The 56,710-nt window shown below is 60.8% G+C and carries 50 protein-coding genes, 4 tRNA genes and 1 pseudogene (2 of these 55 only partly in view); 17 read left to right on the forward strand and 38 right to left on the reverse strand.

Translation table 11 applies throughout. From position 1 onward, the window contains the following. The 3 genes in view from amrS to ACIPQ1_RS20885 are tightly spaced (at most 60 nt apart) and all read left to right on the forward strand, a layout consistent with a single transcriptional unit that may run on beyond the window. A protein-coding gene (amrS, locus tag ACIPQ1_RS20875; protein ID WP_411385308.1) for an AmmeMemoRadiSam system radical SAM enzyme crosses the window boundary here: on the forward strand, window positions 1-419 show its 3' portion. 1,066 nt of this gene lie to the left of the window's left edge; only the last 419 of its 1,485 coding nucleotides appear in the window; its start codon lies beyond the left edge, outside the window; the stop codon is at window positions 417-419. Continuing rightward, entirely contained in the window at window positions 416-1,552 is a 1,137-nt protein-coding gene (locus ACIPQ1_RS20880) for a PLP-dependent transferase (RefSeq protein ID WP_446534717.1), read from the forward strand. Before amrS ends, ACIPQ1_RS20880 begins: the two co-directional genes overlap by 4 nt. A 60-nt stretch (window positions 1,553-1,612) precedes the next feature. Further along, window positions 1,613-2,869 carry an aminotransferase-like domain-containing protein gene (locus ACIPQ1_RS20885; RefSeq protein WP_411385310.1) on the forward strand — a complete coding sequence of 419 codons (1,257 nt, stop codon included), beginning with the start codon at window positions 1,613-1,615 and terminating at the stop codon, window positions 2,867-2,869. Window positions 2,870-2,895: 26 nt separating this feature from the next. On the opposite strand, the gene ACIPQ1_RS20890 is transcribed toward ACIPQ1_RS20885, so the two are convergent. From ACIPQ1_RS20890 to ACIPQ1_RS20910, 5 genes are all read right to left on the reverse strand, one after another. Next, window positions 2,896-3,528, reverse strand: coding sequence for a LysE family translocator (locus ACIPQ1_RS20890; RefSeq protein WP_411385311.1), 633 nt, complete (start codon window positions 3,526-3,528; stop codon window positions 2,896-2,898). Between the two features lie 250 nt (window positions 3,529-3,778). Next, window positions 3,779-3,854, reverse strand: a tRNA-Gly gene (locus ACIPQ1_RS20895). A 3-nt stretch (window positions 3,855-3,857) separates the two neighbouring features. After that, a tRNA-Glu gene (locus ACIPQ1_RS20900) sits at window positions 3,858-3,933 on the reverse strand. Window positions 3,934-4,037: 104 nt separating this feature from the next. After that, window positions 4,038-4,113, reverse strand: a tRNA-Gly gene (locus tag ACIPQ1_RS20905). Between the two features lie 2 nt (window positions 4,114-4,115). Continuing rightward, window positions 4,116-4,191 (reverse strand) — tRNA-Glu (locus ACIPQ1_RS20910). A gap of 373 nt (window positions 4,192-4,564) precedes the next feature. On the opposite strand from ACIPQ1_RS20910, the gene ACIPQ1_RS20915 reads away from it, so the two are divergent. Next, window positions 4,565-5,323 (forward strand): hypothetical protein, encoded by a 759-nt coding sequence (locus ACIPQ1_RS20915; protein WP_186708088.1) that lies wholly within the window; start codon window positions 4,565-4,567, stop codon window positions 5,321-5,323. Window positions 5,324-5,481: 158 nt separating this feature from the next. Here the strand turns inward: ACIPQ1_RS20915 and ACIPQ1_RS20920 are convergent, their stop codons facing one another. From ACIPQ1_RS20920 to ACIPQ1_RS20935, 4 genes and pseudogenes are all read right to left on the reverse strand, one after another. Next, window positions 5,482-6,363 (reverse strand): methyl-accepting chemotaxis protein, encoded by an 882-nt coding sequence (locus tag ACIPQ1_RS20920; RefSeq protein ID WP_411387543.1) that lies wholly within the window; start codon window positions 6,361-6,363, stop codon window positions 5,482-5,484. A gap of 27 nt (window positions 6,364-6,390) precedes the next feature. Continuing rightward, window positions 6,391-7,449 (reverse strand): annotated as a pseudogene (locus tag ACIPQ1_RS20925) (methyl-accepting chemotaxis protein); the annotation flags it as partial. A 110-nt stretch (window positions 7,450-7,559) separates the two neighbouring features. Beyond that, window positions 7,560-8,948 carry an aminotransferase-like domain-containing protein gene (locus ACIPQ1_RS20930; RefSeq protein ID WP_411385312.1) on the reverse strand — a complete coding sequence of 463 codons (1,389 nt, stop codon included), beginning with the start codon at window positions 8,946-8,948 and terminating at the stop codon, window positions 7,560-7,562. Window positions 8,949-9,143: 195 nt separating this feature from the next. Next, on the reverse strand, window positions 9,144-9,905 hold the full coding sequence (locus ACIPQ1_RS20935; RefSeq protein ID WP_250965219.1) for an SDR family oxidoreductase: 762 nt from the start codon (window positions 9,903-9,905) through the stop codon (window positions 9,144-9,146). A 226-nt stretch (window positions 9,906-10,131) separates the two neighbouring features. On the opposite strand from ACIPQ1_RS20935, the gene ACIPQ1_RS20940 reads away from it, so the two are divergent. Beyond that, a complete protein-coding gene (locus ACIPQ1_RS20940) occupies window positions 10,132-11,136 on the forward strand; it encodes an NADP-dependent oxidoreductase (protein WP_186730477.1) in 1,005 nt (334 codons plus the stop codon). A 156-nt stretch (window positions 11,137-11,292) separates the two neighbouring features. Here the strand turns inward: ACIPQ1_RS20940 and pyrF are convergent, their stop codons facing one another. Further along, on the reverse strand, window positions 11,293-11,991 hold the full coding sequence (gene pyrF / locus ACIPQ1_RS20945) for an orotidine-5'-phosphate decarboxylase (RefSeq protein ID WP_411385313.1): 699 nt from the start codon (window positions 11,989-11,991) through the stop codon (window positions 11,293-11,295). 292 nt (window positions 11,992-12,283) lie between these two features. Here pyrF and ACIPQ1_RS20950 point away from each other — a divergent pair, with 292 nt between their 5' ends. Then, window positions 12,284-13,030 (forward strand): response regulator, encoded by a 747-nt coding sequence (locus ACIPQ1_RS20950; RefSeq protein ID WP_411385314.1) that lies wholly within the window; start codon window positions 12,284-12,286, stop codon window positions 13,028-13,030. Then, window positions 13,030-14,076 carry a sensor histidine kinase gene (locus ACIPQ1_RS20955; protein WP_446534718.1) on the forward strand — a complete coding sequence of 349 codons (1,047 nt, stop codon included), beginning with the start codon at window positions 13,030-13,032 and terminating at the stop codon, window positions 14,074-14,076. The genes ACIPQ1_RS20950 and ACIPQ1_RS20955 overlap by 1 nt, the downstream gene beginning before the upstream one ends. 346 nt (window positions 14,077-14,422) lie before the next feature. Here the strand turns inward: ACIPQ1_RS20955 and ACIPQ1_RS20960 are convergent, their stop codons facing one another. The 8 genes from ACIPQ1_RS20960 to ACIPQ1_RS20995 form a co-directional block, all read right to left on the reverse strand. Further along, complete coding sequence (locus tag ACIPQ1_RS20960) at window positions 14,423-15,460, reverse strand: AI-2E family transporter (protein WP_186708104.1); 1,038 nt, start codon at window positions 15,458-15,460, stop codon at window positions 14,423-14,425. 64 nt (window positions 15,461-15,524) lie between these two features. Then, complete coding sequence (locus tag ACIPQ1_RS20965; RefSeq protein WP_411385316.1) at window positions 15,525-16,343, reverse strand: DUF4892 domain-containing protein; 819 nt, start codon at window positions 16,341-16,343, stop codon at window positions 15,525-15,527. Window positions 16,344-16,472: 129 nt separating this feature from the next. Next, on the reverse strand, window positions 16,473-17,324 hold the full coding sequence (locus tag ACIPQ1_RS20970) for an alpha/beta hydrolase (protein WP_446534719.1): 852 nt from the start codon (window positions 17,322-17,324) through the stop codon (window positions 16,473-16,475). Then, entirely contained in the window at window positions 17,321-18,115 is a 795-nt protein-coding gene (locus ACIPQ1_RS20975) for an alpha/beta fold hydrolase (protein WP_057451981.1), read from the reverse strand. The genes ACIPQ1_RS20970 and ACIPQ1_RS20975 overlap by 4 nt, the downstream gene beginning before the upstream one ends. Before the next feature lie 280 nt (window positions 18,116-18,395). Then, a complete protein-coding gene (locus tag ACIPQ1_RS20980; RefSeq protein WP_186708110.1) occupies window positions 18,396-18,839 on the reverse strand; it encodes a hotdog fold thioesterase in 444 nt (147 codons plus the stop codon). A 96-nt stretch (window positions 18,840-18,935) separates the two neighbouring features. Beyond that, on the reverse strand, window positions 18,936-19,379 hold the full coding sequence (sixA, locus tag ACIPQ1_RS20985; protein ID WP_250964735.1) for a phosphohistidine phosphatase SixA: 444 nt from the start codon (window positions 19,377-19,379) through the stop codon (window positions 18,936-18,938). After that, window positions 19,376-19,723 (reverse strand): DUF4389 domain-containing protein, encoded by a 348-nt coding sequence (locus ACIPQ1_RS20990; RefSeq protein ID WP_046063632.1) that lies wholly within the window; start codon window positions 19,721-19,723, stop codon window positions 19,376-19,378. Before ACIPQ1_RS20990 ends, sixA begins: the two co-directional genes overlap by 4 nt. Window positions 19,724-19,752: 29 nt before the next feature. Then, entirely contained in the window at window positions 19,753-20,778 is a 1,026-nt protein-coding gene (locus tag ACIPQ1_RS20995) for an NAD(P)H-dependent glycerol-3-phosphate dehydrogenase (RefSeq protein WP_250964736.1), read from the reverse strand. Window positions 20,779-20,977: 199 nt separating this feature from the next. Between ACIPQ1_RS20995 and ACIPQ1_RS21000 the strand changes: the two genes are divergently transcribed. The 5 genes from ACIPQ1_RS21000 to fabB all read left to right on the forward strand — a co-directional run bounded on the left by ACIPQ1_RS21000 (window position 20,978) and on the right by fabB (window position 27,934). Next, the gene (locus tag ACIPQ1_RS21000) at window positions 20,978-23,101 is read left to right on the forward strand and encodes a TonB-dependent receptor plug domain-containing protein (RefSeq protein WP_411385318.1); all 2,124 of its coding nucleotides are present in this window, start codon (window positions 20,978-20,980) and stop codon (window positions 23,099-23,101) included. After that, window positions 23,102-24,034 (forward strand): ABC transporter substrate-binding protein, encoded by a 933-nt coding sequence (locus ACIPQ1_RS21005; protein WP_411385319.1) that lies wholly within the window; start codon window positions 23,102-23,104, stop codon window positions 24,032-24,034. It abuts the gene before it with no gap. Then, complete coding sequence (locus tag ACIPQ1_RS21010) at window positions 24,031-25,938, forward strand: ATP-binding protein (RefSeq protein WP_250964739.1); 1,908 nt, start codon at window positions 24,031-24,033, stop codon at window positions 25,936-25,938. The genes ACIPQ1_RS21005 and ACIPQ1_RS21010 overlap by 4 nt, the downstream gene beginning before the upstream one ends. Window positions 25,939-26,186: 248 nt before the next feature. Further along, complete coding sequence (gene fabA / locus ACIPQ1_RS21015) at window positions 26,187-26,702, forward strand: 3-hydroxyacyl-[acyl-carrier-protein] dehydratase FabA (RefSeq protein WP_003204400.1); 516 nt, start codon at window positions 26,187-26,189, stop codon at window positions 26,700-26,702. An 11-nt stretch (window positions 26,703-26,713) separates the two neighbouring features. Beyond that, on the forward strand, window positions 26,714-27,934 hold the full coding sequence (gene fabB / locus ACIPQ1_RS21020) for a beta-ketoacyl-ACP synthase I (RefSeq protein ID WP_411385320.1): 1,221 nt from the start codon (window positions 26,714-26,716) through the stop codon (window positions 27,932-27,934). A 280-nt stretch (window positions 27,935-28,214) separates the two neighbouring features. On the opposite strand, the gene ACIPQ1_RS21025 is transcribed toward fabB, so the two are convergent. Both ACIPQ1_RS21025 and ACIPQ1_RS21030 read right to left on the reverse strand, forming a co-directional pair. Beyond that, complete coding sequence (locus ACIPQ1_RS21025) at window positions 28,215-28,679, reverse strand: DUF3859 domain-containing protein (protein WP_446534720.1); 465 nt, start codon at window positions 28,677-28,679, stop codon at window positions 28,215-28,217. A 279-nt stretch (window positions 28,680-28,958) separates the two neighbouring features. Further along, entirely contained in the window at window positions 28,959-29,975 is a 1,017-nt protein-coding gene (locus ACIPQ1_RS21030) for an amidohydrolase family protein (protein WP_411387544.1), read from the reverse strand. Between the two features lie 120 nt (window positions 29,976-30,095). On the opposite strand from ACIPQ1_RS21030, the gene ACIPQ1_RS21035 reads away from it, so the two are divergent. Continuing rightward, window positions 30,096-30,956, forward strand: a complete 861-nt coding sequence (locus tag ACIPQ1_RS21035; protein WP_411385321.1) for a pirin family protein — start codon at window positions 30,096-30,098, stop codon at window positions 30,954-30,956. A 125-nt stretch (window positions 30,957-31,081) separates the two neighbouring features. Here ACIPQ1_RS21035 and ACIPQ1_RS21040 read toward each other — a convergent pair whose 3' ends face one another. From ACIPQ1_RS21040 to ACIPQ1_RS21055, 4 genes are all read right to left on the reverse strand, one after another. Then, window positions 31,082-31,810: a dienelactone hydrolase family protein gene (locus ACIPQ1_RS21040; RefSeq protein ID WP_446534721.1), complete on the reverse strand. Its 729-nt coding sequence runs from the start codon at window positions 31,808-31,810 to the stop codon at window positions 31,082-31,084. A 146-nt stretch (window positions 31,811-31,956) separates the two neighbouring features. Continuing rightward, window positions 31,957-33,861: a molecular chaperone HtpG gene (htpG, locus tag ACIPQ1_RS21045; protein WP_060743152.1), complete on the reverse strand. Its 1,905-nt coding sequence runs from the start codon at window positions 33,859-33,861 to the stop codon at window positions 31,957-31,959. 87 nt (window positions 33,862-33,948) lie between these two features. Beyond that, window positions 33,949-34,410, reverse strand: coding sequence for a PaaI family thioesterase (locus tag ACIPQ1_RS21050; protein WP_411385323.1), 462 nt, complete (start codon window positions 34,408-34,410; stop codon window positions 33,949-33,951). Continuing rightward, complete coding sequence (locus ACIPQ1_RS21055) at window positions 34,407-34,883, reverse strand: PaaI family thioesterase (protein ID WP_411387545.1); 477 nt, start codon at window positions 34,881-34,883, stop codon at window positions 34,407-34,409. Before ACIPQ1_RS21055 ends, ACIPQ1_RS21050 begins: the two co-directional genes overlap by 4 nt. Before the next feature lie 157 nt (window positions 34,884-35,040). On the opposite strand from ACIPQ1_RS21055, the gene ACIPQ1_RS21060 reads away from it, so the two are divergent. Next, window positions 35,041-35,295 (forward strand): hypothetical protein, encoded by a 255-nt coding sequence (locus ACIPQ1_RS21060; RefSeq protein WP_024617135.1) that lies wholly within the window; start codon window positions 35,041-35,043, stop codon window positions 35,293-35,295. Window positions 35,296-35,368: 73 nt separating this feature from the next. Here the strand turns inward: ACIPQ1_RS21060 and ACIPQ1_RS21065 are convergent, their stop codons facing one another. The 11 genes from ACIPQ1_RS21065 to sdhC all read right to left on the reverse strand — a co-directional run bounded on the left by ACIPQ1_RS21065 (window position 35,369) and on the right by sdhC (window position 49,603). Next, complete coding sequence (locus ACIPQ1_RS21065) at window positions 35,369-36,106, reverse strand: DUF599 domain-containing protein (RefSeq protein ID WP_434703402.1); 738 nt, start codon at window positions 36,104-36,106, stop codon at window positions 35,369-35,371. Window positions 36,107-36,391: 285 nt separating this feature from the next. Continuing rightward, window positions 36,392-37,705, reverse strand: a complete 1,314-nt coding sequence (brnQ, locus tag ACIPQ1_RS21070) for a branched-chain amino acid transport system II carrier protein (protein ID WP_446534722.1) — start codon at window positions 37,703-37,705, stop codon at window positions 36,392-36,394. A gap of 512 nt (window positions 37,706-38,217) precedes the next feature. Continuing rightward, window positions 38,218-39,102, reverse strand: coding sequence for a succinate--CoA ligase subunit alpha (sucD, locus tag ACIPQ1_RS21075; RefSeq protein WP_014339581.1), 885 nt, complete (start codon window positions 39,100-39,102; stop codon window positions 38,218-38,220). After that, entirely contained in the window at window positions 39,102-40,268 is a 1,167-nt protein-coding gene (gene sucC / locus ACIPQ1_RS21080; RefSeq protein ID WP_003179235.1) for an ADP-forming succinate--CoA ligase subunit beta, read from the reverse strand. Before sucC ends, sucD begins: the two co-directional genes overlap by 1 nt. Before the next feature lie 196 nt (window positions 40,269-40,464). After that, window positions 40,465-41,901, reverse strand: a complete 1,437-nt coding sequence (gene lpdA, locus ACIPQ1_RS21085; RefSeq protein WP_186708138.1) for a dihydrolipoyl dehydrogenase — start codon at window positions 41,899-41,901, stop codon at window positions 40,465-40,467. Between the two features lie 111 nt (window positions 41,902-42,012). Next, window positions 42,013-43,236: a 2-oxoglutarate dehydrogenase complex dihydrolipoyllysine-residue succinyltransferase gene (gene odhB / locus ACIPQ1_RS21090; protein ID WP_030138331.1), complete on the reverse strand. Its 1,224-nt coding sequence runs from the start codon at window positions 43,234-43,236 to the stop codon at window positions 42,013-42,015. A gap of 44 nt (window positions 43,237-43,280) precedes the next feature. Continuing rightward, window positions 43,281-46,112, reverse strand: coding sequence for a 2-oxoglutarate dehydrogenase E1 component (locus ACIPQ1_RS21095; RefSeq protein WP_411385324.1), 2,832 nt, complete (start codon window positions 46,110-46,112; stop codon window positions 43,281-43,283). A gap of 262 nt (window positions 46,113-46,374) precedes the next feature. Then, window positions 46,375-47,079, reverse strand: coding sequence for a succinate dehydrogenase iron-sulfur subunit (locus ACIPQ1_RS21100; RefSeq protein WP_207964740.1), 705 nt, complete (start codon window positions 47,077-47,079; stop codon window positions 46,375-46,377). A gap of 11 nt (window positions 47,080-47,090) precedes the next feature. Then, entirely contained in the window at window positions 47,091-48,863 is a 1,773-nt protein-coding gene (gene sdhA, locus ACIPQ1_RS21105) for a succinate dehydrogenase flavoprotein subunit (RefSeq protein ID WP_053123969.1), read from the reverse strand. Between the two features lie 3 nt (window positions 48,864-48,866). Next, the gene (gene sdhD, locus ACIPQ1_RS21110) at window positions 48,867-49,235 is read right to left on the reverse strand and encodes a succinate dehydrogenase, hydrophobic membrane anchor protein (RefSeq protein ID WP_030138327.1); all 369 of its coding nucleotides are present in this window, start codon (window positions 49,233-49,235) and stop codon (window positions 48,867-48,869) included. Then, complete coding sequence (gene sdhC / locus ACIPQ1_RS21115; protein WP_003179220.1) at window positions 49,229-49,603, reverse strand: succinate dehydrogenase, cytochrome b556 subunit; 375 nt, start codon at window positions 49,601-49,603, stop codon at window positions 49,229-49,231. The genes sdhD and sdhC overlap by 7 nt, the downstream gene beginning before the upstream one ends. A gap of 365 nt (window positions 49,604-49,968) precedes the next feature. Between sdhC and gltA the strand changes: the two genes are divergently transcribed. Beyond that, a complete protein-coding gene (gene gltA / locus ACIPQ1_RS21120; RefSeq protein ID WP_003204440.1) occupies window positions 49,969-51,258 on the forward strand; it encodes a citrate synthase in 1,290 nt (429 codons plus the stop codon). Between the two features lie 288 nt (window positions 51,259-51,546). On the opposite strand, the gene ACIPQ1_RS21125 is transcribed toward gltA, so the two are convergent. From ACIPQ1_RS21125 to ACIPQ1_RS21135, 3 genes are all read right to left on the reverse strand, one after another. Then, complete coding sequence (locus ACIPQ1_RS21125; RefSeq protein WP_411385325.1) at window positions 51,547-53,205, reverse strand: cation acetate symporter; 1,659 nt, start codon at window positions 53,203-53,205, stop codon at window positions 51,547-51,549. Continuing rightward, window positions 53,202-53,513, reverse strand: coding sequence for a DUF485 domain-containing protein (locus ACIPQ1_RS21130; protein WP_072406462.1), 312 nt, complete (start codon window positions 53,511-53,513; stop codon window positions 53,202-53,204). The genes ACIPQ1_RS21125 and ACIPQ1_RS21130 overlap by 4 nt, the downstream gene beginning before the upstream one ends. Before the next feature lie 317 nt (window positions 53,514-53,830). Beyond that, on the reverse strand, window positions 53,831-54,685 hold the full coding sequence (locus ACIPQ1_RS21135) for a glycine betaine ABC transporter substrate-binding protein (RefSeq protein ID WP_207964736.1): 855 nt from the start codon (window positions 54,683-54,685) through the stop codon (window positions 53,831-53,833). 423 nt (window positions 54,686-55,108) lie between these two features. Here ACIPQ1_RS21135 and ACIPQ1_RS21140 point away from each other — a divergent pair, with 423 nt between their 5' ends. Both ACIPQ1_RS21140 and ACIPQ1_RS21145 read left to right on the forward strand, forming a co-directional pair. Next, entirely contained in the window at window positions 55,109-56,407 is a 1,299-nt protein-coding gene (locus tag ACIPQ1_RS21140) for a serine/threonine protein kinase (protein WP_411385326.1), read from the forward strand. Further along, window positions 56,400-56,710, forward strand: partial view of an MlaA family lipoprotein gene (locus tag ACIPQ1_RS21145; protein WP_186708152.1) — the start only. Its footprint extends 478 nt past the window's final position; the window shows 311 of its 789 coding nt (coding positions 1-311); its start codon is at window positions 56,400-56,402; its stop codon lies beyond the right edge, outside the window. Before ACIPQ1_RS21140 ends, ACIPQ1_RS21145 begins: the two co-directional genes overlap by 8 nt.

The raw sequence follows: 56,710 nt of genomic DNA on the forward strand, positions 1-56,710 counted from the left end.
CCCCTGTCGAGCTGTGCGAGGACGCGCTGAGCGCTTATGAGAAGCGCAAGTTCGAATGGCACGGAGACATTGTGTCGCTGCACGCCCAAGTGCTGAATACCGAGGACTTCGAACAGACTGTCTACCTGCGACGCAACTATACGGACGGGCATAACAGCGAGTGGAAATCGCTGACCTTGCGGGCCCATGAAAGCTATCGATTCATCATTGCCAAGGCGCGCATCGATGAAACCGGTCCTGAGGTCTGGCTCCCCAACGGCGTGAACTCGAACCTTCATGAAGTCTTCGACCGGGCTCACTTCCCTACTGAGTCGATTGAAGAGATCGGCATCTCGCAAAATGACATCACCCCGACCGTTGGTTACGAGGGCAAGCAGAACATGTATGAACAGGTCATCAAACTGGTCAGCCAAGCATGAAAGTGTCTACTGAAATACTTCATATCAAGGTGGATGACCGGGACGCTCACCCTTCGGTAACGCCTATTTATCAGTGCAGCGCGTTCAATGCGGACTCGGCCTTCTTCTACTCAAGGAAAGCCAACCCCAATGTGACTGAATTGGAACAGGTCGTCGCGTCCCTGGAGGGCAGCGAATATGCCTTGGCCTACAGCACCGGGATGAGCGCGATCTATATGGTGTTGGAACTGTTGAAACCGGGGGCTTCACTGGTCATCAACAAATACATCTATGGCTGCTCTTATAAATTGTTCCAGCGCTATGCGGCACGTATCGGCGCACACCTGACGATTCTGGATCTCACCACGGCCGAGGGTTTGAGGGCCTTGCCGGCGGACGTCGACATGGTGATATTCGAAACACCGACCAACCCGTTCCTGAAAGATATTGATATCCATGCGGTCAGCAGGGCCGTCAAGCAAAACAACCCGCAGGCCCTGGTGGTCGTTGACAATACCTGGGCCACGCCGATATTCCAGAAGCCGTTGAATTTTGGCGCCGACATTTCCCTGTACAGCGCAACCAAGTACTTCTCTGGACACAGTGATGTCATGGGCGGCCTGGTGCTGGTCAACAATGAGACGATCTATAACCGCCTCCTTGAGGGCCGCTTTTATTCAGGCACGATACTGACCCCCAATAGCGCCTGGTTGCTGCGCAGGAGCATGCAGACGTTCAACCTGCGCATGGAAAAACACAGCCAGACGACCGCAAGCATGCTCAATTATCTGCGTGAGTTGCCTTTCATCGAGCATGTCTATTACCCACGCATCGATGGCAAGCAGTTGACCGGCTATGGCGGCATTGTGTTTGTCGATATTCGGCCGGACCTGGTGCCCTTTTACAAAACGTTCACCAGCGCGCTCAAATGGTTTGGCACGGGCACTGGAATGGCCTGCGTCACGTCAATGGTCGCCCAGCCCTTCAGTGGCAGCCACGCCTCGATGACGGACCAGGAAAAAGCCGACATGGGCATCGAGAAGGGCCTGGTTCGATTGTGCTTTGGCCTGGAGGATCTCGACGATCTCAAGGAGGATCTGCTCCAGGCATTCGAAACCATGGAAAGCAAGGTCGATCAGAAAGATCCTGCGTAGCGGTGTCATCAAGAGCAACGAGCCTTCAATGGCTCGTTGCTTTTTTATGGAGCAAAGAAAGTGTCCGGCGCATTCGAAAACACGATATTCGACGACCCCATCCTGAACGTTATCCACCTTCTAAATTCCATCGCCCAAGAAAACCCGCAGGCCATTTCACTGGCTTCCGGTCGACCCGATGATCAGCAGTGCGACCCGGCGCTCATCGACAAGGGCCTGGCCCACTACAAACATCATGTCGCCGGCACCGAGCAATCGCTGGCGACGCTGCTTTGCCAATATGGAAAAACCTCCGGGATCATCAATGAAACGATCGCCACCTATTTGCAGGTGGATGAAGGGATAACCGTCTCCAATCCTGAAAGCATCGTGGTGTGCCTGGGGTTTCAGGAAGCCTGCACCTTGACGCTCCTGTCCATCTTTGAAGGCGGTGGGGTGTTGTTGGTGCCTGACCCGGTGTTTTCCGGGATTACCGGCATCGCAAAACTGCTGGGCATAAAGATCGTCCCGGTTCCCATGGCGGCTTTTCTAGACCCGATCGCCCTGCGCAAGATCGTTGAAGCACTTGAATCCAGAGGAGAAAAAATCAAAGCACTTTATGCCGTTCCAGACTTCAGCAATCCGACCGCCGACAGCCTTTCCTATCACGCCAGGACAGCCATGCTTGCCTTGGCCAGGGAAAAGAACTTTTTCATCCTTGAAGACACGGCCTACCGCTACTTCAGGTACGAAGGCGCTGCCATTGCATCCATGAAGTCCATCGACAGCAGTCGGGTGTTCTTGCTCGGTTCTTTTGCCAAATCGATTTTTCCGGGCTTGCGCATGGGTTATGTGGTCGCTCCGCAGGGTGCCGGCGTCATGTCGTTCAACACGAGGTTGTGCAAGGCCAAAAGCCTGATCACCGTTAACACTCCAGCCCTGTGCCAAGCGGTCGTCGCCGGCGTGCTGATCGAGAACGACTACTCGCTGAAGGGGCTGAACCAGCCCAGGGTGTTGTCCTATACGAACAAAAGGAACCACATGCTTGAATGCCTTGAACGTGAATTTCCGCTCAAGTCTGGCGTTCATGGATCGGTCAGTTGGAATCACCCAACAGGCGGCTTCTTCATCAATGTGCAGCTGCCTTTCGTCTTTGGCGAAGCTGAAATGCGCGAATGCGCCCAGCAGTTCAAAGTGATCGTCTTTCCGACCACTTTATTTTCGCTGACGAATGAGGCGGCTAACCAAGTCAGGCTTTCATTCAGCAATGCCACCGCCTCAGACGTCACCCAGGCAATAGGCCGATTCAGGGCGTATGTTGAGTCCAGGCTGCAGTAGGACCTCTTTTTGTGCATCATTTTCAATCAGGTTGCCGTCGCCAGCATGACACCCGTGGCGACCTGATACGCCCCCAGAACGGCGATGATCGCCCCTGAAAAATAGTTGATCAGCCTTAGCTTGGATTCGGCAATCCGGGCCTTGAAAATGGAGGAGAACCCGCTTAACCCCAGCCACCAGGCCGCCGAGCCCAGGAATATACCGGTCACCATCGGCAACAAGGCGTGCTGGCCGCCTTGATCACTGGCCATGCCATCGCTCAACGCGGCAAATATCGCGATAAACGACAAGATGGTCATGGGGTTCGACAGGGTCAGGAACAGCGTGGTCGAGTAGGCTTTGAACATATCGGCCCGCTCACCCGCCATCGCGGTCGCGCCGCCTTTCGACCGTATTGTCTGATAGCCGATATAGGCGAGGAATAGCCCGCCGAAGATGCACAACCAAGGTTTAAAGCTGATGAGCGTCGCGATGATGGCCGTGACCCCCAGGGCCCCGATGAATCCATAGATCGAATCGGCGGTGGCCGCCCCCAATCCCGTCGCGAAACCTGCCCTCCATCCCTGCATCAGGCTTCTTTGTATGCACAACAGCCCAATGGGTCCCACCGGGGCTGCAATACACAGCCCAATGACCATCGATTTAATAAAAACCAGCATAAGCGCACCTCCAGAATGGGTACTGGAAGGTTAGGAGAAGTGCTTTTTTTTAGGAATGAACTATTAATCTTCCTAAAGGTTTTCCCTTAAGTTTTGCATGAAGTAATTTCGCTTCACCTTCATTTTTAAGGTAAAGCGCCGCCAGTCTCCTCAGACACCGAAAATCGCTCGTTGTAGGCACAAGAGCGCTGGACGGCCTTTTCATGGGCATAAAAAAACGCCGCTCATATGAGCAGCGTTTTTTTGAATTTGGAGCGGGAAACGAGACTCGAACTCGCGACCCCGACCTTGGCAAGGTCGTGCTCTACCAACTGAGCTATTCCCGCAAATGGCGTCCCCTAGGGGACTCGAACCCCTGTTACCGCCGTGAAAGGGCGGTGTCCTAGGCCACTAGACGAAGGGGACACACTAACTGAAACACATGGTGTGTATTTCAGTGCCCAAATCCGCATCCGAAGATGTCGGCTCTGGCTTCACTCAGCCCTGCCCGAAAGCAACGCTGTTTAAATTGGAGCGGGAAACGAGACTCGAACTCGCGACCCCGACCTTGGCAAGGTCGTGCTCTACCAACTGAGCTATTCCCGCATTGGCGTCCCCTAGGGGACTCGAACCCCTGTTACCGCCGTGAAAGGGCGGTGTCCTAGGCCACTAGACGAAGGGGACACACGTACAACATTCACTGCTTAGAGCGTTTGGCTGAGTGCTTTACGCTGTAAGTGGCGCGCATTCTATGGATGGATTGAAGGGTCGTCAACCCCCAGATATAAATTTATTTAAATCAATGACTTCGCCCGGTTTGAGGGGGCGATCCACGGATTTCCCTCGTCCGGTCTCTGACGCCTATATTCTGTCGCCCGCCGAGACGCTATAGTCGCGCCCGGCAAATGATGGCAATGTGCTCCTACCCGGTTATGCTTCCTATAAACAGCACGACGCCCGTCTAATCGCGTCGCTCGGGCCTATGCGCTTAAAAGCCAAGCCACTACACTCATGACATGCGTACCCTAATAAAGAGGTCTTACCGGTGACACCACTCATGATCACCCTGCTCGTCGTAGCCGGGATCGCCCTGTTGATCGCCATTGGCTACATGAACCACGTGGTGGAAAACAACAAGCTGGAAAAGGCCCGCACCAAGGTAGAACTCAACGACCGCATGCGTCGCTGTGGCGAGCTCACCGAAACCTTTCCCGGGCAGTTGATGACCCCTGCCCTGAAGTTGTTGATGACCCGCCTCGAGATGAACGTCTGCCAGCGCTTGCTGAACCTGGAGAAAACCAATTCCACGGTCAAGGCACGCCTGGACGAATTGAGCGCACTGGCCGCCCAAGGTGAATCGATCCCGGTGAACAATCCGCCGGCACCGATCCAGACCGAAGCCAAGGCCAAGGACGTACGTTTTCTGCTCGAGGCTTTGCACGGCCAGATCACCCGCGCCGCCCAGGACGGTTTCCTGCCGCCCAACGAAGCCAAGCGCTGGATCCGTGAAGTGCGGCATATCCTGGTGCTACTGCACATCGAGTTCTTCAACAATCTCGGCCAACAGGCGTTGCAGCAGGAACAACCCGGGCAGGCCCGCCTGGCCTTCGAGCGCGGCGTGCAGTACTTGCGCAAGCAACAGGAACCCCAGGTCTACGCCGAACAACTGGCCTACCTGGAAAAACTCCTGGCCCGCGCCAATGCCCAGGTCCTGGCCAGCACCCAGCCGGTCGAGGGCGAGGTCAACCAGTTGACTGAGGGCTTGAAGGACGACGAAATAAACGACGAGTGGAAAAAGAAGAAGGTCTACGACTGAGATTAAGGGCCGAAGCGAGTTCCCTTGTGGCGAGGGAGCTTGCTCCCGCTGGGCCGGCCCAACACTTCGGGCGCAACGGTCCTTGAGCGGTGGGTGCTTCGCACCCCAAAGGGGGGACGAGAGCTCGCCACCCGGGTATGTGGGGAGCGCCCCCCGGCTTACAACCTGAAATGCCCCACCATTCCTTTCAACTCAACCCCCAACTGTGCCAGCTCGATGCTGGATGCGGCATTGCCGCGCATCGCCAGGGAGGATTGATCGGCGCTGGCGCGAATACTGGTCACGCTGCGATTGATCTCTTCGGCCACCGAGCTCTGTTGCTCGGCCGCCGCGGCGATCTGTTGGTTCATCTGCTGGATCAACGACACCGCCGCCGCAATGCTGCCCAAGGCGCTCTCGGTCTGCAGTGCGTCGCTGACCGCCATCTTCACCAGCTCGCCGCTGCTCTGGATCTGCTGAACGGAGGCCTGGGCCGCTGAACGCAAGGCGCTCACCAGCCGTTCGATCTCCTCGGTGGACTGTTGCGTGCGCCTGGCCAGGGCCCGCACTTCATCGGCAACGACTGCGAAGCCCCTGCCCTGTTCCCCGGCGCGGGCCGCCTCGATAGCGGCATTGAGCGCCAGCAGGTTGGTTTGCTCGGCCACGCTCTTGATGACTTCCAGCACCGTGCCGATGTTCTGGATCTCGGCGCTGAGGCTTTCGATGCTGGAACTGGCCGACGTCGCCGAATCGGCCAGTTGTTCGATGCGCACCATGCTCTGGCGCACCACCTGCTGGCCGCTTTCGACCTTGTCGTCGGCCGTCTGGGCCGCTTGTGCCGCTTCTTCGGCATTGCGCGCCACATCGTGCACGGTGGCGGTCATCTGGTTCATGGCCGTGGCGACCTGCTCGGTTTCCTCTTTCTGGCTGCTGACTTCCAGGTTGGTCTGCTCGGTCACCGCCGACAGCGACTGCGCCGAATTGGCCAATTGCTCGATCCCGGCCTGCAAGCCGCTGACGATACTGCTCAGCCCTGCGCCCATCTGTTGCATGGCCAGCATCAACTGGCCAATCTCGTCCCGGCGCGTCACTTCGACCGTGGCGCTCAAGTCACCCGCCGCAATCTGCTGGGCAACGCGAATGACGCTGCGCAGCGGCGTCACGATCAGCCGGGTGATGACCCACGCCGCGATCAACCCCACCAGCAACGCCAAGGCCGACGAACCGACGATCAGCAGCGAGTTCTTCTTCAATTCTGCCTGCATGGCCTGGTCTTCGGCACTGAAGGCCTGGTCGACCCGCGCCACCACTTGGTCGGCCCGCTCGTGCAGTTGCTGGTAGACGATTTTTTCCTTCGCCAGCAGTCCGGTGTACTCGGCCAGTTGCTGGTTGAAACCGGCGATGTGGCCGGCCACTTCGTTCAGCACGGTCTGGTAACCCGGGTCCTTGACCGTGGTCTTGAGCGCTTCGGCCTGTTTCATCGCCTGCTCGGCCTGTTCAATGCTGCCTTCTCCGGCGCCCTCGACATTGCCTTTGCGGCTCTGGTCCAGGCGGACCCGCGCTTCATTCATGGCCTGCAACATCAACCGCGACACTTCGCTGATCTGGTTGGCCTGCTCGATGAATTCGGCACCCTCCTTGCCTTCGGAGTCTTTCAAGGTATAGGTACCGTCATCCGCCAGCCCGGCCTGCAACACATCAAGGTTGTTGGCCACGCTGGACACCGACCAACTGGCCATTTCCAGTGCCAGGTCCTTGCTCTGGCTCAACCCGACAAACTCATCGAACGCCTTGCGGTACGCGCCCAGCGCCTGCTCGACATCATTCATCACCGGCACATTGGCAGCCGACTGTGCCTTGAGCTCGTTCGCCAGGGCCACAAGCCCGTCGACCCCTTGGCGCAGGGCATCGGCCGTCTTGGGGTCGGAACGCGAGGCGTACTCCTGCTCCAGCAGCCGGACCTTGAGCAACCCGCTGTTGAGGGACGACATCTGTTTCAGGCCACCGAAACGATGGCTGATGGTCTGCAGGGACCAGACGCCGATGGCCGCGACCACAGCGGTCAACAGCAGCACCAGGACAAATCCGATACCCAGTTTTTTTGCCATACCCAGGTTGGCAAAACGTCCTTGCACGGCCGAAATCATTGCGCCCAGTCCTCTGCCAGTGTGTGTTGATTGCAGATTCGCAACGAGACGCCCTGCAACACAAGATGCTGGCGTCGGAATAATGGCAAAAAGCTACAGCTTCGTCGTTTTCAGGACACTTGAGGTCGATCCAGCGTTGCGGCCCGGAAAAAAACCAGCGCCCGGGGATCACGGGCATAGGCCACGTTGATCCGTAGCCAGTCGCTGTCAGCGCCCGAAGGACTGAAGGCCGTAGACGAAGACAACAGCACACCGAAGCGCCTGGCCAGACGCTGTAATCCAGCGTAGTCGTTGATTGGCGGTTTCGCCCAGATGAAAAGCCCTCCGGTGGGTTTGCCAAACACCTCCCAGTCGGCGTCCTCCAATACCTGCAACAGCGCCGCCGTATCGACGCCCAGGCGTTGCCGCTGGCGCTGGACCAGCTTGCGATAGGCCCCGTTGGCCAGGAGATTGGCAAGCACCGACTCACAGAACCGCGACACGCCCATGCTTGTAATGCCCTTGACCTCGCTCAGACGCGCAATGGTGGACGGCCCGGCCACCACAAAACCGACGCGTAACGAACTGCTCAGGGTCTTCGAGAAACTGCCCACGTAGACCACGTCGGCATCCAGCGCCGCCAGCCGGGTCCGCGCCGAGCTCTGGAAGTCGCCATAGGCATCGTCTTCGATCACCAGCACGGCGTGTTGCTTCGTCAATTGCAGCAACCGTTGGGCCACGGCCGGGGCCAGGCTGGTGCCGGTCGGATTGTGGCAGGCGCTGTTGACGAACAGCGCACTGGGCCGGTGTTTCGCCAACAAGTCTTGCAGCACATCGACGTCCGGGCCGCGCGGGGTCCTGGGCAGTTCGAGCATCTCGATCTTGTGCAACCGGAGCAGGTCGAACAGGTTTGAATAGCCTGGGCTCTCCACTATCACGCAAGCGCCTGGCTGCAACAGTGTCCGCACGATCAGGTCCAGCCCCTGGGTAGCCCCAGCGGTGGTCAGGATCGAGTCTTTATCAGCCTCGATATTGAATTGCTTCAGGCGCCTGGACAGTTGCTCGCGCAAGGCGGGCAGCCCCAACGGCGTGCTGTAGTTGAACAACCCCGCCATATCGGTGCGGGTGACCTGACGGATCGCATAGCCCAGGTCATCGCTTTCACGCCAGCTCTCGGGCAACCCGCCACACCCCAGCGGCAACGCCCATTGCGGGATTTCACCGCCTTCAGCGAACGTGTCCTGCTGGCGACTCGGGTCGGTGGACACGACCCCGGGCGCCGGGGATGGTGCGACAAAAAAGCTGGAACCATGCCGGGACGCCAGCAGGCCTTGGGCAACCAGGCGCTCACACGCTTCATTGACGCTGGACTGGCTGAGCAGGTTCTGCCGCGCCAGTTGGCGGACGGACGGCAGGCGAGTCCCTGGTTGCACCGCATCCTGTCGGATCCATCCGGTCAGCGCGTCAACGATTTGCTGCACGACAGGCACCAAGGCCTGCCGGTCGATTCTCAACTCCATGAGTAACCTAGCTCCTAAGCGTTTGTTTTATTTCCGGAAACAGTTAAGCACAGGCCACCCCCCAGCGATGTACGACAAAGCCGCCAAAACCGCTGATTCTCACCCTTTGAAACACATTGATAGACCGTTTCCATTCCCCAAAGAAAAAGCCCGCAACCAGTGCGGGCTTCGTCCTACAAGCCAAGGGAAGCGTCCTCAGAACGCCGTGACCCCACCGTCCACCGCCAGGGAATGGCCGGTGGTGAACGCCGCGCCGTCGCTGCACAGGTACAGCACGGCGCTGGCGATTTCCTCGACCTTGCCGATACGCCCCACCGGGTGCATGGCATTGGCGAACTCGCCTTTTTTCGGGTCTGCCTCATAGGCCCGACGGAACATGTCGGTGTCGATCACCGCCGGACAGACCGCGTTCACGCGGATCTTCTTCTTGGCGTATTCGATGGCGGCCGATTTGGTCAAGCCGATCACGGCGTGCTTGGAGGCGGCATAGATGCTCATTTTCGGCGCTGCGCCCAGGCCGGCCACCGAGGCCGTGTTGACGATAGCGCCGCCGCCCTGGGCCAGCAGCAAAGGCAACTGGTACTTCATGCACAACCAGACGCCTTTTACATTGACCCCCATGATCGCGTCGAACTCATCGAGGGTGCCGTCGGCCAGCTTGCCCTTCTCGATCTCGATCCCGGCGTTGTTGAAGGCGTAGTCAAGGCGACCGTAGGTCTTGATCACCTCGTCCATCAGTTGCTGCACATCGCTTTCCAGCGTGACATTGCAGCGCACGAACACTGCGTCGCCGCCCGCATCACGAATCGCCTGCACCGTACCCTCGCCGCCCGCCGCGTCCAGGTCGGCCACCACGACTTTCAGGCCCTCTGCCGCAAATGCCTGAGCGGTAGCGCGGCCAATGCCAGCGGCGGCGCCCGTGACCACGGCAACCTGTCCGGAAAACGTCATGCTCATTGTCAGTTCCTCGAAGAATGCGGGAGATGACGCCAGTCTAGCCACAGGTCCCGAGAGCACGGCAGCACTATCCAACTGCCGGTTGAGCATTCATGGGTGCCAGTGATAAGGCCCCTGGGCGAACTATCACTGTGTTGGATCGAACTGCATTCGCTGTATCGGCAAAGCTTGCGGCAAATGCTTCGAAGGTCTATCAACAAGACTTCATTCATCTTGAGTGCCAACCATGACCGCCCAGACCAATCGCCAGTTCCTGCTCGCCAAACGCCCGGTAGGCGCCGCGACCCGCGAGACGTTCACCTATCAGCAAGTCCCGGTGGGCGAACCGGCAGCCGGCCAGATCCTGGTGAAGAATGAATACCTGTCCCTGGACCCGGCCATGCGCGGGTGGATGAACGAGGGCAAATCCTACATCCCGCCGGTCGGCATCGGTGAAGTGATGCGGGCATTGGGCGTCGGCCAGGTGATCGCCTCGAACAACCCGGGGTTCGCGGTCGGGGACTACGTCAACGGGGCCTTGGGTGTGCAGGATTACTTCCTCGGCGAGCCAAGAGGTTTCTACAAAGTCGATCCGAAACTGGCACCGCTGCCCCGCTACCTGTCCGCCCTGGGCATGACCGGCATGACCGCCTACTTCGCCCTGCTGGACGTCGGCGCGCCCAAGGCCGGCGAGACCGTGGTGCTGTCGGGGGCCGCCGGTGCGGTGGGCAGCATCGCCGGGCAGATTGCCAAGCTCAAGGGCTGTCGCGTGGTGGGCATTGCCGGCGGCGCCGACAAATGCAAATTCCTGGTGGATGAACTGGGCTTCGACGGCGCCATCGACTACAAGAACGAAGACGTCCATGCCGGCCTCAAGCGCGAGTGCCCCAAAGGCGTGGACGTGTATTTCGACAATGTCGGGGGCGACATCCTCGATGCCGTACTCAGCCGCCTGAACCTCAAGGCCCGCGTGGTGATCTGCGGCGCCATCAGCCAGTACAACAACAAGGAAGCGGTGAAAGGCCCCGCCAATTACCTGTCACTGCTGGTCAACCGGGCACGCATGGAAGGTTTCGTGGTGATGGACTACGCCTCGCAGTTCGCTGCCGCCGGGCAGGAAATGGCCGGCTGGATGGCCAAGGGTCAGCTCAAGAGCAAGGAAGACATCGTCGAAGGATTGGAGACGTTTCCCGAGACGCTGACCAAGTTGTTCAGCGGGGAGAACTTCGGGAAGCTCGTCCTCAAGGTCTGATACGCATCAGCTGTGGATGCAGGTTAAGGCCTGACACAAAACAACTGTGAGAGCGAGCTTGCCCGCGATGGGGCCCTGTCAGTCAACATTGATATTGACTGACCTACCGCTATCGCGAGCAAGCTCGCTCCCACAGTAGGGATCCTCAGTGTTTGCTCAGGCCAGTTCGGCCACGACCGCCGCCAAGGCCTTGGCCGGATCGGCGGCCTGGCTGATCGGGCGACCGATCACCAGGTAGTCGGAGCCGGCATCCAGCGCCTGGCGCGGGGTCAGGATGCGACGTTGGTCGTCCTGGGCGCTGCCCGCCGGACGAATCCCCGGGGTCACCAGTTGCAGCGCCGGATGGGCTGCTTTCAAAGCGCCGGCCTCCAGGGCTGAACAGACCAGACCGTCCAGGCCGGCCTTCTGCGCCAACGCCGCCAAGCGCAGCACCTGCTCCTGGGGCTCGATGTCCAGGCCGATCCCGGCCAGGTCCTCGCGCTCCATGCTGGTCAACACGGTCACGCCGATCAGCAACGGTTTCGGGCCGCTGCGCTGATCCAGCACTTCACGGCAGGCCGCCATCATGCGCAGGCCACCGGAGCAATGCACGTTGACCATCCACACGCCCATCTCCGCAGCCGCCTTGACGGCCATGGCGGTGGTGTTGGGGATATCGTGGAATTTCAGGTCCAGGAACACTTCGAAACCCTTGTCACGCAGGGTCCCGACAATTTCCGCAGCGCAACTGGTGAACAGTTCCTTGCCGACTTTGACCCGGCAAAGCGTGGGGTCCAACTGGTCGGCCAGCTTCAGGGCGGCGTCACGGGTGGGGAAATCCAGGGCGACGATGATGGGCGTCTGGCAGGCGGACATGAGCGGGCTCTCAGGCAAGTCGAAATCGGCGCGCATTGTAGCGGAAGGAGCGCCCGTGCGGGACCCGATGATCGGTAAATCTCATCGTCCCTCGCCGCAGCATGGACGATACCGGCCTTTGTGTCGAAGCCGATACATTCATGACATGCATACAACATGTCGACACGCTACCGTCCGCCGCCACAACCCGCCCTTTTCACCGCTTCACGCCTCGCGGCACGACGCCTATGCTGAAGCCTCAACCTCGCCGCCTTCTTTGCGGTTGGCAGCCAACCTGGCAGATGATGCATCTATGCAGACCCACCCTGTTGCAAATTCTGACACTCAAGATGACAAGCGCTGGAGCACTCGCGCGCTGATCGTCGATGATGACGTGCCGATCCGCGAACTGCTGATCGATTACCTGGCCCGCTTCAGCATTCGGGCCAGCGGCGTGACCGATGGCGCGGCCATGCGCCAGGCGATGAAGGCTGAGCACTTCGACGTGGTCGTGCTCGACCTGATGCTGCCGGGTGAGGATGGCTTGCAGTTGTGCCGCTGGTTGCGCGCCGAATCGGACATCCCGATCTTGATGCTTACCGCCCGTTGCGAGCCCACCGACCGCATCATCGGCCTGGAACTGGGCGCCGATGACTACATGGCCAAGCCGTTCGAACCCAGGGAACTGGTGGCACGTATCCAGACCATCCTGCGCAGGGTGCGCGACGACCGCACCGAGCAGCGGGCCAATATCCGTTTCGACAACTGGCGGCTCAACAGCGTATTGCGCCAACTGATCTCGGGCGACGGGTTGGTGGTGCCACTGTCCAATGCCGAGTTCCGCCTGTTGTGGGTCTTCATCGAACGACCGCGCCGGGTGCTCAGCCGCGAACAACTGCTGGACGCGGCGCGTGGTCGCTCCATCGAAGCGTTCGACCGCAGCATCGACTTGCTCGTGTCACGCCTGCGCCAAAAGCTGGGCGACGACCCCAAGGCCCCGCAACTGATCAAGACGGTGCGCGGTGAGGGTTATTTATTCGACGCCCGGGACATCGGTTGATGCGATTGCGCCTGGACTCCTTGTTCGGTCGCCTGTTCGGCGTGTTGCTGCTGGCGATTGTCCTGGCGCATCTGCTGGCCTTTGCCTGGTTTTTCCATTACGACCAACCGCCACCTCCCGGGCCGCCGCCTGGAATGAGCCAGCAAGGCGACGGTCCCCCGCGCTTCGGCCCGCCCCCCAATCGCCGTCCACGCCCCTGGTTCGGTGGCCCGGTGGTGCCGCTGACGTTTCAATTCGTGTGCCTGATCATCGCGGCCTGGTACGGCGCCAAGCTTCTGACCCGACCGATCCAGCGCCTGAGCGATGCCGCCGAGCGCCTGAGCGAGGACCTCGACAGCCCGCCACTGGAGGAAAACGGCCCTCGTGAGGCACGGCAGGCGGCCCATACGTTCAACCTGATGCAGCAACGGATCCGCGAGCAGGTGCAGCAGCGTTCCCGCATGCTCGGCGCGGTGTCCCATGACCTGCGCACACCGCTTTCGCGGCTCAAGCTGCGTCTGGAGCAGATCGATGACGTCAAGCTGCAAGGCCAGATGCGCCAGGATCTGGACGACATGATCGGCATGCTCGATGCCACCCTGACCTACTTGCACGAACAGCGCACCAGTGAAGCGCTGCAATGGATGGACGTGCAGGCCTTGGCCGATTCATTGAGCGAAAACGCCCAGGAGCAGGGCTCGGATGTGCAGGTCAGCGGGACCTGCGCACCGCTGCAGGTGCAACCGATGGCACTGCGCTCGTGCCTCAACAACCTCATCGACAATGCCCTGCGCTACGCCGGCCATGCCTTGATTACCTTGCAGGACCAGAAACATCTGCTGCTGATCCGAGTCATCGACCACGGCCCCGGTATTGCCGCGGACAAGCGCGAGGCGGTGTTCGAACCCTTTTTCCGCCTGGAGGGCTCACGCAATCGCAACTCCGGCGGGGTTGGCCTGGGCATGACCATCGCCCGGGAAGCCACTGAACGCCTGGGTGGGCAGTTGAGCCTGGAGGAGACGCCCGGAGGTGGCTTGACAGCGGTGATCAGCTTGCCTCGCCCCTAAGCCCGCTTATCTTCCCTGTGGGAGCGAGCTTGCTCGCGATGAGGCCCTGTCAGCCAACATCGATATTGACTGACATACCGCTATCGCGAGCAAGCTCGCTCCCACAGGGGTTGGGGTTGATCTGGAGGCTTTGTGGAGCTTGATGGGTCGGCATTGATCTGGAGGCTTTGTAAAGCCTGATGGGTCGGCGATCACCCTGTGGCGAGGGAGCTTGCTCCCGCTGGGCTGCGCAGCAGCCCTGAAACCAGGCACTGCGGAGTGTCAGGCTGACCGAGGTAATGGTTTGGGGTCGCTTCGCAACCCAGCGGGAGCAAGCTCCCTCGCCACAAGGTACTCGACACTCAAACTACCGCGCCTGGCTTTTGCTCCAGTCCGTCAACAGGCTGTACGCCACCGCCAGCAGGGTCGGGCCGATGAACAGGCCGATGAAACCGAAGGCGATCAACCCGCCAAACACCCCCAGCAACACAATGACCAGGGGCAAGTTGCCGCCACGGCTGATCAGGTAGGGTTTGAGCACGTTGTCCACGCCACTGATGATGAACGTGCCCCAGATGCCGAGGAACACCGCCATGCCGTATTCGCCCTTCCACGCCAGCCACGCCGTGGCGGGGATCCAGACCAGGGGTGGGCCCATGGGAATCAGGCTCAGCAGGAACGTGACGATCCCCAATACCAGTGCCCCTGGCACCCCGGCGATCAGGAAGCCGATCAGCGCCAGCACGGCCTGGGCCGCCGCAGTGCCGATCACGCCGTTGACCACCCGTTGCACCGTACCGGCCACCAATTCGATGTAGTAACCGGCACGGTCGCCGATCAGACGCTCCAGCAAGCCGTGGACAAACACCGCCAGACGCGGGCCATCGCGATAGAAAAAGAACACGAACACGATGCTCAGGGTCAGCTCGAGTATGCCGCCGCCAATCTGCGCACTGCGCGCCAGCAGCCAGTTACCGACTTGTCCCAGGTACGGCCTGATGGACACCATCATGGCCGCGCCCTGCTGGTCGATGCTGTTCCAGATGCCAACCAGCCGCCCGCCCACCAACGGCACGCCGGCCAGCCAGTCGGGCGCTTCCGGCAAGCCATCGACTTGTGCGTCCTTGATGAACGCAGTGGCATCGCGCACGTGGTCGGCGAGGTTGAAACCCAGCCACACCAGCGGCACCGCCACCAACAGCATCCAACCCACCGTCAGCAACGCCGCCGCCAGGGATTCGCGGCCATTGACCCAGCGGGTCAGCAGGCGCATCAACGGCCAACTGGCGAACGCCAGCACCGCGCCCCAGAACAGCGCCGACCAGAACGGCGCCATGACCCAGAGGCTTGCGCCGAACAACACCAGGAGCAGGATCTGCACCAACAGCCGATCGTTATTGAGCATGTAGGGTCTCGAAAAAATGAACAGGACCGAGACAGCGGCGTGAAACCCGCTGCCCCGACACAGCTTAGCGCAGCAGTTCCAGGCGCAAGCCCGCCGCCTCGCCGCTGGCGGCCTCCATGCGCGCCGCCCGGACCCCCTGGCCCGCCAGTGCCTCACGCCAGTCCTCGGCCCGGGGACCGGCGATACTGACCCGCAGGCCCGTGTCCAGGTTCAGCGCCCGGGACAACAGGCGCAACCAGGTGTCGTCCGGCTCACCGGCAAGACGCGGCAAGTCCAGGACCCCGGTGTCCTTGAGCTGGCGCAACAGCGTGGCCGATGTCGGCAGCAAGTCCCCCAGCGCTGCGTTCGCCTCGAACTGCTCGACATGCAGGTAGGCCTTGCGATTGCCGCGAGTGATGGAATAAAGCGCGATCAGCGTGTTGTCCGCCGGCGGCGCCAGGCGCAGCAGCAGGAAAGCCTGGCCGTTGTCGGCGCCGTAGAGCTTGGCATTGCCGAAGACGTCGTTGGCCCACAGGCTGCTTTCGCCACAATCGCGGGCCTGGCACCAGAACAACAGCTCGGCGCCCTGTTTCTGCAACGCTTCGCGAGCCGCGGTAAAGGCCTGGGTGGCGGAATGTTCCGGCGGCAGTTCATAAGTGACCGACGTGACATTCCCACGGGCATCGACCTGGCCGTCAAAGCGCAACTGGCCGCTGATCTTGCGAATCGACCCCATGGGGTAGACGCGTTCCAGGTCGCTGCCTTGCCGGTAATCGACGATCTGGGCATCGGGCATGCGCGGCACGCGTTCCAGGTCGCGACTGCCCGGCACATCGACGGCGAACGACGCCGGGCTGAGGCAGGCCAGCGCCAGCAGGACGAGTGAGTGAACGGATAATTTCATCGGATCGGCTTGGCCTGGGACGCGTGAACGCAACGGGCGTCGTCGATGCACTGCGAAGCTGGCAAACAGAGGTCTGTCATGGTTGTCTCCTTTTCAACCCGCCCAGCCTCGACAGTTGCCCGGCGCAAGTCAAGGAACGGTGAAGAACCGATTGAAACAGTCTGCTACAAGCCCGGCACCGACCTCGTCGTTCAGGTGCAAATGATGGCCACCGGGCAACTGCTCATGACTGAAGGGTAGACGCTCCAGCAGCTCCGGGTGTTGGCCAAGCATGCCGTCGGCCGCCACCACCAGATGCGCCGGACAAGCGACCCGGGCAACGAACGCCATGGCCTGCTCTTCGGTCAGGCGCAGGGGCGATGGCAGGGTCAGGCGGTTGTCGGTGCGCCAGGTGTACCCCCCCGGCACCGGCATCAGGCCGCGCTGGGCCAGCAACTCGGCAGCCTCACGGCTGACCGCCACCAGCCCCTTCATGCGCGCTTCGATGGCCCGGTCGAGGGTTTTGTAGACCGGCTTGCGTTTTTGCTGCAAATCCAACTGGGCTTGCAGGGCCATGCCCATGCGTTCGGCCGCGTTATCGCCTTTGGCGGTCGGAGGAATCACCCCGTCGATCAGCCCCAGGTGCGTCACCCGTTCCGGCAGGGAACCGGCCAGCACCAGCGACACGATAGCGCCCATGGAATGCCCCAACAGGGCGAAGCGCTTCAAGCCCAGTTGTTCGGACACTTGCAGCACATCGTGGGCGTAGTCCCACAAGGCATAGCCGGCACCCGGCGGCCGGTGCCCGGAATGACCGTGGCCGGCCATGTCCAGGGCGATCACCCGCAGCCCTTCGAGCCTGGGCGCCAGACGGGCGAAGCTGTTGGCGTTGTCCAGCCAACCGTGCAGGGCAATCACCGGCAGCCCGTCTTCCGGGCCGAACAAGTGAGCCGCCAGTTCGATGTGAGGCAGGCTCAGGCGGACCTCTTCGACCACACTCATGCGCTGCGCCCTTCCCAACGCTGGAAGAGGTTCTTGAGCAGGTTCGCCGTGTCTTGTGGACGTTCGAGGGGGAACATGTGACCGCCGGGCATGCTCAGGGATTCGCCATGGAGCATGCGTCCCACCGAACGGGTGTGATGGCGCATCACCACGCGACTCTGCCGGCCGCGCACCACGGCCAATGGCACCTTGAGCTTACGGGGCCGACCCGGGCTGGTGTGCGGCACGCCGCGGTAAATGCTGATTTCCGTGGCCGGGTCGAAGCGCAGCCGCAGCCGGTCGCCGACTTGTTGCAGGCCGTGTTGCAGGTAGGCGTCGAAGCAATCCGGGTCAAAACCGCGAAACAGTGTCTTGCCGGCAAAATACTGCCGGGCCGACGCCAGGTCGGCAAACTCCTCGCGCCGTCCCAGGGTCCGGCCGGCCGGGGTCAGGCGATCGATGAACCCCAGGCGCTTGGCCGCCAGGATGACCCACTGGTCGGTACGGGTCAGCACTGGCGAATCGAGCATGACCACGCCGCGATACAGCTCGGGGCAGCGCAACGCCGCGTGCAGGTGCAGCACGCCGCCCAGGGAGTGGCCGACGCCCCACACTGGCGCCGGTTGCTGTTCCAGGTGATGGATCAGTTCGTCCACCAGGTTGTGCCAGTTGTCGTCTACCGGAAAGCGCGGGTCATGGCCGTGCAATTCCAAATGCGCGACCTGGTACTGCGGCGCCAGCGCGGCGAATAACTTGCCGTAGGTGGCCGAGGGAAAACCATTGGCGTGGGCGAAAAAAATCTGTTGCGACATGACAGCCGATCCATTGGAGAACTGCGGCAGATTGTCCGCAGAACCCGACGGCGCGGCAATGACCGTAACTGACAGGAATGATGACAGTCGGGCTTGGGCTATGGGGTCATGCGGTGAGCACAGATTAATGTGGCGAGGGGATTTATCCCCGCTGGGGTGCGAAGCGCCCCAAACCAGTCGACTCGATCAACCTGGCATACCGAGTCGCCTGATTTCAGGGCTGCTGCGCACCCCAGCGGGGATAAATCCCCTCGCCACTGGGGCCGGGGTCAACCTCGTTTCAACGCGCCGGTGGTTGCTCACCCAGCGGCACCACGGCCATGGTCAGGCGCGACACGCAATTGAGCTTGCCCTCGTCATTGACCAGGCGAATGTCCCAGACCTGGGTGGTACGGCCCAGGTGAACCATCCGGGCCGTGGCCGTTACCCGTCCGCTGCGCACGCCGCGCAGGTGGTTGGCATTGATCTCCAGGCCGACGCAATAGAACTTGCTGGCATCCACACACAGGTAGGCGGCCATGGACCCGACCGTTTCGGCCAGGACCACCGAAGCACCGCCATGCAACAGGCCGAACGGCTGGTGGGTACGCTGATCGACCACCATGCTGGCGGTCAGGGACTCGTCGTCGAACGATTCGAAACGGATATCCAGCACTTCGCTGATGGTGTTTTTACCGGCGGCGTTCAGTTGCTCGATGTTGGGGGTGGTGCGCCATAGACTCATCGCTGCCCTTCCTTTTTGGTTTTTATTACATTCAATCCTGCACAGCACTGAAGGAGCAAGGCTTGCCCGCGACGCAGAGCTGGGGTGGATCAGGTATTACAGGCGCTTGAGGCTCATCGCCCCGGCCAGCGGCATATCGCCTTCCAGCTCGGCCAGCCCAGCCGTTTGCACTTGCGCGGGCTGTTGCAGGTGGCCGTGCTGCAGGAGGCCCAGCAGGCTGCCCACCAACGGGTTGTGGCTGACCAGCAGCACATCGTCCTGGTCCTCCAGATGCCTTAGCACCTCCGTCGGCCGGGTCTCCGGCGTGAGCCAATCGACGGTAATCAGTTCAGGTTCGAAACCCAGTGCTTCGCGCACCAGTTGCGCGGTCTGCTGGGCACGCACATAAGGGCTGGCATAGATGGCCCGCAATGGCTCACCCATCAACCGGCCGGCACTGAGCAACACTTCCTCGCGGCCATGCACCGTCAAGACCCGCTCCGGATCGGGACGCACACCATGAGGCTCTGCCTCTCCGTGACGCAATACCCACAATTTCATAGCTTCGGCTCCTCGTCCCGGACTGGGTGCGGCGCCGGCGCCACGGCGTGAGGCGCTTCACCTTCCGGCGTGCGTGGAGTCGGCCAGTCCGCGAACGGCCAGGGCTTCTGGTCGCTGTGAAAGGTGCCAAAACGGCCGATCTGCGCCAGGAACTGGCTCAGGCTGTCACCGAAATTCATCAGGCTCGCGCTGGGCGCGCCGTAGATCAGCCGATAGATCAATTGCACCAGCACCACGGCGCCGAGGATGAATTGCGCCACCTGCCAGACCAGCAGGTAAATCACCATCCACAGCACACGCAGCAGGATGGATTCGTATTGGGGTTGCCCTTGCGGATCGTTCATGGCTCGCTCCTGCTTGCGTCAATAGCGGTTCAGTTGAAACCGCTGGTGGAAATGAAATCAACGTCGGTCTTCGGTTCACCACGCATCAACAGCTCGATCACCTGTTCAAGCGTGCGCCCTTCGAACAGGATCGCGTGCAGCCCGGCGACCAGCGGCATGTACACCCCCGCCTCCTGGGACTTGGCCTTGAGTACCTTGAGGGTATTGACCCCTTCGGCCACTTCACCCAGGCGCGACACAGCCTCATCAAGGCTCAAGCCTTGGCCAAGGGCAAAGCCGACCTGATAGTTGCGACTCTTGGGCGAGGAACAGGTGACGATCAGGTCGCCCACCCCGGCCAACCCCAGGAAGGTCATCGGGTTGGCGCCCTGGCTGACGGCGAAGCGGGTCATTTCCGCCAGCGCGCGGGTGATCAGCATGCTCTTGGTGTTCTCGCCCATGTCCAGCGCCACCGCCATGCCGGCGATGATGGCATAGACGTTCTTCAGTGCACCGCCCAACTCCACTCCATAACGGTCAGCACTGGCGTAGACCCGAAAGGTGCGACCATGGAGCGCGGCCTGGACCTGTTGGCACAGTTGCTCATCCTCACTGGCGACCACCGTGGCGGTCAGCGCGTGCTCGGCGATTTCCCGCGCCAGGTTCGGGCCGGAAATCACACCGATCCGCGCCTTGGGGGCGATTTCTTCGAGAATTTCGCTCATCAGCTTGAAGGTCTGGGCTTCGATGCCCTTGGTCAGGCTCACCAACAGTTTGCCGCTCAGGCGCTCGGCATGGGGTGCCAACACCGAACGCAAGGCGCTGGACGGCAAGGCGACGAAGAACAGGTCGCTACCCTCCAGCGTGGCCTGCAAGTCAGTCACCGGCACCACTTCCGGGCGGATCTTGATGCCCTTGAGGTAACGTGGGTTCTCGCGGTTGACCCGGATGGCCTCGGCCTGTTCCGGGTCACGCATCCACTGGCGCACCGGGTGGCCATTCTCGGCCAGCAGGTTAGCCACGGCGGTACCGAAACTCCCGCCCCCCAGGACCGCAATCGGGCGCTGTTCAGTCATATGCAATCCGTTCATCCATACCAAGTGGCAATGCGGGGCATTATACGGAGCGGCCGGATGGCGACCAGCCCCGGCAACAATTACCGCCAGCTGTAGGAAGCTGACCACCAATTCCTAGGAAAATGCTGTCAACGTGAATGGAAAAGTCGTTCAGCTCAGTTAACATGCCCGTCATCCGTCCATTCTCATAGGCTGTGCCGTGTCCGTTGGCCCTTCCCGCTCAGGTTCGTCCCTGCTCTTGGCACTGATCATCAGCCCGCCAGTGCTGGCCGACGACTTGTTCGTCGACAGCCAGCCCCTGCCCCAGGTACTGACGGCCACGCGCCTGAAGCAATCGCCGGCGGCGGTGCCAGGCAGCATGACCGTGCTCGACAGCGAGCTGATCAAGGCCAGCGGCGCCCGGGACATCAGCGAATTGCTGCGCCTGGTACCGGGCATGATGGTCGGCAACATCACCGGCAACCAGGCCGCCGTGAACTACCACGGCACCAACGCCAGCGAAGCGCGGCGCATGCAAGTGCTGATCGACGGCCGCTCGGTGTACCGCGCCGGCCTGGCCACCGTGGACTGGAGCGATATTCCGGTGGCCATGGAAGACATCGAGCGGATCGAAGTCTTCCGCGGCCCCAACACCGTCAGCTATGGCGCCAACGCGCTGATGGCGGTGGTCAACATCATCACCCGCGCCCCGGCCGACAGCCATGGCACCCGGTTGAAAATCACCCGGGGCCAGCGTGGCATCAGTGACTGGTACGCCAGCCAGGGCAGCGGCTGGGAAGGCGGCGACCTGCGGTTGTCGCTGTCCGGCCAGGAGGACGATGGCTTTGACAGCGACCGCAACGGTGCCGACTACCGCGACAGTCGCCGCCTGAATCGCTTCAATCTGTCCGTCAGCCAGACCCTGGACGAACGGCAGAGCATCGACTGGCAATTGAACGCCAAGGACGGGACCAACCAGCGACCTTATACCTACCGTCCTGTGTTCGCCGGGATTACCGCCGCTGGGGATAATTCCGACGTCATCGCCAAGGACTATGCCGGCTCACTGCGCTGGAACCTGGACCTGAATCCCGATCACAGCCTTTATGTACAGGGCTCGATCCAGCACTGGGATCGCCAACAGACCTGGCGCGCCTGTGACGCCGAGGTGTCTTTCAGCCCGCAACTGACCGACCTGTGGCAGCTCAACCCCAACTATGCCGAGAAGCTGGCGCGCAATATCCCCAGCTATACCAGCATCGGCGCGCCACCCGGCACGCCACGGGAACAGGCGTTGGCCAACCAGGTGCTCGATCAGTGGCGCAACGGCGCCTCGCGGACCCTGTGCGGCGATATCGACCAGAGCGCCCGGGAATCGCGCTACGACCTGGAGATCCAGGACACCCTGAGCCTGTCCGACAGCCTGCGACTGGTCACCGGCGCCAATTATCGCTACGACCGGGCCGACTCGGAGACGTACTTCAACGGCACCCTGGACGACACCACCTGGCGCCTGTTCGGCCAGCTCGAATGGCGGGCTACCGAGCATTGGCTGTTGCAGGGTGGCGCGATGTTCGAGGACACCCGCCTGACCGGCAACTCGCTGACCCCGCGGGTCGCGGTCAACTACCTGATCACGCCGCGCCACGGCCTGCGGGCGGTGTACTCCGAAGCCGTGCGCTCGCCGGACATGTTCGAGAACAACGTCAACTGGAGCTACCAGGTCACCAACCTGCAGCCTGCCGCCTTCGGCCAGAACAGTGCCCGTTATTTCGTCCGGACCCGCGGCCCGGGCAACCTGGAGCAAGAGCACATGCGCTCTCGGGAACTGGGCTACAACGGTTATTTCGTGGACGTGGGCCTGGCGGTCGACGTGAAGCTGTTCCATGACGAAATCACCGGCATGATCAGCGAGCCGCTGCGCAACAATCAGTACATCGCCAGCAATGCCAACGAATCACAGTTCTCCGGGATCGAGACCCAGTTCGACTGGCGCATGACCAGCGCCGACCGTCTGCGCCTGACCTATGCCTATGTCGACGCCCAGGCCAGCAACCCCCTCGACGAACAACTGACCGCCCGCAACAGCGGTTCGGCCGGCTGGCTACGGGACTGGGGCCAGGGCTGGAACAGTGCGCTGTTCTACTACGCCGCCGACGACCTCAACGGTTATCGCTTCGAACGGGTCGACACCCGCCTCGCCCGGCGCATTCCCCTGGGCAAGGCCAGCCTGGAACTGGCGGGCGTGCTGCAACAGCGCCTGGACAACCAGCCCATGACCTTCGTCGACAACCGCTACGACTCCCGCCATGTGGTGTACTTCAGCGCGGAGCTATCGTTCTAGATGTCCCGGCGCCGCCCCCGCAAGACGCCATTTCATGGCCGCCTGACGCTGGCCCTGTGCCTGGTGTTTGCCGGCTGGCTGGCAACCCTCCAGGCCCGGGCCGCCGAGATCCTGTTGACCGGCGCCGAGGACAGCCCCGGCGTACAGTCTTTCACCCAGGCCCTGAAAACCTTGCGCCCCGAAGACAGCGTACGTTTTACGCCACTGGCCAACCTGCCGACGCCGGACAGGTTGCCGGACACTGTGCGCCTGGTCCTGCTTGACCTGCCCAGCCTGGAGTGGCGCCTGCAAGACGCACGGGGCCCGGCCACCCTGGTCCTGCGCATCAGCCGCCAGCAAGCCCGCGACCGCCTGGGCGATGCAACGCCCGCGCACCTCAGCCTGCTGTGGAGCGATCCACCGATGGCGCGGCAACTGCGGCTGATCCGCACCATCCTGCCGCAAGTGCGACGGGTCGGCGTGTTGTACGACGCCCACAGTGAGTTCCTGCTCAAGGACCTCCAACAAGCCGCGACACCGCTGGGCCTGGTCATCGTCAGCGAACGTTGGGACGACACCAGCGACAGCCGTCCCCTGCAAAACCTGCTGGGCCAAAGCGATGTGCTGCTGGGCCTGGATGACCCCGACTTGTACAACCCCAAGACCGTGAAGAACCTGTTGCTCAGCAGCTATGCCCGGCAACGCGCGCTGATCGGGCCCAGTGCCGCATTCGTCAAGGCCGGCAGCCTGGCCAGCACCTACAGCGACCAACAAGACTGGCTGGCGATTCTCGACGACCTGCTTGACCGCCCCGCCACGACCTGGCCGCGCACATTGTATCCGGACCGCTTCAAAGTCCTGGGCAACCGGCAGGTCTCCCGCTCGCTGGGGATCGAACCGATTGACGCCGAATCCGTCGCGGCAACGTTGGCCGAAGGAGAACACCGCCCATGACCTTGCGTCGCCGTTGGGACATCAACACCCGCACCCAGCTCATCGCCCTCGGCCCGGCGTTGCTGCTGACCTTGTTGCTGATCACTTTCTTTACCTTCGTGCGGATCCAGGACTTGCGCCAGGAGCTCAATCACACTGGGCAACTGATCGCCAACCAACTGGCCCCCGCCACGGAATACGGAGTGATTTCCGGCAACAAAGAGGTGCTCGAAAGCCTGCTCACCGCAACCCTGGCGACCCCACACGTGCGCTTCCTGGAAGTCCAGGACAGCGCCGACAAGGTCCTGGTGTATGTCGAACAACCCGAGCAGGTCCACAGCCGTGCCCAGCAGATCGACGTCTTCCAGGCCCCGGTGCGCCTGCAGCGCATTGCCCTGAACAATGATTTCCTGCAAGGCAACAGCACCGCCATGGAGGCGTCCGGCGAGGATTACCTGGGCCGCGTGATCGTCGGTATGTCCAGCGACGCCTTCAGCCAGCGGCAACAGGAAATCCTGTTCAAGGCCGCGATCCTGGCGTTGTTCGCCCTGCTGTTCACCTTCCTGGTGGCGCGCCGGCTGGCGACCAGCCTGTCCCGGCCGATCCGCGACATCGGCAACGCGGTCAAGGCTATCCAGCAAGGCGACTACAGCACCCCGCTGCCCATCGTCGATGACACCGAACTGGGTGCCCTGTCGCGGCACATCAACAACCTGGCCGACGGCCTGGAACAAGCCAGCCGCGAACAGCAGCAGGCCATGGCGCAGTTGATCAAGACCCGCGAAGAGGCGGAAAAAGCCAACAGCGCCAAGTCCGAGTTCCTGGCGATGATGAGCCATGAACTGCGCACGCCCATGAACGGCGTACTGGGCATGTTGCAGTTGCTGGAAACCACCCGCATGACCGACGAGCAGCACGAGTACACGGCGTTGGCTTCGGAATCCACCGAACACCTGTTGAAGGTGATCAACGACATCCTCGACTTCTCGCGCATCGAGCGCTCGGCCCTGGAACTGGAGCACATCCCGTTCAACCTGGCCGAACTGGTGGGCAGTTGCGCGCAGTCTTTCCAGCACAGCGCCGCGCAGCGCAAGCTGGGCCTGGACCTGCTGGTCCCGGACGACATGCAGGCCTTGCAGGTCCAGGGCGATCCGACGCGGATCCGGCAGATCCTGGTGAACCTGATCGGCAACGCGCTGAAATTCACCGAGCAAGGCCGTGTCACCGTGCAATGCCAATGGCAGGCCCTGGACCACGAACTGCTGTGGTTCACCTGCACGGTGCGCGACAGTGGCATCGGCATCCCCGCCGAGAGCCTGGAGCGCATGTTCGATGCCTTCCAGCAGGCCGACAATTCGATTTCCCGGCGCTACGGCGGCACAGGCCTGGGCCTGCCGATCGCCCGCACCCTGGCCGAACGCATGGGCGGGACGCTGCGGGCCCAGAGCGAAGAAGGCCAAGGCTCGGTGTTCACTCTCGAGATTCCGCTGGCCCTGTCGCGCCAGACACCAGCGACCCTGGTGCCGCGCCTGCCTATCGGCAGCGGCAGCGGCGATGGCGAAGGCCGCAACGTGTTGCTGGTGGAAGACAATCCGGTCAACCAGACGGTGGTCGAAGCCATGCTGCGCAGCCTGGGCTTCACCGTCAGCATCGCCACCGATGGCGCCCAGGCCGTACGCAGCGCCGAGAGCCTGATTTTCGAAGCGATCCTCATGGATTGCCGGTTGCCCATCATCGATGGCTACGAAGCCACGCGGCAGATCCGCCAGTTGCCGGGTTGCGACCAGGTGCCGATCATCGCCCTGACGGCCAACGCCTTGCAGGGCGACCGCGAAGCCTGCCTCGCGGCGGGCATGAACGATTACCTGGCCAAGCCGTTCAAAAGGAACGAACTGCAACAGATTCTGCAGCGCTGGGTGAATTAGAACAGCTCGCCAGACCATCTGTGACTGGCGTGAAAGGCGAAAGTGCGGCAGTCTTAGGCACCCGAACGAGCCTCGATTGGGGCTTGAATAAAAATTTCAGTGCACAGGTGTACATTCATTTCCCGTGTGCTGTGACTTTCACTACAACGCAATAGTCTATGAGTAGGCTGTCGATTCGAGGCATGAACGCTTCGATCGGCCGGGAAGATTTGCCCCACCCTGCCGCATGGGACTATTGAGGAGCTCGCATGACCAAACAAAACGCCTTTACCCGGGAAGATCTGCTGCGCTGCAGTCGCGGTGAGCTGTTCGGCCCAGGTAACGCGCAACTGCCCGCCCCGAACATGCTGATGGTGGATCGCATCACCCATATCAGCGAAGAGGGTGGCAAGTACGGCAAAGGTGAATTGGTCGCCGAGCTGGATATCACTCCGGACCTGTGGTTCTTCGCCTGCCACTTCGAAGGCGATCCGGTAATGCCGGGCTGCCTGGGCCTGGACGCCATGTGGCAACTGGTCGGTTTTTTCCTCGGCTGGCAAGGCCTGCCAGGTCGCGGTCGCGCCCTGGGTTCGGGCGAAGTGAAGTTCTTTGGTCAGGTCCTGCCGACCGCCAAGAAAATCACCTATAACATTCATATCAAACGCGTCCTCAAGGGCAAGCTGAACATGGCCATTGCCGATGGTTCGGTTGCCGTGGACGGTCGCGAGATCTACACCGCCGAAGGCCTCCGGGTCGGCGTTTTCACCTCCACTGACAACTTCTAAGGGTTATCCGCATGCGCCGCGTCGTTATCACTGGTCTGGGCATCGTTTCGTGCCTGGGCAATGACAAAGAGACCGTCTCCGCTAACCTGCGTGCAAGTCGCCCTGGCATCCGGTTCAACCCGGAATATGCCGAAATGGGTCTGCGTAGCCAGGTTTCCGGCTCCATTGACCTCAACCTCGAAGAACTGATCGATCGCAAGATCTACCGTTTCGTCGGCCATGCGGCGGCCTACGCCTACCTGGCCATGAAGGACGCCATCGCTGACTCCGGCCTGACCGACGAGCAGGTGTCCAACGTGCGGACCGGCCTGGTCGCCGGCTCCGGCGGTGCCTCCACCTTGAACCAGATGGAAGCGCTGGACATCCTGCGCGAAAAAGGCGTCAAGCGTGTCGGCCCGTACCGCGTCACCCGGACCATGGGCAGCACCGTTTCGGCCTGCCTGGCCACGCCATTCAAGATCAAGGGCCTGAACTACTCGATCTCCTCCGCTTGCGCCACCAGTGCCCACTGCATTGGTACCGCTGTCGAGCAGATCCAGATGGGCAAGCAGGACATCGTGTTCGCCGGCGGCGGTGAAGAAGAACATTGGAGCCAGTCGTTCCTGTTCGACGCCATGGGCGCCCTGTCCAGCAAGCGCAACGACACGCCAGAAAAAGCTTCCCGTGCCTACGATGCCGACCGTGACGGCTTCGTCATCGCTGGCGGCGGCGGCATGGTCGTGGTCGAGGAGCTGGAACACGCCCTGGCCCGTGGTGCGAAGATCTACGCGGAAATCGTCGGCTACGGCGCCACGTCCGATGGCTACGACATGGTCGCGCCAAGCGGCGAAGGTGCGGTGCGCTGCATGCAAATGGCCATGTCCACCGTCGACGCACCGATCGACTACCTGAACACCCACGGCACCTCGACCCCGGTCGGCGACGTCGCGGAAATGAAGGGTGTGCGCGAAGTGTTCGGCGACAAGGCCCCGGCCATCAGCTCCACCAAGAGCCTGTCGGGTCACTCCCTGGGCGCCGCCGGCGTTCACGAAGCGATCTACTGCATGCTGATGATGGAAGGCAACTTCATGGCCGGTTCGGCCAACATCGACGAACTGGACCCGGAAGTGGCCGACCTGCCCATCCTGACCAAGACTCGCGAAAACGCCACCATCAATACCGTGATGAGCAACAGCTTCGGCTTCGGTGGCACCAACGCCACCCTGGTGATGAAGCGCTGGCAGGGCGCGTAGGAGCTGCCGCAGGCTGCGATCTTTTAAAGCGAAAGATCGCAGGCTTCGCCAGCTCCTACAGGAGCCAACAAAAAACGCCCCGACTGGTTCGGGGCGTTTTTTTGCCTGCTCACATAAAAAAGTTCTGTGGGTATGCCCTTGTGGAAGCGAGCTTGCTCGCGATAGCGGTTCGACAGTCAATGACAGTGTTGAATGTCACTCCGCCTTCGCGAGCAAGCTCGCTCCCACAGGTTTTTCTGACCTCACTCCTACACAAGCCGGCTCCCACAGTTGACGCCATTCAGCGCACGACAAACCGCTGCTGCGTCAGCAGCCGATCACCCTGGAACACCATGAACCGCCACTCTCCCGGCACCACTTCGTGGCTTTCGGTGAATTCGTAGGCCATGACATCCTGGGGTGCGCCGGGCACCAGTTTCTGGATGACCTCGAACTTGTCGTGGCGCACGCCATCGGGGGTGCGGATGCCGGGAGTGAAGTACAACAGGGTCAACGGCTGGTCGTCAGCAACCTTGCCAGCCAACTGATAGCGCATGCCGAATTTGGTGCCCAGCTTCGCCGGTACGCTCTCGGTCTGGCGGATCTGCTCGTTGCTGCGCCGCAGGACCCGCTCGCCCGATTGCAACTCAGCCTGGGGCCCTTCAAAGACACCGTACTCCACCGGGCCTTCGACACGAACTTCCGCCTGGGCCAGGCCGTAGGTCAACAACAGCGCGACCAGTGCGCTTGATCGGGTGAGGTGCATAGTGCGCTCCTTGATTGAGATGAGCGCGAGGGTATGACGCGGGAGTGACAGGCTGATGACAAAGCGATGTTGGCCAGGCCAGCTATGGCCCGGAGATAGGGTTGCCCCTGTGGCGAGGGAGCTTGCTCCCGCTCGACTCTGTAGGAGCTGGCGAAGCCTGCGATCTTTTGATCTTTCACTTGAGAAGACTCAAGTGACCGGGAAAAGATCGCAGCCTCGCTCCGCTCGACAGCTCCTACAGGCCCAGCGGGAGCAAGCTCCCTCGCCACAACAGCGGGCTTAGCGGGCCACTGAGCGGGGCAGCACCGCCAGGAAGTTATCCCGCGCCACTCTCCTCGCCACGTCTTGCGGCAAGGCATCGAGGAACGGATCGAAGCTGCGCAGTTCCTCACCCAACTTGTTGAAACGCCCAACCACATCCGACCCCACCATGAAACGCTCAGGAAAGCGCTCCACCAGCTTTACCCACTCAACCCGAGGCTTGCCCGCCTCATCCAGCAAGTACGGCGTGAGTACGCTCCAGGACAGGTCGACGTAGAGATTGGGGTAGGCCTCGAGCAGGCGGGTCAGGGTCGGCAGCAGAAAATCCAAGCGGGTCTGGTGACGATGGATTTCCATGCTGGTGCCGGCATGGGCCCAGATGAAGCGCGTATGCGGGTGATTGCGCAACGGTTCCTCGATTTCCGCCAGGTACAGCGGATTTTTCTCACGCTTGGACGTGATGTTGGAATGCAGCATCACCGGCAGGTCGTTCTCCGCCGCCAGGTGATAGATCCGCGTCATGGCTTCGTTGTTGGCCCGTGGCGTGTCGCCCGAGGTCAGCGCCGTCAGGTCGTCATGGCGGGTGAAGACTTCACCGATGCCTTGCCACAAACCCGGATAGAGATCGAGCATGCGCTGGATGTGGGCGGCGGAGTTCTTGTCGTTGGGATTGAAGCCCGACAAGAACGGATGGAAGTGCTGGCGCTGTTCGTCGGTCAGCTTGCTCACTGCCGCGGCGACAATCACATCGGTGGCACTGTACCAATAGGCGTCCGCGTCATCACCGGCGTAATAACGCGGACGCTTGGGCTCGTCCTCATGCCATTTCTTGGCCACCGGCACGCCGGAAATCATCACATGCTCAATGCGATTGTCCGCCATCGCCTGGAGCAAGCTGGGCATGCCGGCGCTTTCCTGGAAGAAATCGACGTAATGCAGGTGCGCATCGCTGTAGGCATATTCGCGGGCCATGGCGGCGGCGCTCGAAACGACCAACAGCCAGGCAAGGATCAAACGGGTCAAAGGCACGGGCAGTCTCCAGAAGCCATGAACAGCGTAGACCCTCGCCGTCCCGCCTGGGTTCAAGGCGCATGTGCAGTGTCTGCCGGCGGCGGGTTATGCTTCGGCCAACCGTTGTTCAACCTGGAAGACAACATGAGCACCCTCCTGACCGTTCGTCCCCGCGCCGAAGACGTCGAAGGCCAGCCGATTCTTCGTCCGCTGCCGTCCGCCAAATGCCGCAGCGTCGGGCCTTTCGTGTTTTTCGATCATATGCTGCCAACCACCTACCCGGCCGGCAAAGGCATGAACATCCGCCAGCATCCACACATTGGCCTGTCCACCCTCACCTACCTGTTCGAAGGCAAACTCCAGCACAAGGACAGCCTGGGCTCCGACCAGGTGGTGGACGCTGGCGATGTCAGCTGGATGACCGCCGGCAGCGCCATCGCCCACGTCGAGCGCACCCCGGAGTCATTGCTGGGCAGCCCTTTCGCCATGCACGGGTTGCAAGTCTGGCTGGCCTCGCCCAAGTCCCACGAACAGGGCCCGGGGCACTACAGCCATCACCCCGCCCAGAGCCTGCCGGTCAGTGAGAACCTGGGGATCAGCATCCGCATGATCGCCGGGGCAGGCTTTTGCCTGGAATCCCCGGTACCGGTGCTGTCGCCAACGCTGTACGCCGAGTTGAACCTGCAGACCGCAACGACCTTGCTGATTCCCACCGAGCATGAAGAACGGGCGCTGTATGTGCTCAGTGGCGAGGCGTTATTGGAGGGTGAGCCGGTAGAAGCCCATTCCCTGGTGATATTGCCAGCCGGGGAAGAAATGACACTGTTTGCCGACAGCGATTGCCATGCCGTGCTGTTCGGCGGCGCGCCCCTGGACGGGCCGCGGCGGATGAACTGGAATTTCGTTTCCAGCGACCCGGCCCGGATCGATGAAGCCCGCCGGCGCTGGGCGGCTGGGGACTGGCCGAAAGTGCCGGGGGAAAGCGAGCGGATCGAGCAGCCCTAGCTTCATGACACCCTGTGGCGAGGGAGCTTGCTCCCGCTCGGTTGCGCAGCAACCGCAGAAACAGAGGGGCCGCTGCGCAGCCCAGCGGGAGCAAGCTCCCTCGCCACAGGTCCTACTTGAAGCATTCAGCCCTTGAACACTTCATCCAACAAGTTATGCATCGAGCGGAACGCCCGCCCGGCGACCTTGGCGTCGTACATCATCTTGCCCGGCACGTTGGCCTGCGGATCAGTGAACGAGTGCACCGCACCGCCGTAGCTCAGCAACTGCCAATCCACCCCGGCGGCGTTCATTTCCTCTTCAAAGGCCGGTAGCTGCTCTTTCGGCACCAGCGGGTCGGAAGCGCCATGCATCACCAGCACCGCGCCCTTGATGTTCTGCGCATCGGCCGGGTTCGGTGTATCCAGGGTGCCGTGGAAGGAAATCGCGGCCTTGAGCGGTGCGCCGGTGCGAGCCAGTTCCAATGAACAGCAACCACCGAAGCAGAAGCCGAACGTGGCCAGTTTCGCTGTATCGACCTCGGCTTCGCGCTGGCTTTGCAACCGCTCGAACGCGGCCTGCATACGCTTGCGCAACAACGCCCGGTCGTTCTTGAGAGGCATCATCGCCGCCCCCGCCTCATCGGCATTGGTCGGGCGCACCGTTTGCCCATACAAGTCGGCGATCAGCACCACATAACCGTTGGCCGCCACTGACTTGGCAATGTCCTCGGCACCCGCCCCGACCCCCATCCAGTTCGGCGCCATCAACAAACCCGGGCGCGGGCCCTGCTGGTTAATGTCGAAGGCCAGGCGCCCTTCATAACTTTGACCATCGATCTGATAGACCAGCGAACGAACCGTAACCTGACTCATGACGGACTCCTCTCGATGAAACATTCAAGAAGCCCTTGTGGGAGCGAGCTTGCTCGCGATTTCGGTCCAACATTCAACAGATGCGTTGACTGCTCTACCGTCATCGCGAGCAAGCTCGCTCCCACAAGGGACTTTCCAGCGTCAGATCAAGCTGACAGCTCAACCAACAGCTTGTTCAGGCGACGCACATACGCCGCCGGGTCCTTCAGGCTGTCGCCAGCCGCCAGGGCCGCCTGGTCGAACAGGATGTGCGACAGATCGCCGAAACGCTCTTCGCTCTGCTCGTTGTCGAGTTTTTCCACCAGCGGGTGGGCCGGGTTGAATTCGAAGATCGGCTTGGAGTCCGGGACTTTCTGGCCGCTGGCTTCGAGGATCTGGCGCATTTGCAGGCCCAGGTCCTGCTCACCGATGGCCAGGATCGCCGGGGAGTCGGTCAGGCGGTGCGAGACACGCACTTCGCTGACAGCGTCGCCCAGGGCGGTCTTGATCCGCTCGACCAGGCCTTCCTTGCTCTTGGCGACTTCTTCGGCGGCTTTCTTGTCTTCTTCCGAATCCAGGTTGCCAAGGTCCAGGTCACCCCGGGCCACATCGACGAAGCTCTTGCCGTCGAACTCGTTGAGGTAGCTCATCAGCCACTCGTCGATGCGGTCGGTCAGCAGCAGCACTTCGATGCCTTTCTTGCGGAAGACTTCCAGGTGCGGGCTGTTCTTGACCTGCGCATAGGTTTCACCGGTCAGGTAGTAGATCTTGTCCTGGCCTTCCTTGGCGCGGGCCAGGTAATCGGCCAGGCCAACAATCTGCTCGCCATCGTCACCCTGGGTCGACGCAAAGCGCAGCAGGCCGGCGATTTTCTCTTTGTTGGCGAAGTCCTCGGCCGGACCTTCCTTCATCACTTGGCCGAAGTTTTTCCAGAAGCTCTTGTACTGCTCGGGCTCGTTCTTCGCCAGTTTTTCCAGCATGTCCAGCACGCGCTTGGTCAGTGCCGACTTCATGGAGTCGATGATCGGATCTTTCTGCAGGATTTCCCGCGAAACGTTCAGCGACAAATCGTTGGAATCCACCACGCCCTTGATGAAGCGCAGGTACAGCGGCAGGAACGATTCGGCCTGGTCCATCACGAACACACGCTGCACGTACAGCTTCAAGCCCCGTGGCGCTTCGCGCTGGTACAGGTCGAACGGTGCGCGAGCCGGCACGTACAGCAGCGAGTTGTATTCCAGCTTGCCTTCGACCTTGTTATGGCTCCAGCTCAGCGGGTTCTCGTAGTCGTGGGCGATGTGCTTGTAGAACTCCTGGTATTCCTCGTCTTTCACCTCAGTGCGTGGACGGGTCCACAGGGCACTGGCGCGGTTGACGGTTTCCCACTCCACTTCAGGCTTTTCTTCGCCCTCGGCGGCGGTGACTTCCTTCGGCAGCTCGATGGGCAGCGCGATATGGTCGGAGTATTTCTTGATGATGTTGCGCAGGCGCCAACCGTCGGCGAACTCGTCTTCGCCGGACTTGAGGTGCAGCACGATGCGGGTACCGCGATCAGCTTTGTCGACGGTGGCGACTTCAAACTCGCCTTCGCCCTTGGACGACCAATGCACGCCTTCGCTCGCAGCGAGGCCGGCACGGCGGCTGAACACCTCGACCTGGTCGGCCACGATGAACGCCGAATAGAAGCCGACGCCGAATTGACCGATCAAGTGGGAATCTTTCTTCTGGTCGCCGGACAGGTTCTTCATGAAGTCGGCGGTGCCGGACTTGGCGATGGTGCCCAGGTGCGTGATCACCTCTTCGCGGCTCATGCCAATGCCGTTGTCTTCGAGGGTGACGGTTTTCGCGTCCTTGTCGAAGCTCACACGGATTTTCAGCTCGGCGCCGCCTTCCAGCAGTTCAGGCTTGGAAAGGGCTTCGAAACGTAATTTGTCGACAGCGTCAGAGGCGTTCGAAATCAGCTCGCGAAGGAAAATTTCCTTATTCGAATACAGCGAGTGAATCATCAGGTGCAGCAGTTGCTTCACCTCGGTCTGGAAGCCCAGGGTTTCCTTTTGAGTTTCCACGCTCATGGTCATCAAACTCCAAGTGGATGGTGGTGTCCGCCTCGCTGAGATTGGCGGCGGGATGTCCTCAAGGTGGGGGCGACGCGGATGATTTCAAGGGCGATCGGGTTTTGAGGGCTCCTGGATCTTGAAATGCGCCCGGGCGGTGGCGATGGGTTCGGCCTCGACGTCTTGCCAAGCGGTGATCGCGACGTTGGCGACCCGTCGGCCCTGACGCCAGACCTGGCATTTGGCGTAGGTGTCGCGAAAGTGCCCGGCGCGCAGGTAATCCAGGGAAAAGTCGATGATTTTCGGTATGCCCGGCGTGCCGGTGGCAATCAATAGATGCACCGCAGCGGCCAGCTCCATGAATCCGGCGATGACCCCGCCGTGGATGGCCGGCAGCAAAGGGTTTCCAATGTTGTCTTTGTTGGCCGGCAGGCGAAACAACAAGTCGCCGCCCTGGCGCGTGCATTCGACACCGATGAGTTGGGCATAGGGGATCGAGGCGAGCAGCAGCGCGTAGTCACCCTGCTCGCAGGCGCGGCGCAGTTGTTCCTGGGTGGTATCGGTCATGGTTGGCCCACGCTGGTTATCGGACTGGCCTTGCCCATTCCCCTGGCATGCTGGCCCAGGCGCATGAACGTGCCCACCACATGGGCGATGGGTTGTTCGGGATCGTCCTGATAGGCGAACCCCCGGGTGAAAATCACGTCCGGGGTCACCCGATAGCATTGAGCGAAGCCGTAGACGTCCTTGTGGGGCTCGGCGGCGTGCATGTAGTCGATGCGCAGGTCGAGGGTGGGGCAGACTTCGAATTGCGGCAGCACGCATAAGGTCGACATGCCGCACGCGGTGTCCATCAATGAGGTCAACGCGCCGCCGTGGATGATGCCCGTCAGGGGATTACCAACGATTTGCGGGCTGAACGGCAGGATAACCGTCAGTCCATCACGGCTGGCACTGTGCAACTTCACCCCTAGCACTTGGCAATGCCGCAGCGCGGACAGGAAGCGCGTCGCACGCTCAAAAACGGGATCTTCAACCACTTTATCAACGCCTTTCATAGGTGGGAGGCTCTACAGCGGGTGCGAGCCATAAAGTTCCGCTGCTGCGCAAAGTTATATATCTGTAGCAAAAGAGGAACTTAACCTGAAGGGGCGCGCTCAAAAGGCCAGTAGTTATTTCCATAAGGAGAAACACCCCATGCGTAAGACTTTTGCTATTGCCTTGATGTTGGCCGCTTCCCTCGGCCTCGCTGCCTGCGATAAAAAATCCGAGGACAAAGCTCAAGATGCCCAACAACACGCTGAGCAAGCTCAGCAAGACATGAACAAAGCACAGGATAAAGTGAACGACGCGGCGAAAGAAAACGCCGAAGCCGCCAAAGCTCAGTCTGAATCGAACAGTGCCGCGCAGCAGGAACAAGCTCCTGCTACTGAAGCGCCTAAAACCAACTGATACGGTTTTAGCAGTAAAAGAAAACCCGCCTGGCGCGGGTTTTCTTTTGCCTGTGATTTGGACGCGGCGCCTGTCAGGCCGCTTCCTTGCCAGCCTCGGGCGCTGGTGCTTCGGTGGGGGTATAGACCATCACATCCAGCACATCGGAGTGAAACTCGCGCTGATACAACACGAACACCACGCCTGCACTCATCAACATGAATAACCAGGGGCTGACAAACCACGCCAACATGGTCATGCCGAAGTAATAGGCACGCAGGCCGAAGTTGAACTGGTTGGCCGCCATGGAAATCACCCGCGCCGCCCTTAGTGCGAAGGCTTTGCGCTCTTGCTCCGAGACATGGCGCTCGCCGATCATCGGTGCCGAGCCAATCAGCACCGCGGCGAAGTTGTATTGGCGCATGCACCAGCTGAACGTGAAGAACGCATACACGAACACCAGTGCCAGGCACAGCAACTTGACCTCCGCCATGCCCTGGGAAGCCTGTTGCACCAAGGGGATGTCCGCCAGCAACGACACCGCCCGATCCGAGGCCCCGAGCACTGTCAGGATGCCCGCCAGGATGATCAGCGTGCTGGAAGCGAAGAATGACGCGTTGCGCTCCAGGTTGCCGATCACGCTGGCATCGGCGATGCGGTTCTCGCGCAACAGCATGCGGCGCATCCAGTCTTCGCGGTACAGGTGCATGACACTGGCCAGGCAGGCCGTGTCGCGGGCCTTCCAGGTGGCATAACGGGTATAGCCCGCCCAGCAGATGATGAACCAGGCGGCGGCAAGCAGATGGATCAGGTTGGCTTGGATGAATGACATTCGATTTCCTGTGTGTCTAAAAACATGACGTCTAAAGCCAGACTTGTCTTGAAATGCAGACCTGTGGGAGCGAGCTTGCTCGCGATAGCAGTTTATCAGCCACCTCATAGCTGACTGTTACGACGCGATCGCACGCCAGCAACCAGCCACCAGGTGCTGTGCAGGTTTTTCAAGACACTGCTTCGACGTTAGTCCACGAAAAAAGACACCACACTCAAAAAAAATGCCCCGTATCGATTGATACGGGGCATTTCGGTTCTTGCCGGTGGATCTGCCTGTTGTCGCTTACGCCAACGCTTCGCTGCGCTTGCCCAGCAGGCGATCACACACCACCGCGACCGCCAGGGTCATCACCGAAGGCACCAGCCAGGCCAGGCCTTGCTCGCTCAGCGGCAAGTGAGCCAGTTGCGTCGGCATCCAGTCCGCCAGCCCCGCGCCCTTGAGCGCATCGATCAAGCCAAACAGGAACGACACCAGCATCACCGGGCCAACGATGCGCCCCTGCTCGTGCCAGAAATCCTTGCAGAAACTCAGGGCCACCAGGGCGATGCACGGTGGGTAGATCGCGGTGAGGACAGGAATCGAGAACGCGATCAGCTTGGTCAGGCCCAGGTTGGACACCAACAGCGAAAAGGCCGCCAGGATCACCACCAAGGTCTTGTAGGACAGCGGCAACACCCGGCTGAAGTACTCGGCGCAGGCGCAGGTCAAGCCGACCGCGGTCACCAGGCATGCAAGGGAGATCAGCACCGCCAGGAAACCGCTGCCCAGGCTGCCGAAGGTGTGTTGCACATAGGCGTGCAGCACGGCGGCGCCGTTGGTTGCGCCCGCGGCCACTTCATGGCTGCCCGAACCCAGGCGGAACAGGCTGACGTAGACCAGCGCCAGGCCCACCCCGGCAATCAACCCGGCGATGATCGCGTAGCGGGTGATCAGGGCCGGCGACTCGACGCCCCGGGAGCGGATCGCATTGACGATGACAATGCCGAACACTAAGGCGCCCAGGGTATCCATGGTCAGGTAGCCATTGATGAAGCCTTGGGAAAACGACGCCGCCACATATTCGGGCGTGGCCACGCCGATATCGCCGGCCGGCAAGGCAAACGCAGCGATGCCGAGCACGGCCAGGGCGATGATCTTCAGGGGAGCAAGGAAGCGTCCGACGGTGTCCAGCAGGCGGCCCGGGTAGAGCGAGATGAAAAACACCAGCAGGAAATACACCGCGCTGTAGAGGAACAGCGCCAGCGGGCTTTCGCCAGTCAGAGGCGCCAAGCCGACTTCGAACGAAACGGTGGCGGTACGTGGCGTGGCGAACAGCGGGCCGACTGCCAGGTAGCACACCGCCGCCAGCAACCCACCGGCGATTTTACCGATGGGGCTGCTCAGGGCATCCATCGCGCCACCGACCTTGGCCAACGCAACGACCGTGATGACCGGCAGCCCGACCGCGGTGATCAAGAAGCCCAGCGCCGCCATCCAGACATGGGGCCCGGACTGCAAACCGACGATAGGCGGGAAGATGATGTTGCCAGCCCCGACGAACAGGGCAAATGTCATGAAACCAAGCGCCAGGATGTCCTGGCCTTTCAACACTTTCATTAAGGAAACCACACTACTGAATCGGAATTTAGAGAGGGATTTCCCCGAGGGTAGAGGGAAATGCTGCCGATCCGTATGGGACCGACCCGTTTAGCGCGGCGCTTCCTTTTGGGCAGCGATCGCAAAAATGGCTGCTAGCCTAACGAATTTGGCGATAAAACGCACTGTAAAGGGGCAAACTATCCGATGCACGACGCTCCCGTGTCGCGTTTTTGCATCTAAATGGTTGACGACTGTAATTCCGTCATCGCGAGCAAGCTCGCTCCCACAATGCAATGCGCTCAGGCCTTTGTGGCGAGGGAGCTTGCTCCCGCTGGGCTGCGCAGCAGCCCCAATACAGGCAAACCGGATCTATTCAGGTAAAACGGCGCAGCCTGGTTTACGACTGCTTCGCAGCCGAGCGGGAGCAAGCTCCCTCGCCACAAAGGCAGGTCAGCAGTTCCCAAGGCCAGAAACGACAAAGGCCACCCGGAGGTGGCCTTTGTTGCTGGAACGAAAAGGTCAGCCGAAGCTTACTTCTTCATTTCCCAGCCAGTCAGCTCGGCCAGGGCCTTGCCGATGTCTGCCAGCGAACGCACGGTTTTTACGCCTGCGTCTTGCAGCGCAGCGAACTTCTCGTCTGCAGTGCCTTTGCCGCCAGAGATGATTGCGCCAGCATGGCCCATGCGCTTGCCCGGAGGAGCAGTCACACCAGCAATGTAGGAAACAACCGGCTTGGTCACGTTGGCCTTGATGTAGGCAGCCGCTTCTTCTTCAGCCGAACCGCCGATCTCACCGATCATGACGATCGCTTCGGTCTTTGGGTCTTCCTGGAACAGCTTCAGGATGTCGATGAAGTTCGAGCCTGGGATCGGGTCACCGCCGATGCCGACGCAAGTCGACTGACCGAAACCGGCGTCAGTGGTCTGCTTGACGGCTTCGTAGGTCAGGGTGCCGGAACGGGACACGATACCGACCTTGCCTGGCAAGTGAATGTGACCTGGCATGATGCCGATCTTGCATTCGCCTGGAGTGATCACGCCTGGGCAGTTAGGGCCGATCAGGGTGATACCCAGCTCGTCGCACTTGACCTTGGCTTCCAGCATGTCGATGGTCGGGATGCCTTCGGTGATGCAGACGATCAGCTTGATGCCACCGAACGCTGCTTCAAGGATGGAGTCCTTGCAGAAAGGTGCTGGAACGTAGATCACGCTGGCGGTGGCGCCAGTGGCGGCTACAGCGTCTTTCACGGTGTTGAACACGGGCAGGCCCAGGTGCTCGGTGCCGCCTTTGCCCGGAGTTACGCCGCCAACCATCTTGGTGCCGTATTCCAGGGCTTGCTGGGTGTGGAAACTACCTTGCGAACCGGTAATGCCCTGGCAGATAACCTTGGTGTCTTTGTTGATCAGGACGCTCATTATTTGCCCTCCGCAGCTTTAACGACTTGTTGAGCAGCGTCGGTCAGGCTGGTAGCAGCGATGATGTTCAAACCGCTTTCTGCCAGTACTTTAGCGCCCAGCTCAGCGTTGTTGCCTTCAAGGCGAACAACAACCGGGATTTTCACGCCGACTTCTTTCACGGCGCCGATGATGCCTTCGGCAATCATGTCGCAGCGAACGATGCCGCCGAAGATGTTGACCAGTACTGCAGCGACGTTGGTGTCGGACAGGATGATCTTGAACGCTTCGGTAACACGTTCCTTGGTAGCACCGCCGCCCACGTCGAGGAAGTTGGCTGGCTTGCCGCCATGCAGGTTGACGATGTCCATGGTACCCATGGCCAGGCCGGCACCGTTGACCATGCAGCCGATGTTGCCTTCCAGGGCTACGTAGTTCAGTTCGAACTTGGCAGCGTGCGCTTCGCGCGGATCGTCTTGCGACGGATCGTGGAAAGTCTTCAGCTTAGGCTGACGGTACATGGCGTTGGCGTCGATGTTGATCTTGGCATCGAGGCAGTGCAGGTCGCCGTCGGCCTTGATCACCAGCGGGTTCACTTCCAGCAGGGCCAGGTCGTGGTCCTGGAACAGCTTGGCCAGGCCTACGAAGATCTTGGCGAACTGAGTGACCTGCTTGCCTTCCAGACCCAGCTGGAATGCCAGCTCGCGACCCTGGAATGGCTGTGCGCCAACCAGTGGATCGATGGTGGCCTTGAGGATTTTCTCAGGGGTATCGTGAGCGATTTTCTCGATGTCCACGCCACCTTCGGTGGAAGCCATGAACACGATGCGGCGGCTCGAACGGTCAACGACAGCGCCCAGGTACAGCTCTTTAGCGATATCAGTGCACGATTCAACCAGGATCTTGGTGACTGGCTGGCCGTTGGCGTCAGTCTGGTAAGTCACCAGACGCTTGCCCAGCCACTGCTGTGCGAAGGCTTTGGCGTCTTCTTTGCTGCGAACCAGCTTGACGCCGCCCGCTTTACCGCGACCACCGGCGTGAACCTGGGCTTTGACAACCCATTCGCTGCCGCCGATTTTGTCGCAAGCTTCTGCTGCCGCTTCCGGGGTGTCTACCGCGTAGCCGGTGGATACTGGCAGGCCGTACTCAGCGAACAGCTGCTTACCCTGATACTCGTGAAGATTCATGCTTATTACCGTCTTCGTTAGGTACTGCGCATTCGGTGCTGCACCGTTGTGGTGCCGCACCACCTGTGACTGCTGCTTGCGTAGCGTTCCGGTGAACCGGTGTCGCTACGCAAGGCTGCGTCCAGCGGATATTCCGCGGTGAGTCTTGCTCGCAAGGCTCACGACGGGCCATACCGCCGTGGTTTCTTATTGTCTATTAACGCTTCTTGCGGTTGGCCACGTGGATGGCGCCGCCATTTACGGCCAGGGCCGCTTCGTGCAAGGCTTCGGACAGGGTCGGATGGGAGAAGACCATCATGCCCAGATCCTCAGCGCTGGTGCCGAATTCCATACCGATCGCGCCTTGCTGTACCAGCTCGGCAGCGCTTGGGCCAATGACGTGAACGCCCAATACGCGATCCGTCTTGGCGTCGGCGATGACTTTCACGAAACCACCGGTATCGTTGGCTGCCATGGCACGGCCACTGGCGGCGAACGGGAAGGTGCCGACGTTAACTTCAACGCCTTCGGCTTTCAAGGCCTGCTCGGTCTTGCCAACCCATGCGATTTCCGGGTGGGTGTAGATAACCGATGGGATCAGGTCGTAGTTCATCTGGGCTTTGTGGCCCTTGATGCGCTCGACAACCATGATGCCTTCTTCGGATGCCTTGTGGGCCAGCATCATGCCGCGAACCACGTCACCGATGGCGAACACGCCCGGTACGGCGGTAGCGCAATGGTCATCGACCGCGATGAAGCCGCGCTCGTCGATTTCCACGCCGCTGTCGGCAGCCAGCAGGTCGGTGGTCACCGGACGACGGCCGACCGCAACGATCAGTTTGTCGAAGGTGATGGTCTGTTCGCCCTTGGCGTCGGTGTAGGTCACCACGACTTCTTCGCCGTTGACCTTCGAACCGGTCACGCGAGCGCCCAGCTTGATGTCCAGGCCCTGTTTGGTCAGGGTTTTCAGCGCTTCCTTGGATACCGCGGTGTCAGCGGCCATCAGGAAGGTGTCGAGGGCTTCGAGCACGGTCACTTCAGCGCCCAGGCGCGACCATACCGAACCCAGTTCGAGGCCGATCACGCCAGCGCCGATCACACCCAGGCGCTTTGGCACGGTCTGGAATTCCAGGGCGCCGGTGGAGTCGACGATCACATTCTGGTCGACCGGAGCCGGTGGAATGTCGATTGGACGCGAGCCGGGTGCCAGGATGACGTTTTCGGCTTCGATCACTTCAACCGAGCCGTCTGGCTTGGTCACTTCGACTTTCTTGCCCAGCAGCAGCTTGCCGTGGCCTTCGATGGAGGTCACGCCGTTGGCCTTGAACAGGGTGGCGACACCGCTGGTCAGGTTCTTGACGATGCCAGCCTTGCGGCCAACCATCGCGGCGACGTCCATCTTCACTTCACCGGTAGAGATACCGTGAACGTTGAAGCTTTCTTTCGCTTCCTTGTATTTCCAGGAGCTGTCCAGCAGCGCCTTGGACGGAATGCAACCGACGTTCAGGCAAGTACCGCCCAAGGCCTGTTTGCCTTCCTTGTCGGTGTATTTCTCGATGCAGGCAGTGGAGAGGCCCAGTTGCGCAGCCTTGATGGCCGCTACGTAGCCGCCAGGGCCCGCACCAATCACTACCACGTCGAATTTCTGAGTCATGAGTCATTCCTTTTCGAATCAAACCGGACGATCACTTGGGGTGACCGTCGAGGGACGAAACCGGTTGTTTCAGCAAGAGGCCGGTCGACAGACCGGCCCTCGCGGCGAAAATCAGATATCCAGCAGCAGACGAGCCGGATCTTCAAGCAGGTTCTTGATGGTGACCAGGAACGTCACGGCTTCTTTGCCGTCGATCAGGCGGTGATCGTAGGACAGAGCCAGGTACATCATCGGACGAATCACGACCTGACCGTTGATCGCCATCGGACGCTGCAGGATGTTGTGCATGCCCAGGATAGCCGCTTGCGGCGGGTTGACGATCGGGGTCGACATCATCGAACCGAATGTACCACCGTTGGTGATGGTGAACGTACCGCCGGTCATCTCTTCGATGGACAGCTTGCCGTCACGGGCTTTCTTGCCGAAGGTGGCGATGCCGCCTTCGATTTCGGCCAGGCTCATCAGTTCGGCGTTGCGCAGTACCGGAACCACCAGGCCACGGTCGCTGGAGACCGCGACACCGATGTCGGCGTAGCCGTGGTAGACGATGTCGGAACCGTCGATCGAGGCGTTGACGGCAGGGAAGCGTTTCAGCGCCTCGGTGGCAGCCTTGACGAAGAACGACATGAAGCCCAGGCGTACGCCGTTGTGGGACTTCTCGAACAGATCCTTGTACTTCGAACGCAGCGCCATGACTTCGGTCATGTCGACTTCGTTGAAGGTGGTCAGCATCGCCATGTTCGACTGGGCTTCAACCAGACGCTCGGCAACCTTGGCACGCAGGCGGGTCATCGGAACGCGTTTTTCAACGCGGTCACCGGCAGCGAACACTGGCGCGGAAGCGGCAGGCGCGGCTGGCTTGGCCGGTGCGGCGGCTGGCGCGGCTTTCTTGGCGGCAACAGCAGCCACCACGTCTTCCTTGGTCACACGACCGCCCTTGCCGGTGCCGGCAACGGAGGCGATGTTGATGCCGTTCTCTTCAGCCAGCTTGCGAGCAGCCGGAGCGGCGACTGGATCGTCTTCGCCCGAAGCAGCAGGCGCAGCGGCCTGAGCGGCAGCCGGTGCAGCAGCGGCGGCTGGAGCGGCGGCAGCAGCGCCGCCCTCTTCGATCGAGCCCAGGACCTGGTTCGACAGAACGGTAGCGCCCTCTTCGGCAACGATTGCGCCCAGCACGCCGTCAGCTTCGGCCAATACTTCCAGCACGACCTTGTCGGTCTCGATGTCGACGATCAGGTCGTCACGCTTGACGGCCTCGCCTGGTTTCTTGTGCCAGGTGGCAACGGTGCCATCGGCAACCGATTCCGGGAATGACGGGGCTTTGATTTCGATAGCCATTATCTGTGGGTCCTTAAAATTCGGTTTCAGTCAGCGCGAAGGCGTTAAACAGTGAAGGCATCTTGCAGCAGTTTTTCCTGCTGCTCGGCGTGCATCGACGCATAACCACACGCAGGTGCAGCGGAAGCATCACGGCCGGCATATTCCAGGCCCAGGGCCTTGTTATGGTTGCCGATGCTGCGACGCAGGTGATGCTGGCTGCTGTACCACGCGCCTTGGTTCATCGGTTCTTCCTGGCACCACACCACATGGGTGAGGTTGGTGTAAGGCGCGATGGCCTCCATCAGGTCTTCTTCCGGGAACGGGTAAAGCTGCTCGATACGCACGATGGCGATGTCTTCGCGGCCTTCGGCACGACGTTTTTCCAGCAGGTCGTAGTAGACCTTGCCGCTGCACAGGACCAGGCGAGTCACTTTCGCCGCGTCCAGGGTGTCGATTTCCGAAATGACCGTCTGGAACGAGCCTTCGGCCAGGTCCTCGAGCGTGGAAATCGCCAGCTTGTGACGCAGCAGGGACTTCGGTGTCAGCACGATCAGCGGCTTGCGCAGCGGACGGATGACCTGGCGACGCAGCAGGTGGTAGATCTGCGCTGGAGTCGTCGGTACGCAAACCTGGACGTTGTGCTCGGCGCACAGCTGCAGGTAGCGTTCCAGACGTGCCGACGAGTGCTCCGGCCCCTGCCCTTCATAACCGTGTGGCAACAGCATGGTCAGACCGCAGAGACGGCCCCACTTGTGCTCGCCGCTGGTGATGAACTGGTCGACAACCACCTGGGCACCGTTGGCGAAGTCGCCGAACTGCGCTTCCCAGATCACCAGGGCATTTGGCTCGGTGGTGGAATAGCCATATTCGAACGCCAGGACGGCTTCCTCGGACAGCAGCGAATCGTACAGGTCGAAACGTGGCTGGCCCTTGTACAGGTGTTGCAACGGGATATAGGTGCTGGCGTCTTTCTGGTTGTGCAGCGCCGCGTGGCGGTGCGAGAAAGTGCCGCGGCCTACATCCTGGCCGGTGATGCGAATCGGGTGACCTTCGAACGCCAGGGTCGCGTACGCCATGGTTTCGGCGTAACCCCAGTTGATCGGCAGGCCACCGGCTTGCATCTTCTGCCGGTCTTCGTAGATTTTCGCAACCTGGCGCTGGACCACGAAGCCTTCCGGGATGTCCAGCAGCTTGGCGGACAATTCCTGCAGGGTCTTGAGGTCGAAACGCGTGTCGTGACGAGCGGTCCAGGCGTGGCCCAGATACGGACGCCAGTCCACGAACAGCTCTTTGTTCGGCTCCTTGACCAGGCTTTTTACAACGTGCAGGCCGTTGTCCAGGGCGTTGCGATATTCATCGACTTTTTCCTGGACGCGGCCGGCATCCAGCACGCCGCTCTGGGTCAGGCGCTCGGCATACAGCTCACGGGTGGTGCGCTGCTTGGCGATCTGCTGGTACATCAGCGGCTGGGTGCCGCTTGGCTCGTCGGCCTCGTTGTGGCCGCGACGACGGTAGCAGACCAGGTCGATCACCACGTCGCGCTTGTATTGCATGCGGTAGTCGATGGCCAACTGGGTCACGAACAGCACGGCTTCCGGGTCATCGCCATTCACATGGAGAATCGGCGCCTGGATCATTTTCGCGACGTCGGTTGCGTACTCGGTGGAACGCGAGTCCAGCGGGTTGCTGATGGTGAAACCGACCTGGTTGTTGATCACGATGTGCACGGTGCCGCCGGTCTTGAAACCGCGGGTCTGCGACATCTGGAAGGTTTCCATGACCACGCCCTGACCGGCGAATGCCGCGTCACCGTGGATGGAGATCGGCAGCACCTTCTCGCCGGTCGGATCGTTGCGACGATCCTGGCGGGCACGGACCGAACCCTCGACCACCGGGGAAACGATTTCCAGGTGGGACGGGTTGAAAGCCATGGCCAGGTGGACTTCGCCACCGGTGGTCATCACGTTGGACGAGAAGCCCTGGTGGTATTTCACGTCACCGGAGCCCAGCTCGACCTTCTTCTTGCCTTCGAACTCGTCGAACAGCTCGCGCGGGTTCTTGCCGAAGGTGTTGACCAGAACGTTCAGGCGGCCACGGTGGGCCATGCCGATGACGACTTCCTTGGTGCCGTAGGAACCGGAACGCTGGATCAGTTCGTCGAGCATCGGAATCAGGCTTTCGCCGCCTTCCAGGCCGAAACGCTTGGTGCCCGGGTATTTGGTACCCAGGTATTTTTCCAGGCCTTCACCGGCGGTGACGCGCTCGAGCAAGTGGCTCTTGATGTCGGCGGAGTACGTCGGACGGCCACGAACGCTTTCCAGACGCTGCTGGAACCACTGGCGCTGCTCGGAATCGGTGATGTGCGTAAATTCAGCGCCGATGGTGCGGCAATATGTCTGCTGCAACGCTTCGTGAATTTCGCGTAGGCTCGCTTCCTCTTTGCCGATGAACAGGTCGCCGGCACGGAAGGTCGTATCAAGGTCGGCATTGGTCAAGCCGTAGTGAGTGATCGACAGGTCTGCAGGTGCAGGACGCTGCCACAGCCCCAGCGGGTCAAGCTGGGCTGCCTGGTGGCCACGCATCCGGTAGGCCTGGATCAGTCGCAGCACTTCAACTTGCTTCTTCTCGTGCTCGGAGCTCACGCTGCCGGCAGACACCGGTTGAGCGCGGCGCTGGTTCTTTGCCAGCAGCACGAAATGATCGCGAATCGTCGAGTGCGAAACATCGGTGGCAGAGTTACCGTCAGCGGGCAACTTCTGAAAGTAGGTGCGCCATTCTTCTGGCACAGCGTTAGGGTCGTGCAGGTAGAGCTCGTAGAGCTCTTCCACATAGGCAGCGTTACCACCGGAGAGGTGGGCACTGTTCCACATGCGCTGCATCACGCTTTCTTGCATGCTTGGTCACCCTCGATTAGGGGAACACCACCGGCGAAAACACCGAGCAAACTTGCAGAAGTCCGAGTGCAGCGACTAAAACAAGCCACTTAGGATCACGCTGATAGTCCGGGTACCAGCCCGGATGCCCCTGCTTGTCTCATTTCTTCAAAATAAGAACCGCCGCTTTGTAAGCGGCTGTTCTGGTTATAGCCATGACGCGGGTTGAAGCCCGCGCCCTGGCCTTTACGGGTACAGCGGTTCTACGGGTACAGCAGCTGAATCACACGCCGTTTTGCAGCAGCATGTTACGTACGTGACCGATGGCCTTAGTCGGGTTCAGGCCTTTCGGACAGACGTTGACGCAGTTCATGATCCCGCGGCAGCGGAATACGCTGAACGGGTCATCCAGTGCAGCCAGACGCTCGGACGTCTTGGTGTCACGGCTGTCTGCCAGGAAGCGGTACGCTTGCAGCAGGGCGGCCGGGCCCAGGAACTTGTCCGGGTTCCACCAGAACGATGGGCATGAGGTCGAGCAGCAAGCGCACAGGATGCACTCGTACAGACCGTCGAGCTTCTCACGCTCTTCCGGAGACTGCAGACGTTCGATGGCCGGAGCCGGCGTGTCGTTCTGCAGGAATGGCTTCACCTTCTCGTATTGCTTGTAGAAGATGCTCATATCGACGACCAGGTCACGGATAACCGGCAAACCTGGCAACGGACGCACCACCAGCTTGTTGCCCTTGACCACGGCCGACAACGGCGTGATGCAGGCCAGGCCGTTCTTGCCGTTGATGTTCATGCCGTCGGAGCCGCAAACGCCCTCGCGGCAAGAGCGACGATAGGAGAAACCCTCGTCCTGCTCTTTGATCAGGGCCAGCACGTCCAGCACCATCAGGTCTTTACCACCGGTGTCGACCTGGAAGTCCTGCATGAACGGCGCAGCGTCCTGATCAGGGTTGTAGCGATAAACACTGACTTGCAACATAGCGGTCACCCTTAATAAGTCCGGACTTTTGGTTCGAAAGTCGGAACAGTCTTCGGCGAGAAGTTCACGGCACGCTTGGCGACGCGTTTTTCACCCGGGAAGTACAAGGTGTGGCACAGCCAGTTTTCGTCGTCACGGTCTTCGAAGTCTTCGCGGGCGTGGGCGCCACGGGACTCTTTACGCACTTCTGCGGCGATGGCGGTGGCTTCGGCCACTTCCAGCAGGTTCTGCAATTCCAGCGCTTCGATACGGGCAGTGTTGAACGCCTGCGACTTATCGTTGATCTTCACGTTGGCGATTCGTTCACGCAATTGCGCCAGCTGGGCGATACCCTTCTGCATGTATTCGCCGGTACGGAACACGCCGAAGTAGTTCTGCATGCAGTTTTGCAACTCGCGACGCAGGGTTGCCACGTCTTCGCCTTCGGTACGCTCGTTCAGAGCGGACAGACGCGCCAGGGCGGCTTCGATGTTGGCGTCGGTGGCATCGTCATACTCGATACCGTCGGACAGCGCCTTCTCCAGGTGCAGGCCGGCAGCACGACCGAAGACCACCAGGTCGAGCAGCGAGTTGCCGCCCAGGCGGTTGGCACCGTGGACCGATACGCAAGCCACTTCACCCACTGCGAACAGGCCAGGGATGATTTCGTCCACGCCTTCGCCGTTCTGGGTGATCGCCTGGCCGTGGATGTTGGTGGCAACGCCGCCCATCATATAGTGGCAGGTTGGAACCACTGGAACCGGCGCGACGACCGGATCGACGTGAGCGAAGGTCTTGGACAGTTCGCAGATCCCTGGCAGGCGGCTGTGCAGCACTTCCTCGCCCAGGTGATCGAGCTTGAGCATCACGTGGTCGCCGTTCGGGCCACAGCCGTTGCCGGCGATGATCTCTTTAACCATCGAACGAGCCACGACGTCACGACCGGCAAGGTCCTTGGCGTTCGGCGCATAACGTTCCATGAAACGCTCGCCGTGCTTGTTGATCAGGTAACCACCTTCACCACGGCAACCTTCGGTCACCAGTACACCGGCGCCGGCGATGCCGGTCGGGTGGAACTGCCACATTTCGATGTCTTGTACCGGCACGCCAGCACGCAGGGCCATGCCGACGCCGTCACCGGTGTTGATCAGGGCATTGGTGGTGGATGCGTAGATACGGCCTGCACCGCCGGTCGCCAGTACGGTGGCCTTGGCGCGGATGTAGGTGGTTTCGCCGGTTTCGATGCAGATCGCGATCACACCGACGAAGGCGCCGTCCTGGTTCTTCACCAGGTCGACCGCGTAGTACTCGTTCAGGAACGTGGTACCGGCCTTCAGGTTGCCCTGGTACAGGGTGTGCAGCAGTGCGTGACCGGTACGGTCGGACGCCGCGCAAGTACGCGCAGCCTGGCCGCCCTTGCCGTAGTCCTTGGACTGCCCGCCGAACGGACGCTGGTAGATACGACCTTGCTCGGTACGGGAGAACGGCATGCCCATGTGGTCCAGCTCGAACACCGCGGCCGGGCCTTCCTGACACATGTATTCGATAGCGTCCTGGTCACCGATGTAGTCGGAACCCTTGACGGTATCGTACATGTGCCAGCGCCAGTCATCGTTCGGGTCGGCCGAAGCGATGGCGCAGGTGATGCCACCCTGGGCGGAAACGGTGTGCGAGCGCGTCGGGAAAACCTTGGTGATCACGGCAGTCTTGTGACCGCCCTGTGCCAGTTGCAGCGCCGCGCGCATGCCGGCACCGCCACCACCAATGATGATGGCGTCGAAAGAAATCGTTGGAATGTTAGCCATGAATCAGATACCCCAGAGAATCTGCACACCCCAGACGAAGTAAGCGAACATCGCAACGCCGCATACTGCCTGGAAGAGGAAACGTACGGCAGTCGCCGACTTGCCGAACGCCATTTGCGTCAGGTAGTCGGTCGCGATGGTCCACATGCCGACCCAGGCGTGGGCGCCCAGTGCGACAAGTGCCAGCAGACTGAAGATACGCATCCAGTTGTTTGCGAACAGTTCATGCCATTGGGCATAGCCAATGCCAGGGTTTGCCACGACATATCCGATCAGGAAAATGAAGTAAGCCGCGAGAACGACCGCAGACACACGCTGGGCCATCCAGTCGTAGAGGCCCGAACGCGAAAGGTTCGTGACGTTGGTTACCATATCCAGACTCCTGCCAGAACGATCAGCACCGCAGACACGGCGATAATGATTTTCGAGCCCAGCTTGCCGCCTTCCAGCGTCTCACCGATGCCCATGTCCATGATCAAGTGGCGCACACCGGCAACCAAGTGATACAGCAAGGCGGACAGGATGCCCCAAATCACTAGCTTGGCTAGCGGACTGGTCAGACACGCTTTCACCTGACCGAAGCCTTCTTCCGAATCGAGCGACTTGTCCAATGCATAAAGCATGATGGCCAGGCTGACGAAGAGGATGACACCGGAAATACGGTGAAGAATGGACGTGTAAGCAGTGACTGGGAGTTTGATGGTCCTTAGGTCTAGGTTTACAGGTCGTTGGCTTTTCACGGCTTTTTTTTCACACTGAAGAGCCCCTAACAATCAGGGCAAAGTTGTTGGGGCGCGCACTGGTCAGGTACTCACCACCCAGGGAGTGACGACCCCCAAGAAAGCAGGCCCAAAAGCCCCTGGCGGTCGGTGGCCGAGTATAGACAGTTAGGCTACTAATGACAACGCGTTCACCTTCCCCTAATAGCGCATTGCACATATGGCGCAAAAGGCGTAAACGGCAGGCAATTTCGCGGAAAAAGTCCGGTTAAAGCCTTCTGGAGCAAGACTTTAGGCAAATTGACATTCGGATTTATCTCACTATAGTGGTGCGGGCCCTGCGTGGGGGGTCTGTCTGATGATTCCAAGCATTAATAGGAGGCCACATGGCTGACAAAAAAGCGCAGTTGATCATCGAGGGCGCAGCCCCCGTCGAGCTGCCCATTTTAACCGGCACCGTTGGTCCCGATGTAATCGACGTACGGGGCCTGACGGCCACGGGCCGTTTCACCTTTGACCCAGGTTTCATGTCGACCGCCTCGTGCGAGTCGAAAATCACCTACATCGACGGCGACAACGGCATCCTGCTGCACCGCGGCTACCCGATCGAGCAACTGGCTGAGAAATCGGACTACCTGGAAACCTGCTACCTGCTGCTCAACGGCGAGCTGCCAACCGCAGAGCAAAAGGCCCAGTTCGTCAGCACGGTGAAGAACCACACCATGGTTCACGAGCAGTTGAAGACCTTCTTCAACGGTTTCCGTCGCGATGCCCACCCGATGGCCGTCATGTGCGGCGTTGTCGGCGCCCTTTCGGCCTTCTACCACGACTCCCTGGACATCAATAACCCCCAGCATCGCGAGATTTCCGCGATTCGCCTGGTGGCGAAGATGCCGACCCTGGCAGCCATGGTCTACAAGTACTCCATGGGCCAGCCCATGATGTACCCGCGCAACGACCTGACCTATGCAGAGAACTTCCTGCATATGATGTTCAACACCCCGTGCGAGATCAAACCGATCAGCCCGGTGCTCGCCAAGGCCATGGACCGGATCTTCATCCTCCATGCCGACCACGAGCAGAACGCCTCCACGTCCACCGTGCGCCTGGCCGGCTCGTCGGGCGCCAACCCGTTCGCCTGTATCGCCGCCGGTATCGCCGCGCTCTGGGGCCCTGCCCACGGCGGTGCCAACGAAGCGGTACTGACCATGCTCGATGAAATCGGCGATGTCTCGAACATCGACAAGTTCATCGCCAAGGCCAAGGACAAGAACGATCCGTTCAAGCTGATGGGCTTCGGTCACCGGGTCTACAAGAACCGCGACCCACGCGCCACGGTGATGAAGCAGACCTGCGACGAAGTGCTCAAGGAACTGGGGATCAAGAACGATCCGCAACTCGAACTGGCCATGCGCCTGGAAGAGATCGCCCTGACCGACCCGTACTTCATCGAGCGCTCGCTGTACCCGAACGTCGACTTCTACTCGGGGATCATCCTCAAGGCGATCGGCATTCCAACCAGCATGTTCACCGTGATCTTCGCCCTGGCGCGGACCGTCGGCTGGATCTCCCACTGGAAGGAAATGCTCTCCAGCCCGTACAAGATCGGCCGCCCGCGCCAGTTGTACACCGGCTACGAGTCGCGTGACATTACCCAGCTGGAAGACCGCAAGTAAGGCCTGCCTTGCGCTAGGTCCCAAGCGGCACTGAAACAGCCCCTGCTTCTTATAAAGAGCAGGGGCTGTTTTGTTTATATCTCCAAAGACTCAGTGTCTGGACCGGCGCCTTCGCGAGCAGGCTCGCTCCCACATCTGGAATCCATGCCCCCTCCCCTGTGGGAGCGAGCCTGCTCGCGAAGACATCCTCACAAACGACCACAAATATCGCCTGCAAAAAAATACCCCGGCCTCTCGACCGGGGTATTTCTTCAAACACAACGCTTCAACTTGAAGCTTGCAGTTGCCTCAGTGATTCACCGCCCCACTCGCCCCCAGACCCGTCTGCGAACGCACGAACTGCGGGAAGAACAGCGCCCGCTCGTTTGCACCTTCAACCGACTTGTCGGTGATGGAGAAGAACCAGATGCCGATAAAGGCGATGACCATCGAGAACAGCGCTGGGTATTCGTACGGGAAGATCGCCTTCTCGTGACCCATGATCTGCACCCAGATGGTCGGGCCGAGGACCATCAGGCCCACGGCACTGACCAGGCCCAGCCAGCCACCGATCATCGCGCCACGGGTGGTCAGCTTCTTCCAGTACATCGAAAGCAGCAGTACCGGGAAGTTGCAGCTCGCCGCGATGGAGAACGCCAGGCCCACCATGAATGCGATGTTCTGCTTCTCGAACAGGATGCCCAGGCCGATCGCCAGCACCGCCAGACAGATGGTGGTGATTTTCGAAACCCGAATCTCATCCTTCTCGTTGGCCTTGCCTTTCTTGATCACGCTGGCATACAGGTCGTGGGACACCGCCGAGGCACCGGCCAGGGTCAAGCCTGCTACTACCGCCAGGATGGTCGCGAACGCCACCGCCGAGATGAAGCCCAGGAAGATGCTGCCGCCAACTGCGTTGGACAGGTGCACCGCCGCCATGTTGTTACCGCCCAGCAAGGCACCTGCCGCGTCCTTGAAGGCCGGGTTGGTGCTGACCAGCAGGATCGCGCCGAAGCCGATGATGAAGGTCAGGATGTAGAAGTAGCCGATGAAGCCAGTGGCATACAGCACGCTCTTGCGCGCTTCCTTGGCGTCGCTCACGGTGAAGAAGCGCATCAGGATGTGCGGCAGGCCAGCGGTGCCGAACATCAGCGCCAGGCCGAGGGAGAAGGCCGAGATCGGATCCTTCACCAGGCCGCCAGGGCTCATGATTGCCTCACCTTTAGGGTGAACCTTGACCGCTTCGGCAAACAGCATGTTGAAGTCGAAGTTGACGTGCTTCATGACCATCAAGGCCATGAACGAAGCACCCGACAGCAACAGCACTGCCTTGATGATCTGCACCCAGGTGGTGGCCAGCATGCCGCCGAACAACACGTAGAGGCACATCAGGATACCCACCAGGATCACCGCAACGTGGTAGTCCAGGCCGAACAGCAGCTGGATCAGCTTGCCGGCACCGACCATTTGCGCGATCAGATAGAACGCCACCACCACCAGCGAGCCGCAGGCGGACAGACTGCGGATCTGGGTTTGCCCGAGGCGATAGGACGCCACGTCGGCAAAGGTGTATTTACCCAGGTTGCGCAGGCGTTCGGCGATCAGGAACAGAATGATCGGCCAGCCCACCAGGAAGCCGATGGAGTAGATCAGGCCATCGTAGCCGGAGGTGAACACCAGCGCGGAAATGCCCAGGAAGGACGCCGCCGACATGTAGTCGCCCGCGATTGCCAGGCCGTTCTGGAAGCCGGTGATCTTGCCGCCGGCCGCATAGTAGTCGGCCGCCGAATTGTTTTTCTTGGACGCCCAGTAGGTGATGTACAGCGTCGCGCCGACGAAGGCCACGAACATCAGGATAGCGGCGACGTTGAGGGGTTGTTTCTGCACGGCCCCCGCCACGGCATCAGCCGCCCAGGCGCCCGGTGCGAACGCTGCGACGCTCAATAGAGCCAGTAGACGCCGGATCATTGCTGAGCCTCCTTGAGAATCGCATTGTTCAGGTCGTCGAACTCGCCGTTGGCGCGTCGCACGTAGATACCGGTCAGGACGAAGGCCGAGAGAATCAGGCCGACCCCGATGGGAATGCCCCAGGTGATGGTGGACTCAGGCGTGATCTTTGCCCCGAGAATGTGTGGCCCGTAGGCGATCAGAAGAATGAAGCCGGAATACAGCCCAAGCATGATCGCCGAGAGAATCCAGGCGAACTTTTCCCTTTTTCTCACCAGCTCCTTGAAGCGCGGGCTGTTTTGAATCGAGAGGTAAATGCTGTCGTTCATTGTTTTTATCCTCGCAGCACAGATTTAATTGGAACAGCCCTACTCTATGCGGCTCAAGGCCAGGTTCCAGACGACCTTAGTATTAGAACGACATGACGGCTCTGCCGGTTTTCCGCACATTTTCTCAGTTCCCTTTGTGGGAGCGAGCCTGCTCGCGAAGGCGATCTGTCAGTTAACCCTGTAATTGGCTGGCACACCGCTTTCGCGAGCAGGCTCGCTCCCACAAGGGGGATCTGCGTTGGAGCCAGGAATTGCACGCACAAAAAAACCGCATGACACAACGTCATGCGGTTTTCGGAACAGTCAAACCAGGCCGATTACTTGCCGGTCCACTCCTTCACGCGGTCCGGGTGCTTGGCGACCCAATCCTTGGCAGCAGCGTCAGGCTTGGCGCCTTCCTGGATCGCCAGCATGACTTCGCCGATCTCGTCCTTCGAAGCCCACTGGAACTTCTTCAGGAACTCCACCACTTCTGGCGCCTTGGTCCCCAGTTCCTTGCTGCCGATGCTGTTTACAGTCTCAGCCGCGCCGTAGACGCCTTTCGGGTCTTCCAGGAAACGCAGTTTCCACTTGGCGAACATCCAGTGCGGCACCCAACCGGTGACGGCGATGGATTCGTTTTTCTTCTCGGCACGGGTCAGCTCGGCGATCATGCCGGCGCCGGAACTGGCCTTGAGTTGATAACCGGTCAGGTCGTAATCCTTGATCGCCTGTTCGGTCTTGAGCATCACGCCTGAACCGGCGTCGATGCCGACGATGCGCTTCTTGAACGAGTCGTCGGTCTTGAGATCCTCGAGCGACTTGGCCTTGACGTACTCCGGCACGATCAGGCCGATCTTGGCGTCCTTGAAGTTGGGGCCGTAATCGACCACGTTGTCCTTGTTCTTGGTCCAATAGTCGCCGTGCGTCACCGGCAGCCAGGCCGAGAGCATCGCGTCGAGTTTGCCGGTGGCCACGCCTTGCCACATGATCCCGGTCGCGACCGCTTGCAGCTTCACGTCATAACCGAGTTTCTGCTTGATCACTTCGGCGGCCACGTGGGTGGTCGCGACGCTGTCGGACCAGCCGTCAACGTAACCGATGCTCAGGGTTTTGGTTTCGGCGCTGGCCAAGGTGGAACTGATGGCCAGTACCAGTGCGGCACCTGCGCCCAAGAGTCGTCGCATCTTCATCGTTACTTCCCCGAAAGTGCTGCGCCCGACGGATGCCGGGCGGCGTCAACGTATAGTTATGATGCTCAGCGCCCCCATCACGCTCGCCCTCAAACCGGTCTGAATGCCAGTGGAGTACTGACAGGATCGATCATCAACCTGTGCCGTTCTGGAACCTGCTCTGCCTGCGACGTCGAAGCAACGAGAAACGACATCAGAACGCCAGCTAATGATTTCGCGCAATTGGCGCCCCCTCACAGTGAGGTTCGCAGGCGAAATACGGTAAATACCAGATAACTAGCCGCTACTGCGCATGACCGTGTATCGTCCCGCTACTATCGCGCCCCGTCCGTGCCTGTTTTGTGCCCGTCATGGCACTTGGCTCCGCTTCGGTGGTCATAGGCTGCGAACCTCATTCGGCACCTTCCTCTAAGGGATCTAGTCATGCTCCGTTCCTTGCGCTTCGCTGCCCTCCTCGGCGGCCTTATCCTGAGTGCGTCCGCGCTGGCGGCAGATATTGACGCCGCCAGCTATGGCTACCCCTTGACCAACCCGTTCGAGGCGACCATCGCCACCACGCCGCCGGACCTGCGTCCGGAGCTGCCACTGATCGAAGACATCAATCAGGCGGACCACAGCCTGACCCTGCGCCCGGAACGCGAGTTCATCCTGCCGGACAACTTCTGGCCGGTAAAAAGCCTCACCTACCGCATGGCCACCCAGGACAAGCCCGCGCCGCTGATTTTTCTGATCGCCGGCACCGGTGCACGCTACGACAGCACCCTCAACGAGTACCTCAAGCGCCTCTACTACAAGGCCGGCTACCACGTGGTGCAGTTGTCCTCGCCCACCAGCTTCGACTTCATGAGTGCCGCTTCGCGCTTCGCCACGCCGGGCATCACCAAGGAAGACGCCGAAGACATGTACCGGGTGATGCAGGCGGTACGCGCCCAGAACCCGAAAGTACCCGTCACCGAGTACTACCTCACCGGCTACAGCCTCGGTGCCCTGGACGCGGCCTTCGTCGCCCACCTGGACGAAACCCGGCGCAGCTTCAATTTCAAGAAGGTGCTGCTGCTGAACCCGCCGGTGAACCTCTACACCTCGATCACCAACCTGGACAAACTGGTCCAGACCGAGGTCAAGGGCATCAACAGCACCACGACTTTTTATGAACTGGTGTTGAACAAGCTGACCCGCTACTTCCAGCAAAAAGGCTACATCGACCTCAACGATGCGTTGCTGTATGACTTCCAGCAGTCCAAGCAACACCTGAGCAACGAGCAAATGGCGATGTTGATCGGCACCTCGTTCCGCTTCTCGGCGGCCGACATCGCCTTCACCTCGGACCTGATCAACCGCCGCGGCCTGATCATCCCGCCGAAATTCCCGATCACCGAAAGCACCAGCCTCACGCCATTTCTCAAGCGCGCGCTGCAATGCGATTTCGACTGCTACCTCACCGAGCAGGTGATCCCGATGTGGCGCGCGCGCACCGACGGCGGCAGCCTGCTGCAACTGGTCGACCAGGTGAGCCTGTACGCACTGAAGGATTATTTGCAGGCCAGCACGAAGATTTCGGTCATGCACAACGCCGACGACGTGATTCTCGGCCCGGGCGACCTGGGCTTCCTGCGCAAGACCTTTGGCGATCGCCTGACGGTTTATCCACTGGGCGGCCACTGCGGCAACCTTAATTACCGCGTCAACAGCGACGCCATGCTGGAGTTTTTCCGTGGCTAAATATCTGCTGCTTATCGCTGCGTTAATCAGTGCGGGCATGGTCCAGGCCGACAACAGCAAGGCCGATGCACCTGTGGTGGTGGATTCGGACGGTTTCAAGGAACCGCTGACCAAGCTCAAGTTCAACCCGGGGCTGGACCAACGCGAGTTCGAGCGTTCGACCCTTAACGCATTGAACGTCTATGACCCGCTGGAATCCTGGAACCGCCGGGTCTATCACTTCAACTACCGCTTCGACCAATGGGTCTTCCTGCCCGTGGTCGACGGCTATCGCTACATCACCCCCGGCTTCGTGCGCACCGG

Source organism: Pseudomonas sp. LARHCG127 (genome assembly GCF_052871455.1).

What these genes read in the sequence shown, in the direction of transcription:
- ACIPQ1_RS20880 (WP_446534717.1), top strand. Translation starts at nt 416, where the DNA reads ATGAAAGTGTCTACTGAAATACTTCATATCAAGGTGGATGACCGGGAC.
- ACIPQ1_RS20890 (WP_411385311.1), bottom strand. Translation starts at nt 3,528, where the DNA reads ATGCTGGTTTTTATTAAATCGATGGTCATTGGGCTGTGTATTGCAGCC.
- ACIPQ1_RS20915 (WP_186708088.1), top strand. Translation starts at nt 4,565, where the DNA reads ATGATCACCCTGCTCGTCGTAGCCGGGATCGCCCTGTTGATCGCCATT.
- ACIPQ1_RS20920 (WP_411387543.1), bottom strand. Translation starts at nt 6,363, where the DNA reads ATGCTGGCCATGCAACAGATGGGCGCAGGGCTGAGCAGTATCGTCAGC.
- ACIPQ1_RS20930 (WP_411385312.1), bottom strand. Translation starts at nt 8,948, where the DNA reads ATGGAGTTGAGAATCGACCGGCAGGCCTTGGTGCCTGTCGTGCAGCAA.
- ACIPQ1_RS20935 (WP_250965219.1), bottom strand. Translation starts at nt 9,905, where the DNA reads ATGAGCATGACGTTTTCCGGACAGGTTGCCGTGGTCACGGGCGCCGCC.
- ACIPQ1_RS20940 (WP_186730477.1), top strand. Translation starts at nt 10,132, where the DNA reads ATGACCGCCCAGACCAATCGCCAGTTCCTGCTCGCCAAACGCCCGGTA.
- pyrF (WP_411385313.1), bottom strand. Translation starts at nt 11,991, where the DNA reads ATGTCCGCCTGCCAGACGCCCATCATCGTCGCCCTGGATTTCCCCACC.
- ACIPQ1_RS20950 (WP_411385314.1), top strand. Translation starts at nt 12,284, where the DNA reads ATGCAGACCCACCCTGTTGCAAATTCTGACACTCAAGATGACAAGCGC.
- ACIPQ1_RS20955 (WP_446534718.1), top strand. Translation starts at nt 13,030, where the DNA reads ATGCGATTGCGCCTGGACTCCTTGTTCGGTCGCCTGTTCGGCGTGTTG.
- ACIPQ1_RS20960 (WP_186708104.1), bottom strand. Translation starts at nt 15,460, where the DNA reads ATGCTCAATAACGATCGGCTGTTGGTGCAGATCCTGCTCCTGGTGTTG.
- ACIPQ1_RS20965 (WP_411385316.1), bottom strand. Translation starts at nt 16,343, where the DNA reads ATGAAATTATCCGTTCACTCACTCGTCCTGCTGGCGCTGGCCTGCCTC.
- ACIPQ1_RS20970 (WP_446534719.1), bottom strand. Translation starts at nt 17,324, where the DNA reads ATGAGTGTGGTCGAAGAGGTCCGCCTGAGCCTGCCTCACATCGAACTG.
- ACIPQ1_RS20975 (WP_057451981.1), bottom strand. Translation starts at nt 18,115, where the DNA reads ATGTCGCAACAGATTTTTTTCGCCCACGCCAATGGTTTTCCCTCGGCC.
- ACIPQ1_RS20980 (WP_186708110.1), bottom strand. Translation starts at nt 18,839, where the DNA reads ATGAGTCTATGGCGCACCACCCCCAACATCGAGCAACTGAACGCCGCC.
- sixA (WP_250964735.1), bottom strand. Translation starts at nt 19,379, where the DNA reads ATGAAATTGTGGGTATTGCGTCACGGAGAGGCAGAGCCTCATGGTGTG.
- ACIPQ1_RS20990 (WP_046063632.1), bottom strand. Translation starts at nt 19,723, where the DNA reads ATGAACGATCCGCAAGGGCAACCCCAATACGAATCCATCCTGCTGCGT.
- ACIPQ1_RS20995 (WP_250964736.1), bottom strand. Translation starts at nt 20,778, where the DNA reads ATGACTGAACAGCGCCCGATTGCGGTCCTGGGGGGCGGGAGTTTCGGT.
- ACIPQ1_RS21005 (WP_411385319.1), top strand. Translation starts at nt 23,102, where the DNA reads ATGTCCCGGCGCCGCCCCCGCAAGACGCCATTTCATGGCCGCCTGACG.
- ACIPQ1_RS21010 (WP_250964739.1), top strand. Translation starts at nt 24,031, where the DNA reads ATGACCTTGCGTCGCCGTTGGGACATCAACACCCGCACCCAGCTCATC.
- fabA (WP_003204400.1), top strand. Translation starts at nt 26,187, where the DNA reads ATGACCAAACAAAACGCCTTTACCCGGGAAGATCTGCTGCGCTGCAGT.
- fabB (WP_411385320.1), top strand. Translation starts at nt 26,714, where the DNA reads ATGCGCCGCGTCGTTATCACTGGTCTGGGCATCGTTTCGTGCCTGGGC.
- ACIPQ1_RS21025 (WP_446534720.1), bottom strand. Translation starts at nt 28,679, where the DNA reads ATGCACCTCACCCGATCAAGCGCACTGGTCGCGCTGTTGTTGACCTAC.
- ACIPQ1_RS21035 (WP_411385321.1), top strand. Translation starts at nt 30,096, where the DNA reads ATGAGCACCCTCCTGACCGTTCGTCCCCGCGCCGAAGACGTCGAAGGC.
- ACIPQ1_RS21040 (WP_446534721.1), bottom strand. Translation starts at nt 31,810, where the DNA reads ATGAGTCAGGTTACGGTTCGTTCGCTGGTCTATCAGATCGATGGTCAA.
- htpG (WP_060743152.1), bottom strand. Translation starts at nt 33,861, where the DNA reads ATGAGCGTGGAAACTCAAAAGGAAACCCTGGGCTTCCAGACCGAGGTG.
- ACIPQ1_RS21050 (WP_411385323.1), bottom strand. Translation starts at nt 34,410, where the DNA reads ATGACCGATACCACCCAGGAACAACTGCGCCGCGCCTGCGAGCAGGGT.
- ACIPQ1_RS21060 (WP_024617135.1), top strand. Translation starts at nt 35,041, where the DNA reads ATGCGTAAGACTTTTGCTATTGCCTTGATGTTGGCCGCTTCCCTCGGC.
- ACIPQ1_RS21065 (WP_434703402.1), bottom strand. Translation starts at nt 36,106, where the DNA reads ATGTCATTCATCCAAGCCAACCTGATCCATCTGCTTGCCGCCGCCTGG.
- brnQ (WP_446534722.1), bottom strand. Translation starts at nt 37,705, where the DNA reads ATGAAAGTGTTGAAAGGCCAGGACATCCTGGCGCTTGGTTTCATGACA.
- sucD (WP_014339581.1), bottom strand. Translation starts at nt 39,102, where the DNA reads ATGAGCGTCCTGATCAACAAAGACACCAAGGTTATCTGCCAGGGCATT.
- sucC (WP_003179235.1), bottom strand. Translation starts at nt 40,268, where the DNA reads ATGAATCTTCACGAGTATCAGGGTAAGCAGCTGTTCGCTGAGTACGGC.
- lpdA (WP_186708138.1), bottom strand. Translation starts at nt 41,901, where the DNA reads ATGACTCAGAAATTCGACGTGGTAGTGATTGGTGCGGGCCCTGGCGGC.
- odhB (WP_030138331.1), bottom strand. Translation starts at nt 43,236, where the DNA reads ATGGCTATCGAAATCAAAGCCCCGTCATTCCCGGAATCGGTTGCCGAT.
- ACIPQ1_RS21095 (WP_411385324.1), bottom strand. Translation starts at nt 46,112, where the DNA reads ATGCAAGAAAGCGTGATGCAGCGCATGTGGAACAGTGCCCACCTCTCC.
- ACIPQ1_RS21100 (WP_207964740.1), bottom strand. Translation starts at nt 47,079, where the DNA reads ATGTTGCAAGTCAGTGTTTATCGCTACAACCCTGATCAGGACGCTGCG.
- sdhA (WP_053123969.1), bottom strand. Translation starts at nt 48,863, where the DNA reads ATGGCTAACATTCCAACGATTTCTTTCGACGCCATCATCATTGGTGGT.
- sdhD (WP_030138327.1), bottom strand. Translation starts at nt 49,235, where the DNA reads ATGGTAACCAACGTCACGAACCTTTCGCGTTCGGGCCTCTACGACTGG.
- gltA (WP_003204440.1), top strand. Translation starts at nt 49,969, where the DNA reads ATGGCTGACAAAAAAGCGCAGTTGATCATCGAGGGCGCAGCCCCCGTC.
- ACIPQ1_RS21125 (WP_411385325.1), bottom strand. Translation starts at nt 53,205, where the DNA reads ATGATCCGGCGTCTACTGGCTCTATTGAGCGTCGCAGCGTTCGCACCG.
- ACIPQ1_RS21130 (WP_072406462.1), bottom strand. Translation starts at nt 53,513, where the DNA reads ATGAACGACAGCATTTACCTCTCGATTCAAAACAGCCCGCGCTTCAAG.
- ACIPQ1_RS21135 (WP_207964736.1), bottom strand. Translation starts at nt 54,685, where the DNA reads ATGAAGATGCGACGACTCTTGGGCGCAGGTGCCGCACTGGTACTGGCC.
- ACIPQ1_RS21140 (WP_411385326.1), top strand. Translation starts at nt 55,109, where the DNA reads ATGCTCCGTTCCTTGCGCTTCGCTGCCCTCCTCGGCGGCCTTATCCTG.